Genomic DNA, 57,671 nt, shown 5'->3' on the forward strand with positions numbered 1-57,671 from the left:
GCGTTATTGCTAAGATGGCTCTGAAAGAAGATCCAACCAACTTTATCATCCAGCACGCCATCGGCGTTAACGTAGCCGGTCAGGTTGCATCAGTTGTTGCCGGCGGTCTGGTTCTGGCTCTAATTCCCGCATTATCGAAATAATTTGGAGGTGTGCTGAAAATGTCACAAGCTACTATGAATGCAATAACCATGATGGCAGTCGCACTGCCTACCATGTTCCTAGTTATCTTCGTTTTCATGATTGCCACAACGGCTTTGCATAAAGCTTTTCCGGCTCCTGTTGAAGGCGAAGACGACGAAGATTAATTTCTCTGGGAACTTTTGAGCATGCTGGGGTTACTGCAGTAGCGGTAATCCCGGTGTTACCCTAATCACACGGAAACCGACAAAGACTTTAGCGACAGCAAATCTAACTCTCCGCCTTAAAAACTGAATAATTTGAAATGCAGATTCCTCAAATTATTCTAGGCGTTCAAGATATCTGCACTATAGATTATGAAGGAGGAAGAACTCATGGATATTAGTACTGCTGCAATAGCCTCAATGGTAGCGCTAGCTATCGTGGTTATTATCAGTTGTGTCAACGAGGATCTTAACGTAGGCTTCTTGGGTATTGGTTTCGCCATCATTGTTGGCGGTGTCTTCAGCGGAATGACTGGGGCAAAAGTAATGGCCTCTTTCCCGCTAAGTCTGTTCATGATTCTGATTGGTGTTACTTTCCTGTTTGGTATGGCTCAAACTAACGGCACCATGGAGAAGCTGACTGCTTACTCTGTTCGTGTTTGTAAAGGCAACACCGCCCTGATTCCGTTGATCGTGTATCTATTGACAACATTTGTCACCACGATTGGACCTGGCAACATCGCTGGTTGCGCTTTGATGGCGCCTGTAGCGATGGCGATTGCCACCCGTGTTGGCATGCCGGCTTTTCTCATGACTCTGATTGTTGTCGGCGCCGCCAATGGTGCTGCGTTCTCACCGTTTGCTCCGACTGGTATTATTTCCAATGGTATTATCGCCAAGATGGCTCCCCAACTTGGTATTGCCGCTGATTCACTCAACGGATTGGCGTGGAAAATTCATTTCAACTCTACTGTGGTTCAAGGGCTTATCAATATCGGCGGTTTCTTCCTGCTTGGCGGCTGGGCTTGGATTCAAAAACAGCGTGGCGCCACCCTGGATATTGATGAAATCGCGCCAAAGCCTGAGCCGTTCAACAAGCATCAATTGCTGACTCTCGGAATGGTAGCTGTACTAATTCTTCTCGTCGTTCTGCCTGGTCTGCCTGGCATGAAGGGCATGTTCCCGAAAGTCGTTCTGAACATGCTGTCAAACGTTGGCTCTATTGCTTTTGTACTTTCCTGTGTCTTGATGCTCACCGGATCCGGCGACAGCAAAGCAGCTGTTAAAGTAATGCCTTGGGGCGTTATCATGATGGTTTGCGGCGTGTCTGTATTGATTGATGTCATGGATAAGGCCGGCGGTCTGAACGCAATGGTTAAAATGATTGGCTCCTTATCTAGTCCTACGAGCGTTGTGCTATGTATTCTTTGGTCTCTTAGGTTTCTAATTAATACTAAGTGAATGATCTGCAAAGTAAAGGCAGCCACTCGATGGCTGCCTTTACTTTGCCTATTACTCTACCCTCAATGACGATCTATGCGGGATGTAATCCTATTCCTGCTTATGGAGAGCGCCGCTTCTATCGACCTATGTCTTATACTTTCTCCGATACCTCCTCATAAAATTGTGAACGTAGAAAATACTATGATAAGGCCTGAAAAGGAGGTATTAGTATGGATGAAAATCATTCGAAAGAAAAGTTTTTAGCTAATCCCATTGAACGACATGATACGGCGGCTTGGCGCGGGCATGTCGAAAGTACGAAGCCTGAGTCCAATGTCCCTATTCCCAGCGAGGAGGCAGTAATTGAGGCTAAGGAATGGGTGGATACGAATTCATTGTCTTAACTGGTTAAAGTAGCAAGAGGGGTGCCTCAAAGCAATTTGAGACACCCCTCTATTACTAATACTGCATTTCTGAGAAACGCTTTAAGGTTTGATATTTTTCGTGGGCATGTTGTTCGGCAGTCACGAACATCTCGTCCGCGACTTCAGGGAACATCGTCTTAAGTGAGGAGTAACGAATTTCGCCCTTCAGGAAATCTTGGAAGGAGCCTGTCGGTTCTTTTGAATCCAGGATGAAGGGATTCTTGCCTTGCTCTTTAAGACGTGGATCGTGACGCCAGAGATGCCAGTACCCCGCATCGACTGCTTTCTTCATTTCATATATGCTGGTGCCCATGCCGGATTTAATCCCGTGGTTAATGCAAGAAGCATAGGCAATAATCAGGGACGGTCCTTTGTAACTTTCCGCTTCGGTAATTGCTTTCAGGGTTTGATTCATATTTGCCCCCATGGCGATTTGGGCGACATACACATAGCCATACGTTGTAGCGATGAGCCCGAGATCTTTTTTGCGAATTCTCTTTCCGGCGGCTGCGAATTTAGCGATGGCTGCAGTTTGAGTCGCCTTCGAGGCTTGACCACCTGTGTTAGAGTAAACCTCTGTGTCCATAATGAAGATGTTTACATCATCCCCACTGGCGATGACGTGATCAAGTCCATTGTAACCGATATCATAAGCAAAGCCATCGCCGCCGAGAATCCAGACCGAGGGCTTAATGAGGTAATCTTTCCGTGCCATGATCTCGGAAAGAATCGGGTTAGCAGTGCTGGTTTCTTTTTTTATCGCTTCGAGTACCTGGGCTGAGGCTTTCTTAGACCCTTCACCATCATCCATATTGTCTAGCCATTCCTGGAAGGCCTGTTTCAGATTTTCACTGTTTGAGTTCTTCAACTCTTGGTGCATCAGATCGGCAATTTTGGATCGGATTTGTTTCGACCCGATATACATGCCGTAGCCAAATTCGGAATTATCCTCGAAAAGCGGGTTCATCCAAGCCGGTCCTTTTCCATCGGCATTCGTGGTATAAGGGATCGACGGGGAACTGCCACCCCAGATTGAAGAACAACCTGTGGCATTGGCAATCAACATACGGTCACCAAATAATTGTGTTAGGAGCCTGACGTAGGGAGTCTCACCACAGCCTGGGCAAGCTCCATTGAATTCAAGGAGCGGTCGGGCAAACTGGCTGCCAATGAGGGTCTTTACATCGATTAAATCCCGTTTTTCAGTAACATTCATCGCGAATTCCCAGTTCTCCGATTCCATCTCGATTTCATGATCCGCAGGCTTCATTACAAGGGCTTTACCTGGCGCCGGACAAGTATCCGCACAGTTACCACAACCGGTACAATCAAGTGGAGAAACCTGAATACGGTAATGATAACCCTCAAGCTTCTTAGAATTTGGTTTCTTTGTCTTAAAGGTGTCGGGAGCTTTCGTGAGTTCGTCCTCATTTAAGAGGAAGGGCCGAATGGTCGCATGTGGGCAGACATAGGAACATTGGTTACATTGAATACATTTATCGATTTGCCATTCTGGAGTATAAACCGCAATTCCCCGTTTTTCGTACTTTGTCGTACCGAGCGGGTGAGTTCCATCCTCCATTCCCACAAAGGCGCTGGTTGGAAGGTCATCTCCGTCGTGGCGAGCCATGGGGCGTTGAATATGTTTAATAAAATCAGGCTCGTCTTTCATTGGCATTGCTTCATCTTTAATGTCAGCCCAGGATGCAGGAATTTTTACTTGCTGCAATCCTTCAATTCCGCGGTCTACAGCTTTTTGGTTCATCTCAACAATACTCGAGCCTTTATTGCCGTACACTTTTTGAATGGAATCCTTCAGGTACTGGATAGCTTTCTCGACCGGGATGACTTTCGCCAATTTGAAGAAAGCTGCTTGCATAACCATGTTAATCCGACCACCAAGACCGATTTCTTCGGCAATTGAAATCGCGTCGATGATATAGAGATTGATATTGTTTTTAGCAATATAGCGCTTGTACAAGGCCGGAAGGTGGTCCTCCACTTCTTCTGGCCGCCAAGGGCAGTTCAGGACAAATGTGCCATTCTTTTTTAGCCCTTTCAGAAGGTCGTAATTATAGAGGAAAGACCGATTGTGGCAGGCAATATAATCGGCGTCAAACACGAAATAAGAGGATTTGATCGGCTTTTCACCAAAGCGCAAATGGGAAATTGTTGTACCGCCGGATTTTTTACTGTCATATTCAAAATAGCCTTGGACATGGAGGTCAGTATTGTCGCCGATGATTTTAATCGCGCTTTTATTGGCGCCGACCGTCCCATCAGAACCTAGGCCCCAGAACTTACAACTAATCGTGCCTTCCGGAGTGATATCTATTATTTCTTTCATTGGCAAAGAGGTGTGGCTGACATCGTCGACGATACCAATTGTGAACCGATCCTTGGGTTGGGTTTGTTTCAAATTTTTATAGACTGCGAGGATTTGGGAGGGAGTGGTATCTTTCGAGCCAAGACCATAGCGTCCGCCAATGATTATCGGTTTCGTGGCCTCATGATTAAACATTTGCAGGACATCGAGGTAAAGCGGTTCGCCGGTTGAACCGGGTTCTTTTGTTCGATCGAGGACAGCAATCTTCTTCACAGACTTAGGCAAAACTGCAAAGAAATGTTTCTTGGAAAACGGACGATATAGATGGACTTTAATCAGCCCGATTTTTTCACCTTTTGCCTGTAGGTAATCGATTGTTTCTTCCGTGGTGTTGCAGACTGAGCCCATGGCCACGATGATATTTTCCGCTTCAGGGTCCCCATAGTACTCGAATAAATGGTATTCACGCCCGCTTATTTTCTTAAATTCCTTAAAATAATTTTCCACAATATCAGGGATAGCTTCGACAAAAGGATTAGAAACCTCACGTCCCTGGAAATAAATATCGGGATTCTGGGCGCTGCCTCTTAAAACCGGATGTTCGGGATTCAGTGAACGGTCCCTAAATTCTTGAATCGCGTTATAATCGACCAGTTTAGAAATCTCTTCATAGGGAGTCACTGCGATTTTCTGAATTTCATGAGAGGTTCTAAACCCGTCAAAGAAATGCAAGAATGGTACCCGGGACTTGATTGAGGAAAGATGCGCGGTAAAACCGAGATCCATGGCTTCTTGGACATTATTAGAACAAAGCAAAGCAAATCCGGTTTGGCGGCAAGCATTGATATCCTGGTGATCTCCGAAAATCGATAATGCATGCGTCGCAAGGGCACGCGCGCTGACATGAAAAACTGCTGGTACCAGATTGCCCGCCATTTTATACATCTCAGGAATCATCAAGAGTAACCCTTGGGAAGCTGTATAGGTTGTCGTGAGAGCCCCCGCCTGAAGTGAACCGTGTACCGCTCCCGCAGCACCAGCCTCTGATTGCATTTCTACTACTCTGACAGGTTGATCAAACAAGTTCTTCTTACCATGAGCTGCCCATTCATCAACCCCTTCAGCCATCGGAGACGAAGGAGTAATCGGAAAGACAGTTGCCACCTCAGTAAGGGCGTAAGATGCCTCGGCTGCCGCCTGGTTACCATCCATTGTTTTCATTTTTTTTGACATTTGAGAACCACCTTTGCATACAAGAATATTCTTGCTTAGTATTAGAAATCTACAGACTCTAATACATGCAAGATGGAACAGATGTGCCGCGTTTATACGTTCAGCCCGGGTGAACCTTATCAAATCTAACTGTGCAAAAAAGCCTCAGCCTTTGCGTATTGCGGGTTGAGGCTTTTTGTCCTTTTGCAGGCTTGGGCGCCCCAAGACATTTGAGAAGGCTGTTGCCTTGTCACTCTAACTTTCCCGTGTTGAACTGAATATTTTCGGTAATGCTATATCATGCTAATTCATAAGGAAGGAGGGACTTTAATGACAGAGTTAATCAGATACTTTATTACCAAAAAATGTGAGAAGTGTAATCGTTGTATGGAAGTTTGCCCTGAAGGTGCAATCTACGCAGCGGACGAGAAATATGAAATTAATGATCACATGTGCAAAGGCTGTGGTATTTGTACTGAAGTATGTCCAACCAATGCCATCATACACGAGACCGATCCATTTCGCAGCATTAACCGTGAAGCAGACTCGTTTTTCGGTGGCGGTGCATGGCCTATACCATGGAATAAATTAAGATAGCTGGAGGATTTGCTGTGAATGCTTTAACCTTAGTCATTATCGCTATACTGGTATTAGTTTTGGCATATCGCTACTACGGCTGTTTTATCGCGGCCAAAATTCTAGTGCTTGATCCAAATCGTGAAACTCCTGCACATGAGTTCGAAGATGGCCATGACTATGTTCCTACTAACAAGTGGGTGGTATTTGGACATCATTTTGCGGCGATTGCCGGTGCAGGACCGCTTGTTGGTCCCACTTTGGCTGCTCAGTATGGCTATGCCCCAGGCTTCCTTTGGCTGCTGATCGGAGCCGTTCTGGCAGGCGGTGTACATGATATGGTGGTGCTTTTTGCGTCAATTCGCCATAAGGGTCGATCACTTGCTGAAATTGCTAAGGATGAGGTTGGAAGAACGACAGGCGCTGCTGCGAGTTTCGCGGTTCTTGTTATTATTCTTATGACGATGGCAGGGTTGGCAATTGTTATTGTCAATGCGCTGTTTAAGAATGCATGGGGCACTTTCACGGTAACAGCGACAATTCCGATAGCCATGTTTATCGGAGTATACATGCGTTATCTCCGACCAGGCCGTCTTGCTGAAGCTTCGATTATTGGTACTATTCTCGTCTTGCTGGGAGTAGCTTTTGGCCCAGTTATTAAAGCTTCTATCTGGGCGCCCCTGTTTACTTTTTCCGAAACTCAGCTGAAAATTTTGTTGCCAACTTACGGATTTATAGCAGCAACGTTACCCGTCTGGTTTCTTCTGGCGCCGCGCGATTATCTTAGCACATACTTAAAAATTGGAACGATTGCTGCACTAGCGTTGGGGATATTTATTGTCAGGCCAGATATTCAAATGCCCGCATTTACGGTATTTACTGCAGGCGGCGGGCCTATTATTCCTGGGCCCGTTTGGCCCTTTCTCATGATTACTATTGCTTGCGGTGCTGTCTCCGGATTCCATGCCTTAATTAGTTCGGGCACTACACCTAAGTTGGTGGATAATGAGTGTGACGTTATGGTAATTGGTTTCGGAGCCATGCTGACCGAATGCTTTGTTGGTGTTATGGCCTTGATTGCCGCCACCGCGTTGCATCCTGGTGATTATTTTGCTATCAATACTTCAGCCGCTGTTTTCCCCAGCCTTGCTGCAATGGGGTATACTGTAGTCGACTTACCTCAGTTATCGGCTATGGTTGAAGAGGATGTAGCCCACCGTCCGGGAGGAGCAGTATCTCTGGCTGTGGGAATGGCTTCTATCTTTGCAGGTATTCCCGGATTAAAGGGTTTAATGGCTTACTGGTATCAATTTGCCATAATGTTTGAAGCTTTATTTATATTGACCACCATCGATGCGGGTACAAGGGTAGCCCGGTATATCGTACAAGACTTGTTTGGTAAGTTTTATAAGCCTTTCGGACAAATCAACTGGTGGCCGGGCGTCATTTTTACCGGCGCAGTAGTGTCATTTGCTTGGGGATATCTGCTTTATGGCGGAAATATTTCAACCATATGGCCGATCTTTGGTGTCGCGAATCAACTGTTGGCAACGCTGGCGCTATGTATTGGCACTACTATCATACTAAAACAGACTAAAAGCAAGAAATATTCGCTTGTTACCTTCATTCCGATGGTAGTCATGTTTATTACTACAGTTACTGCCGGGAGTATGTCCATCGTTATCACCTATCTGCCCCAAGGTTTGCTGGCAAATGCGGCTTTGATGGTTTCAATGATTGTAGCTGTTGTTATAACGGTGGTAGACTCCAGTATTAAGTGGTATCGGTTTATACGAAAAGAAGAGGGAAAGTAGACAGGAAGGAATTAGAGCGGTAGTTCAATGAGCAGAGAGATACTGATAATTAGATTAAGTTCGATTGGTGATGTTATCCATTGTACACCGGTAGCCGAGGCACTGAAAGCAGCTTGGCCGGACTGTAAAATAACTTGGCTTGTCGGTGAGGTCTGTGCCGACCTAATAAAATACAATCCGTATATTGATGAAATCATGGTTTGGTCACGGGAACGTTTCGATAAACATTTGCGATCTTATGAATTTAATCAGTCTTTTACTTTGTGGCGGGACTTACAAAAACAATTGGCGACAAAGGTTTTTTATGCGGCGCTTGATATTCATGGCTTGTTTCTTACAGGCATGATTGCCAGGCAGGTAAAGACAAGCCGGCGTATTGGCATGCGTGATGCCAAAGAGTTAAACCCGCTATTTATGACTGATACGGCTGACCCAATCGGTAAACATATTGCAGAACGGTATCTGGGGGTATTAACCTCGCTTGGCATTAGTCCGGACAACCGAGAAATGACACTGATTGTTCCTGAGGAGGCTAAGCAATTCGCGCAGAACTATTTAAGAAAGGAAATTGTTTTGCCTCAAGACAAGTTAGCTGTATTGGTTCCGGGAACGACATGGTCTACAAAAAACTGGCCGCCAGAGTTCTTTGCGGCCACGGCTAAAAGACTTAACAAAGACTTCAAAATACTACTATGTGGCGGAAAAAATGAATGTCTCATGGGAAAGGAAATAACAGCCAAAGCAGGGGTGCCGATAATTAATACAATCGGTCAAACAAGTCTCTTAGAAATGGCAGCTCTACTTGAACGCGCTACAGTGGTTGTTGCCGGTGACACTGGTCCGCTCTATATGGCGGCAGCCTTGAAAGTGCCGACAGTTGCAATATTTGGTCCGACCAATCCTGCAACATACGCGCTGCCGGGCAAACAAAACGTGGCTATATGTAACCAACACTCTTGTTCTTTCTGCCATAAAACCAAGTGCCCTAATGGTAACGCCGTTTGCATGCGCAGTGTACTGCCAGCGCAGGTAGTGGAAGGTGTGTATCATGTATTAGCCCATATTCCGTAGTCCGTGGGAACAACCATAGCAGATTATCGCTGAATATGCATACATTAAAATTGCCGCCTGGCAGCATGCTGTCAGGCGGCAATTTTTTATCTTATAGTGGCTTTACAGTCTCTTTATATACTTGCTTTCCATCTTTCAACTCGATAATAACCGCACTGCGAATAGCATCGTGGGTGGGTGTCAGGCTCATATCTCCGCTGACACTTTTGAAATTTTTAGTAGCTGCTAAAGCATCACGGATTTTATCCGCTTCTGTACTATTGGCACGTCTGATTGCGTCAACTAATAAATATGCTGCGTCATAGCCCATGGCAGACATTGAGTCAGGCATTTGCCCAAACTCTTTTTTATAGGCCTCAACAAAAGCCTTAGATACCGGGTTTGTATCTTCTACCGAGTAGAAGTTTGTAAAGTGAGTATTGTTCAGGGCTTCTGGACCACCAATCTCCACTAACTTCGGTGAATCCCAGGCATCGCCGCCTAAGAAAGGAGCAGTAATACCCAGTTCGCGCGCCTGCTTAATAATCTTGCCCACTTCTTCATAATAGCCGGGAAGATACAATACATCAGGGTTTTGGGCTTTGATCTTTGTTAGAATCGCCTTAAAATCCTGATCCTTTTGCAGATAGGCTTCTTCTATTACTATCTGCCCGCCGCCTTTAGTGTAGGCCTCTTTAAAGAACTGTGACATGCCTTTGCTGTAGTCACTGGAACTGTCAATCAAAACGGCTGCCTTTTTTGCTTTCAGGCTGTTGAGGGCAAAGTTGGCGCCTACTGTTCCTTGAAACGGGTCGATGAAACAGGCGCGAAATACGTAGTCCTTTGCTTTACCGGTTTGTTCGTTAAGAGTGACTCGGTAATTAGTGGTTGCGGCAGCTACAAAGGGAATTTTGTTGGCTTCAGCAACTGTCGCGCCGGCAATCCCGCAAGAACTTACCGTGAAGCCGGTTACAGCCACTACTTTGTCTTGGGAGATGACTTTTGTCATGGCATTGGTGGATTCGGCGGGTTCACCTTTATTGTCTGCAATCACTGTTTGGATCTGCTTGCCGAGGACACCGCCTTTGGCATTGATCTCTTTGAATGCCAGTTTAGCGCCGTTAGCCGCTGCTGTACCGAAAGAAGCGGTATTGCCAGTAAGTTCATATACTACCCCGATCTTGATGTCTTTACTGGCTGAGTCACCACAGCCGGCTATTAGTCCGGCCACCAGTACAACGGCTAGGACACTGACAAGTCTCAATACTCGCTTACTCATAATCTTCTCTCCTGTTATTCATAGATTATTAAAATTCTCTCCCTAAAACAACTTTGCTTGCTACTTTTGCTTTGTATGATTATACATTTTAGTACGTTTTGCATTGGTTTACAAGGTAATATTTCTGTTTTTGTTAACGAAAACCAGTGCATGGTTTGATTTCTGAGAACAGTTAGCCTGATAAAGTTTGTGTTCACGCAAAAGCGGTGGTTTTGTATCTATTGTCGGTAGCAGGGCGCTCTCTGCCGCCGGCATAGAAGTATTGAGTTTAAATGGGGCATGATGATAGCGGAATAAAATTCCAACGCAGAATTCCAAATTCCGAGGGTTAATACTAACGTCGTTTTCAACTAACAGACCTTATAGAAAAAGGCTGCCGGGTTGAAAACGACGTTAGTATTGTTATTTATGACCGTTGGAAGGGCGTTAGGCTCTATTCGTTCCTGGGCTTTCCGTCAGTGTTGCGGTATGCCATGTTCCGTCCTTGGGAATTGATTTTTTCTATTACTTCTCTCATGTAGCGATTACTACCGGACATGATGTCTTGTAAAGAGTCACTCTTGAATTTCAGCAAATCGCTCTTCGTCGTATAGCCGATTGCTTCTGTCATCATCAGATACTCATCAGAGATATCCGTTGGGATGCCCATGTCCGCAATTGCGGTTCTTAATCTGCCTGTTTCTTTCATGAGTTCAGGAAGGCTGTGCCCTTGTAATGAAAACCCCAATTTGCCCCATAGTTCGACCGGCTTGTAAATGGAGTATTCATATTGCATGAGCTCGTAGACAAAATCCGGAGCCATAGAAAAGCCGAATTTGCTAGAGTTATCCATCCAGCTTGTTTTAGGAAAGACTCCTGGCGGATTGACAATCACTGTGTCTGGCAGAGTCTCTTTTATCAAACGCATATTCTCTGCATAGACATCTTGTAAAGTCACTCCGTCAATCACAGGGGTAGGATAAATGAGGGACAAACCGATCCGGCAACTTTTACCTACTTCCGTGGCTGCAAGCTTTATACAGTTGATAGTATCCACAATGTCTTTTTTCTGGATACCTTTATTCATGACCTTTTCATTGATAAGGTCATGGCCGGTTTCTCCCCCCATGAATACTGCTCTTAGCCCTGATTGAATCAGTAGACAATAGGCTTCGTAAACCGCAGGAGTCACTTTTGTCGCCCGGACGAACATCGAGTAATTTACTGTGATGCCTTGGTCCAGAATTGCCTGGGCGATTTTCTTGCCATATTCGACAGGCGTTTCTGAACTACTGAACCGGAAGAAAGCAATACCCTGCTCTCTCATCACTTGAAATTCTTTTACTATGTCTTGTACAGAACGTTGTTGATAGGATGCCACCTGTCTGGTATGGGAGCAAAAGTTGCATTTATTCCATGTGCAGCCTACGCCGTCCACCAAGGTATGAAACAACAGCTTGTCTTGTAAATCCACCGGCCGATAGCGGGGGATAATATGCTGTTGGCTGCATTGTACCTGATTCGCGGGTTCGGTTTCATCGTTACTGTAAATCCCTGTTTGCACCAATCGAGACTGACTGATTTCCTCGTGAAATCGATATAAGAATTCTGTTTTGTTGTCGACTTTCCGGTCTAAAACAATCATTTTTTTCAGTATTTCTTCCCCAGGTCCCATGATTGCCACATCGAAATCCGTTTCATGGAAGATGTGCTCTCCATATACCTTCACCTGTGGACCGCCGGCAATAATGATCACCTCAGGGCAGGATGACCTGATTTTAGTGGCCAGCAATTTACTCCACTTAAAGGAATCGCCGTACCAGACCTTGATTCCCAACAGATGAATGTCGTTTTCCTGAATGGTGCGGATGATGTCATTAATTTTACTACTTAGATATTGGGCTCTGTAATACATTGACAAAACTTGGATAGGCCAACCCAATAGCATGAAAATGAGCCAAATATACTTTAGACTCTTGCGGTACGTTTTCATTTGCATCGAGACGATAAGCTGCAAAAGCTTTACCAAGCATTTCGGAACTCCTGCTTCTGTCGCAGATATTCTTTGTTCGTCAATGACTTCCACCCGGAAATCTTCATCTTCCAAGTATGTGCGCAGAATCGCCAGGCTGTTTTCTAAGGCCGCGTCTGAGGCAATTCGTTGACGCGGCGCCATGCTATTGACAAGCAATAAATCAAGCTTGGGTTGCATCATTTGGCCCTCCTTTTTTAATTATGTGGGACAAATTTTCTAATACATGATTCGTGATACCTGGATAGCGATGGCGAAACTTCGGGAAAGCCATTCGGGACAATACCAGTATTTCTGTCAAAGTCACCGCTACAATGTCTTGGGTGTGACTGGTATGGTCGACTAGACCTACCGATCCAAAGTGCTGACCGGGAAGAATTCTGTTTGTGCCTGACTCAGAGAGACTTGACGCATGCAATTCTCCCGAAAGCAAAATATTTAGTTCGTTGCTGGGATCGCCACTGGTTATGATCTGATCATTTGCATGGCACTGTGTAACAAGGCCGCATTTATGCAAGAATTTTTTTGCGTCAGCTTCAGACAGGCCTTGTAATATCGGCATCGCTTTGTTTGGCGAGTCTCCTAACCGGGTGCATAAAACTGTCCATAGTTCTTCTTCCGTGACTAATTGACTGTTTATCACACTGGAGGCTTCAGAAAAATCAGTAAAGAACCAATCAGCGACTTGTTTGTTTACCGCTTCTCTTTTACGGGCTAGACGGTAGAAGGGCGAATGAAGTTTGCGCATATGTTCGATATCATCGATTAACCAGACGACCGGCGCCAATAAGCCGTAGCCCGGATCTTGGAAATTTTCACCGAATCGCCGCACTCCTATTTCTTCATAGAGTCGAAGTAAATAAAAGTTGCAGCCGCCAAAGGTAAATTGTACCCTATGCTCGCAAGAGAGTTCATAAGCTTTTGCCATTAGTAAATACAAAGCTGGAGAATTCCGGTAAAGCGGCGAAACCATTAGTTTGGTGATAAGGCCAAACTTCTGGTCTTTTTTGCCAGTATAAAAATTCTGAAATTTTTTTAAAGAAAGTGAGGTTATTATATCCGGATGGAAATTTTGTAGCAAGCCGATATTGATCCTGCTGACTCCGATAAGTTCGGAGTCGGCTTTGACGTATAATAGAACACCCCATTCGTCCATTTCGTCGTATAGCAACTTTTCCCCATTATCAGGGGATCTCAACTGCCGAGACATTTCTTCTACATAGATGCTATAGCGAAATTGGTAAATTTCCGTTTTTTCTTTAGCAGTTGACGCGATACCAACTGTGAAAACTCTTTCGGGTATTACTTTCTGATCGGGTTTCGTTGGCTGTAAATTGTTGTTCATAAATTATCGCTCCTTTTTAATGCATTCTTGGGGATGTTGCCGCAAAATATTACTAAGTTTTCATAACGTGCACCTCCCTTCCAATAAGAGAGATACGTGTAACAGTTAGGTGGTTCCTATCCTGAAATGTAATATTTTTAAGAAAAATGTAGATTTTTGCGAATTGGATGCAAAATTAAAATTCCCCTTTCCTTAAAGTTAAGAAAAGGGGAATTTTTATAATGTTCTTTATTAAAATAGTCGCTTATATGGGCGCTGTAGGAAGACTGAAGCCGACAAAAAATGTAGTGCCTTGGAAACTTGTTTCAACCTTAATGTCGGCCTGATGCCTGTGGGCAATTCTGTAGCACATTGGCAATCCTAAGCCTGTTCCGTTGTCCTTGGTAGTCAAAAACGGTGTACCCAAATTGTTGAGTATATGCTCCGGGACACCAGAGCCTTGATCACTCACTGACAAAATAACCTTGTTTTTGTCCATGAAAGTTCGTATATTGAGGCTTCCGCCTGATGACATAGCCTCCAAGCCGTTGCGGACCAGATTTAGCAATAGTTGGCGGATTTCATTTTCATCTAAATATAGTTCGGGTATCTCGTCAAGGTCATGAGTTATGTCTATCGCTGAAGCGATTGCGTCGGCTTGCATCAATGGAAACAGTGATTTGACAATACTATTAAGACAGCAACATTTCAGATCAGATCGTTTATCTTTTGCCAAGCAAAGATATTCCCGGATAATTGTGTTGGTTCTGTCAAGTTCTTGGATCATCAACTCAAATCTATCCTGGTAATGGGAAAACTCCTTTTTGCTGACCAACAACTGCAAGTAGCCGCGGACCGTAGTCATTGGGTTCCGGATTTCATGGGCGACGCTGGCGGCCATTTCGCCTACCGTGTTTAGTCTATCAACTCGGGAGGCAATTTGCTCCAGGTGCTTACGGGAGGTGATATCGCGAATGTTGCCTTCTAAAACCTGAATTTTACCATCGTTGGCGTAAATTGGCACACAGGTTTGTTCAATCCAAATCATACGTTGGTCTTTTCGGATTAAACGAAAGCTAAGTGGAAAAGTATCAGTAGAAGACTTATTATTAAAAAAATGATAAAATTGCGAGGAATCATCCGGATGTATCAAATTGAACAGGAGTTTCGCATCAGCATAATATTCCTCGGGAGTATATCCGGTAATCGGAAAAACGGCCGGGCTGACATATTCGAATTTTGCCTCTGGAAGTAATCGATAGCGGTAAATGATGTCGGCGGAATTTTCTGCCAATAACCGATATTGCGCTTCTTTACTAACCAAATCTGCTCTGGTTTTTTCGAAATACACCAACAAAGTACTCATTGCGATAAGCAGCCTTAGTATGCTATCGATAAAGTAACCCCAAGGTGCAAACCATGCTACATCGATCAAAAATGGCATATCTAAAGAGTGAAGACCCCATAAGATAAATGTAGATCCAAGTATTTGTTTGCTAATTCGATTTAATTTAAGTTGACGCATGAAGGTTATGCTTAACCAGATACCGGTGATTCCAGCGAACCAGGCAGGCGGCAAAAGTTTATACGCAATGGGCAATTGTATAATTGTGAATATGAAGGTTAATAGCGAAGCGCCCAACCCACTATATATCCACCATTTCACTAGCGGCTTGTCGATAAAGAGATGAATGCTCCATATGAATACTATAAGTGCACTAAATGTTAGCATTTGATAAATAGTAAACCATGCTATGGATTGCATCCAATCTAACATCCCAGAATCAAAAAGAACAGTTCGCAAAAGCAGGAATCCCCAGCTTACTATCCAGTAACCAATATAGCGTTCACGATATAGGGCGTATAAATAGACAAAAATTAGTATCATTAAAGTGGTCACTATTATCGTACCGAATATTGACATGGTGAAAAAATTCATTCTCTCGCATCCTCTACAGATAATTCAGATATTAAACATTGTTCTTTTCCACATGCAAATGAAATATCCTCCTATTTTGTGAAATTTTGTAATGTTTTACGTCCTTTGTGTCAAATACTGCTTTGAAGTTAACGGTTAGCTAGGCGTGGGCTTCGATTTTAATAACCCTGATTTTTTCGATGTCGACAATGGCCTCAACTCTTGCGTAATGTATGGTTGCGGCTGTTTGATTTGTGGGAAGCCTTAGCTTGGCTTAAAACAACTGAAAGCACTTCCGAAACTTCCCTTTTGTATGAAGCAGGATTATCACACTATTTTCGATAAGTATATACAAAAAGAAACAGAAATTGCGGAGAGTTTACTATGTTCTTCAATGGATATGTTATGATCCAGCATTTATGGCTGGAGTTGTCGGCCCTACTCGTGTTTATTTTTATTTTGAACCGCAGCAAGGTGTTTCGCCAATCGGTAATGCATGATAACGCGTCGCTGTTTGGGAAGCTCTTAATGTCCATCGCTTTTGGTATGATCGGAGTTTTTGGCACGTATTGGGGCATACCGGTGGTCAACGGTATGCCTGATATCAATGCCTTCGGCAATACGTTTAATACGTATTTGGGGAGTACGCATATCGACGGTATTGCCAATACAAGAGCCGTCGGTGTGATCGTAGGAGGCTTAATTGGCGGACCCGTTGTAGGGACTGTTGCTGGGCTTATCGCCGGCGCTCACCGTATTCTTGCCTTGGCGACGTTTTCTTCTGTTGTAAGCGGTGGTATTACCCTTGCTCAGGGAATTGTGGCAGGGATGATCCACCAGCAGATTAAAAACAAGAAAGAGCAATGGCGGTATGGTATGGTTGTCGGGCTCGTATTGGAAGCGCTGCATATGTTGTTTCTGTATATGCTCGGAGATCCAGCCGACAGGGCGGTACGCCTGGTTTACGCTATTACTCCCGCCATGCTGATCACCAATTCAATTGGGGTTGCAGCTTTTATCGGAATTTTAGAAGCCGGTTATCGGGAAAAAGAGAGAACTGAGGCGCTGGCTGCAAAAATTGCCTTAAATATTGCCAATAAAACAATGTCCTTTCTCCGGGCCGGTCTAAACGAGCAATCAGCTCATGAAGCAGCCAACATTATTTATCAAACTGTCGATCAGCTTGGCGCCGTAGCCATTACCTCTAGGGAACGGGTGTTGGCATTTGTCGGAGCGAGCAAGATTATTAACGACAATCACGCGATTACGGAATCGATTGCTCAAGTGCTTGAAACCGGCGAGTACGGCGTTTATCAAAAAAAAGAGGACATTGGTTGCTCAGATAATGCCTGCCCTTTGGCCTCACAGGTAATTGTACCGCTGAAGGATGACGGTAAGGTTGTTGGTTCTTTAGTCCTTTATCGGCTGAGTGAAAACAGCATATCTCTGTTCGAGACAGAATTGGCCTGCGGTTTAGCGAAATTAATATCGACTCAAATCGAAATCAGCAAAGGAGAAAGGCAGGCAAAACTGCTGGCCAGTGCGGAGGTAAAAGCATTGCAGGCTCAAATCAACCCGCACTTTCTATTTAACGCGTTGAATACGATTGGCTATTACTGCCGGAAACAGCCGGAGACCGCAAAACGTTTAATCTTTCATCTTGGGAATTATTATCGCAGCAATTTGGCCGGAAATGATACATTTGTCACATTGCGCAAAGAGATTCAATGTGTAGATGACTATGTTAAAATTGAGATGGCAAGATTTGAAGGCAGGTTGACAGTAGATTATCAGATTGAACCAGAATGTGATGCTGTAGTGCCACCCTTGATTTTGCAGCCGCTGGTTGAAAACGCGATCAAGCACGGAATCAACCCCAAAGAAGATGGGGGAAATATCCGGATTATTGGAAAACACAAGGATGGGATTGTCGAATTAACGGTCGAAGATGATGGGGTTGGGATTAATCCGGACCTGATCAGCAAAGTACTGGAGTATGATCCAAGCCGAAAATCGATTGGACTTTCCAACGTCCATAGTCGATTAATTTCAATATATGGACCGGACAATGGGCTGCGCATTGAAAGCAAGGAAAATGTCGGGACAAGGATCTCGTTGATGATTCCTCAAGAAAGGAGACTATAAATGCCGTTAAAAGTTCTTATTGTCGATGACGAATATCCTGCTCGCCAGGAGTTGAGGTGCATCTTTGAAGAGATTGGCAACATCGAAGTTGTCGGTGAATGCCGAAGCGGTGAAGAAGCCTATCGAACGATGCTTGAATCTGACGTTGATGCCGTGTTTCTTGACATACAAATGCGAACGATGGATGATGGGCTGGTTGTTGCTGAAAAAATCACGAAGCTGTCTCGTAAGCCCAAGATTGTTTTCACAACTGGTTTCAGTGAGTTTGCAGTACAAGCTTTTGAACTTGAGGCGGTGGACTATGTATTAAAACCGTATTCAAGAGAACGGTTGGAATTGACGATAGAAAGGCTGACAAGAGAGGAAAAAGCGGCTGTGCCAATGAATCAGCCTTCAATCTCCGACCGAGGGCGATCGCCAGATCAAGTGAGAGTATCTGTATGGCACAATGATCGGCTGCTTGTACTTCTGCCGTCGGAAATTTTCTTTGTCAGAGCAGAGCTAAAACGAAGAACATTACTGTGCACGGAAAAGGGAGATTTTATGAGCACTATGCCCTTAAAAGCTGTGCAAGAGCGACTCGCGAACTGTGGATTCTTTAGGACTCATAAAAGCTTTTTGGTTAATATGAGTAAAGTTCGGGAAATTGTCCCTTGGTTTAATGACACCTATATTCTATCATTAGAAGGCTGCTCGGTGCAGGACATACCGGTAGCCAAGCATTTCATCCAAGAATTTAAAAGAGCAATGGGCATCTAGTTGAATAAGTGATTTTAGGGAACAAAAAACGGGCCTTTGAGGCTCGTTTTTTGTTATCTTGCAGCGATTATTAGTATTTTCCCTGCTAAATAGCTTATTATGATTATAGCGAACCGATATTGAAATATTTAGTTATTTTACAGAGAGAAGGAGTAGTTGTTTATGAAACCTTTGCAGGGAATTCGCGTATTGGATTTGAGCCGGGTGTTAGCTGGTCCGTATTGCACTATGATGTTAGCTGACTACGGTGCGGATGTTATAAAAATTGAGCCACCGAAAGTCGGTGACGATTCACGTGCCTATGGCCCGTTTATCGGCAAAGAAAGCGCTTACTTTATGAGCCTTAACCGGAATAAGCGGTCAATGGTTCTGAATTTCAAACGCCAGGAAGATTGTGATCTTTTCAAAGAAATGGTCAAGCAAGCGGATGTGGTTGTTGAAAACTATCGCCCTGGAACGATGGAGAAATTTGGACTTGGCTATGAAGAATTGCAGAAAATCAAACCAAACCTGATTTATGCTGCTTGCTCAGGCTTTGGCCAGACTGGCCCATATGTGCATAAACCTGCCTATGATATCATTGTACAAGCAATGGGCGGTATCATGAGCGTCACTGGTCCGGAAGGCGGCGAACCGACACGGGTCGGCGCATCGGTTGGCGATATTATTGCCGGACTGTTCACCGCCATTGGCGTTATGATGGCCCTTCACCATCTTGAACGTACCGGTGAAGGCCAGAAAGTTGATGTCGGTATGCTCGACTGCCAGGTAGCAGTGCTCGAAAACGCAATTTCCCGTTATTTGGTTAGCGGCGAAGTACCTCAGCCGATTGGCAACCGCCATCCGTCCATCACCCCGTTTGCAGCCTATACGGCAAAAGACGGTCATATCATTGTCGGCGCTGGCAATGATCGTTTGTGGGAAAAGCTCTGCAATCTTCTCGAACGTACTGATCTGATGGCAGATGAACGTTTTAACACCAACTTAAAGCGGACTCAGCATGTAAACGAACTTAAAGTTATTCTCGATGCTGTTTTCAAGGTTAAGACGATTGATCAATGGATGGAAGCATTGGAAACAGCAGGAGTTCCATGCGCGCCAATCAACACTGTTGACAAAGTCATTAATGATCCGCAGATCAAAGCCCGTGAAATGATCGTAGAACTTGAACATCCGATTGCTGGTCATATGAAAGTTCCTGGAGTGCCGATCAAGTTCTCGGCAACACCTGGTTCGGTTGACACCCCGGCACCGCTCTTGGGTCAGCATACAGAGGAAATCCTAAAAGAGATGCTAGGATGGGATGAATCAAAGACCAGAGAATTCTTTAGCGCTAAGTAGAAATAGTGATAATGCTAAAATAATATAAACACCAAAATATGAAGATGTTTGGCAAACTTATCGAAAGATAAGGACGCAAAGCCGTGGGTCTAAGGGAGTTTTCCTATGATTGCCAGGTTGCCATTGCATAAAATAAGACCAGGCATTGGCCTGGTCTTATTTTATGCTGAGATTGAAATTTTTGAGGTGGTGCAACGCAGACAATCCCTGAATGCTTAGAACTGCTGTTACCGTTTGGAGTTTATAGCAATGAATAATAAAAGCGTTCAAACTCCATTAGTAACCCAAGTATCTGACCAGATAAAGGAAATCTCTACTGCTATTGAACAGATGGCTATCGGCAGCCAACAAATTGTCACAGCAGTGAATCAGATTGATAACTTGAGTAAAAAGGCATCTGGAGAAGCCGAGACAGTATCGGCAGCCACCGAGGAGCAGTCGGCATCAATGGAAGAAATCGCCTCCTCCAGCCAGAGCCTTGCCCGCTTGGCGATGGACCTCCGGGAAGCTGTTAGTAAATTTCGGGTTTAATTTTGATCGGAGAAATCAAGTAATAAATAAAACAAATCAAGCGCCACGAGGTAACTCGTGGCGCTTGATTTTTAAGGAAAACAATGGTTATCTGGGAACTGGCAGTTAAGTTGAGACATTGGTAGTGAAAAGGAACGTGATAAAAGGGCATTGATATCTATTGCTGATAATATATATAGGTTGCAGGCACCGTGCTAGTTTGACGATTGCTTTTGCAAAAAAAGGGATTTATAAAATTGTATGGAATTATTTGGAATATAATATTTGGAGGGATGCAAGTGAAACATTATATCAAGTCTAAGTTATTGCTTTTGATGGGTGTTTTCATTATATTTATTGGTTGTAGTCTTCCACAACCAGTCGCGGCAGCAGATAATGGTTTGAAGTACACGATTGTTGTATCGAAATTTGAAAATCGATCTAACTGGTCAGGTCAATTCAGTCTAGGCGATGCATGGGGTGCTGTTTTGACAGATATTCTTAATCAGTCTGGAAGGTTTATCGTACTTGCTGAGAATGATATGCGTCAGGAAGCGATGAGTGAACGCAACTCTAATCCTCATGCAATTCCGGCGCAGCTCTTAGTAAAAGGAGTTATAACCCATGTACAAAATACGGGAGGCCAAGCCGGTGGCATTGGTATCCATGGTCTTTATCTTGGTGGTACTAACTCGAAGTCTGAGATCAACATAACTATGTATGTTGTTGAGGCCGGTACCGGGCAAGTGTTAGCCTCTAAGAGTGTTGTCGGCAAAGCAGTAAAAGGCGGTATGGTTGTTGGCGGTCGTGGCGCTGTCTTTGGCAATTATGGTGCGGAAAATCTGGGGAAGGCTGTTGAAAATGCCGCTACCCAAGGCGTGGATTGGATGATAACACAATTACCCAAGATTAGATGGACTGGTACTGTGGTTATGAATAATAATGGCAACATTTATATTAATCGAGGCAATCGTGAAGGTATTATTAACGGTCAAGAATTTATAGTCGGTTCCTTTGAAGTATTGAGAGATCCAACTACCGGTGAAGTACTTGATGAAATGGTAACAGAAACGGCGCGGATTCGCGTAGTATCTGTTAAGGAGAAGATTTCTATCTGTGAAGTAATTTCCGGTAGCGCTGATAGTATCCAGCAAGGCATGAGAGTAACTTTGCCCTAAAAGAACGGACGTAGCCTACCTTTTTTGTGGCACCTTAGAGTGGAGTCCCATTTTACATTGACTTATGAAGGCGGCAATCCCGTGACCTAAAGTAGGTCGCGGGATTTTCTTAATATCTTGGATTATTCCGAACGGCCTCCCTGTTTGAATCAGGTCGAGAATTCACGAGAACTCTTGAAGGAGTTTATTGCTTGGTGAGGAAGGTAGAATATAGTACAGTACGGGAAGGTGAATTTTATGAGTGCTACAAACAATAAAAGCCATCGGTCTAGCTTGCAGCAAATTGCACGCCAGGCGATGCTGGAACGAGGGCTTCTTCCCGATTTCTCTTCTGAGGCTATTGCCGAGCTTAAGGGAATCCGAGAAACTGTCCCCAGTGTGGATGAATCGATGCGAGATCTCAAACAGCTTTTATGGTGTTCCATCGATAACGATGATTCAACCGATTTGGATCAACTTACCGTTGCTATTGAGATGCCTGAAGGCGCCACAAAGATTCTTATTGCCATCGCCGATGTTGATGCATTTGTTAAGCAGTCGTCAGCAATTGATAATCATGCCAGTCATAACACCACATCAGTTTATACCGTGGCGGTGATATTTCCGATGTTGCCAGAGCAGCTCTCAACTGATATTACTTCCTTGAATTTTGGCGAAGATCGTCTGGCCATCATCGTGGAACTCGTAGTCGCCGACGATGGCTCGCTACAAAGCTCAGATATTTATCAAGCGATAGTTTGTAATCATGCAAAGCTTGCTTACAACAGTGTTGCCGATTGGCTGGAGGGCAATGGACCAATGCCAGAGGCGGTCAGTGCAGTTGCCGGGCTTGCTGAAAACCTTATGTTGCAAAATCGTGTGGCTCAAAGATTGAAATTGCTTCGGCACATGCACGGTGCACTGGACTTTGAAACGATAGAAGCCAAGCCGATATTTGTTAATGATGAGATAAAGGACTTAGCAGAAGAAAAGAGGAATAGCGCTAAAGATATTATTGAGGACCTAATGATCGCAGCTAACGGTGTAACCGCACGTTATCTTGCCGCTAAGAGATTTCCGTCAATACGGCGTGTTGTTCGCACCCCTAAACGCTGGGATCGAATCGTCGAGCTTGCTCGTGAGCGGGGCTTTATACTGCCCAGGGACCCTGATTCTAAGGCGTTAAATGACTTCTTAGCGCTAGCAAAGGCCGTTGATCCGAGTCGCTTCCCCGATCTTTCCCTTAGTGTGATCAAGCTATTAGGCTTTGGAGAATACGTTGTCGAGCTTCCTGGTGACAGCTCTGCCGGGCACTTTGGTCTTGCAGTCAAAGATTATGCTCATTCTACAGCCCCCAATCGTCGGTATCCTGATTTGATCACGCAACGGCTGTTGAAAGCAGCAATTTCGGGCGGCCCCATTCCCTATGACACTGATGAACTGGTAGCGCTCGCCAAGCACTGCACAGAAGCAGAGAATGCCGCAAAAAAAGTTGAACGGCAGATAGAAAAATCCGCTGCCGCCCTGCTTCTGGAATCTAGGATTGGAGAAACATTTGATGCGATCGTTACCGGCGTAGCAGATAAAGGGACGTGGGTTCGCTTATTACATCCGCCTGTGGAAGGAAGACTGTCGGCTAACTTTACCGGTGTGGATGTTGGTCAAAGACTCCGCGTGCAGTTGATTTACACAGATGTAGAACGGGGATATATTGATTTTAAGAAGATGCCCTGATTGACGGATAATTATTATTACTTGAAAATAAACATCTTTGGTAGTAATATTATGATAAGTTTACTAACAATTCAGCAGGAAAATGCATAAAGACAAATAACGTATTTAATGTCAAATTATTATGATAAGGTCATAAAGGAAGGGGTCTGATTATGCGTTGCGTTCATAAGATTACACCGCAGATCTTCTGGGTAGGCGGCAACGATAGACGTTTGGAACGGTTTGAAAATATGTTTCCACTGCCAAATGGGGTAGCCTATAACTCCTATTTGATTATGGATGAAAAAACTGCGCTCATGGATACAGTAGATTCTTCGATCAGCGCTCTATTCTTGGAAAACTTGACCCATGTGTTGAATGGGCGAAAGCTGGACTACCTGATTATTAATCACATGGAGCCGGATCACTGTGCCAACATTGAAGAATTATTGCATCGTTATCCCGATATGAAGATCGTCGGCAACAAAAACACCTTTCAGTTTATTGAGCAGTTTTACAGCTTTGAGACAAAAGAAAATTATTTTGAGGTAAAAGAAGGCGATGAGCTTTCATTAGGTGGCCATACGCTCCAGTTTATCTTTGCCCCCATGGTGCATTGGCCTGAGGTAATGTTTACCTATGAACAAAAAGAAAAGATCCTGTTTTCGGCAGATGCCTTCGGTTCCTTTGGCGCAATCTCCGGCAATTTGTTCAGTGATCAGACTGATTTTGAATCCGTATATTTAGACGAAGCTAGACGCTATTATACAAATATTGTCGGAAAATACGGGGACCAAGTGCAGGCAGTGCTGAAAAAAGCCGCAAGTTTGGACATCCGGATGATATGCTCGCTGCACGGACCGGTTTGGCGCGAGTCCTTACCCTATATTCTTGATAAATATGACCATTGGAGCAAATATGAGCCAGAGAAACAGGGCGTAGTCCTGGTATACGCCTCTATGTATGGCAATACGGAAAATGTCATGAATCTGATCGCCGGAAAACTAGCGGAAAAAGGCGTTGAGGATATGCGCATGTACGATGTATCCAAGACTCATCCGTCATATATCATAGCCGACGCCTGGAAGTTCAGCCATATTGTCCTTGGCGCGCCTACTTATAACATGGGCCTCTACTATGGCATGCAAGCCTTCTTGCATGAAATGGCAGCGCTACGGTTGCGCAACCGGAAGGTAGCGGTGGTCGGAAATCACACTTGGGCCAACATGGCAACCAAGAGTATGCTCTGTGAATTAGAGAAAATGAAAAATATGGAGATTATCGGTGCGCCGTTTGATATTAAATCTTCGATGAAAGCTCATCAAGAACCAGAACTCAACAAATTGGTAGATGATATTTACGCATCGTTATGATATACTAAAACTGTAGTTTCTATTGCGAAAGTGAATAAGAAGAAGCTTTCTAGGGTTCCGTGGCATTATAATGTCAGACTGGTCCGAGAGGAAGCGCACAGCAAGCTGTGTACACGGAAGGATAAAAGCCTGGGAGTATTTATGTGCTTCTCCAGGCTTTTGCTTTTTTAAATGTCTGGAGATAAATCGTCCGTTGTGGCGCTATTGCCGCTAGTGGCGAATGTCGCCCGAGGGCTAAGCGCTAACCCCACTAGCCGCACTAGCCCCACGATGACGACGGAGTAAGAACAACAGGCAACAGGACTGCCCACAATGTGACCTGGGGGTTAAAGCGGTAAAGGGAGGAGAACGGCAGCGAAAACGCGAAGGGCGCTATGCGCCTTCGTGAAGGCATCCTGTCTTTTGTCGTCGTCGATAGTGGCGCTCGTGCCGTTTGTGCTATCGTACTCAGTACTTTCCCAAAAGACTACGCGTATCAATTTCCTCTGTGTCCTCATTACCCCTCTGTGCCTCTGTGGAATGGTGCCCCGTACTTCCCAAAGAAAAATAGCGTGTTTTGGAGGTGATTTGCATGTATCAATTCATAATAGAAAATAAATGGGCTGTTTTGTTAGTTTTCGAGTTTTTTGCTTGGTCTGCAACAATCTTTATGTTCTATGCAAGGTATAAGATGAAATCGCAGTTCTGGTTTAAAGTAGCTTCGGTGATATTAGTACTTACAGGTGTTATTCCGCAAGTTCTCTTGGGAGTGGTAAACTTTTCTGCAACAAAAGAAATGGATTTGTTTACGCTTATTATTATTTTGCTGATTGTCTATGGATTTACTATCGGCAAAAAACATGTTCAGGAGTTGGACGCCTGGGTACAAAAGAAATTTTCCGGTAATTCTTATTAGCAATATCCCACATCGTGCGTCAGGGACGCCTTTACAGATCGGACCGCGTAAGACAACGCTGTTCCGACAGGAATACCTCAATTTGGGCAAAAATCAAACTGCATTTAGTATTATTGGATTCCGATCAAGGGGACGCAGTCAGGGTTAGATCTCACTGCAGTGAGATCTAACCCTGACTGTTTATATTCATTAGACAAAAAAATCCGGTATTTCTTTTTAGCGAACTCTCTGAGTATATTGCGGGGTTACAGATTGACAGATCGAAGAGTATACGATAAACTTGATAATGAAAATCGTTATCAATGAGAGGTGAAACTTCGTGTCAGTTGTGGTTATAGGCGGCGATCATTTAGGGCATATCGAAAGGAAACTTTATGAACGAGGGGTTAGCAAGTTAATCCATGTTTCCGGCAGGAAAAAATCTGACAACAGACGGGTGGTCTTGAATAGCCAGACTGCTGCAGTTCTTATCTTTACCGACTATATTAACCATAACTTGATGGAAGAAGTAAAATCCCAGGCGCGCTGTCTTGATATACCTGTGATCTTCTCCAAGCGTTCCTGGTCTGCCGTTGAGCAGAAGTTGGCAGTAGGAGGATTAATGAATGCCTGATGTCGGGAGGTGTGTTCCGGGTTGTAGTAAACAGGAGATAAATCGCTTTATGGAGTGGCTGGCTACGGAGCTTGCTCCTACGATCTTGGGTAGCAAACCGGCAACCGTATTGTCTTTCAGGGATTCTGCTTATCAAGCTACACTTGCGATTTGGCGACAGCATGGGTGCGAGGTACTTAAAAATACACTCGTTCAATTTCTGCCTTTGCGTTATGGCCCTAATCTTGAGATAGTGCTATTTTACCGAATAGATGTTCTGGAAAAATGTATAACAGACGATCTACATATTTGCTTTCTTAGAGAGCTAGGCTATCCGGTAGATGAAGGTGTGGACAAATGCCTGGCTTTGCTACACGAACGGTTTAGCCATAGTTGTCCGCATGAAGTCGGCGTGTTGCTAGGGATACCCTTGAAAGATGTTTTAGGCTTCATGGATAGGACGGATTTGCAGTTAACCTGCCGCAAGGAGTGGTGCGTATATGGCAATCCGGACGCATCGCTGGCAGTAATGGGGAATTTCGCTGGTGACAAATCCTTTGTCTCCTGTCTGATTGCAAGGGGGGCGAATCCCTACGAGATTCTGTCTGGAAGATCTGCATTGTTGGGCAATATAGCATAGATATACTGTAAGAAGACTCTTGACTGCCAGCCAAGAGCCTTCTTAATTTATTAGCCTGCGATGTGGTTTGTTTCCTGCTTGTAAAGAGGGAATAGTACTGGATAAAAAGAACTATCTATAACTACCCTTGCTAGCGCGTGTCATGGTATTTTAACTCTCATACATTCGACAAATGAGAGAATGGTGTCAGCTAGGAATCTGGAGGTGCCGGGCTGTGAATCAAGTTTTTGTATATGGTACACTACTGCAAGGGATGGAGAATTACCACCTTATAGCGGGCTTTGTCAGCACGATCAGACCCGCCGTCATCAACGGTGGAACAATATATCATCTGGAATTCGGATATCCGGCCTTGGTTCTAACTAATGATCAGAATCAGGTGCATGGTGAGATTATTGAGCTTGTGGATATGGAACAGGCATTACTGGTTCTTGACAACTTGGAGGGGTATCTTGGTGAGAATTGTCCGGATAATCTGTATGACCGGGTGATTTGCCGGGCTTTCGATGAAAACGGCAGACCTGCCGACACTTATGTCTATGTATGGTCTCACCCAGACCAACTTAAAGAGATCGGTCAATTGCTCAGAGACGGATGCTGGCGCTCTTTTATAGCACAGCGATGACGAGTTAGCTATTTCCTATCTCTTAGATTTGGGATTAAGCGAAGAAAATATATGGAGGAAAATGAGTGAACAAGACTCAATCGACAATCACTGCTTATAATCATAATGTAAACGCATACTCGGCAAAATTTATGGACTACGAGCCCTATTCTAACCATGTTATTGAGTTTGCAAAAATAATTGATGCGGATGCAAAGGTCTTAGATATTGGTTGTGGTCCGGGCAATGTGGCGAAACAACTATTCGCAGCAAAGCCTATGCAGATAACCGGGGTTGACCTTTCGGAGGAAATGGTAAAATTGGCACGTTCTAACGTTCCCGCCGGTGACTTTTATACTCAAGATATTCGTAAATTAGATTTTCCTAGAGATCACTTTAATGCAATTGTGATGTCTTTTTGTATTGTTCACTTGAGTGACGAAGAGTCGTATAGACTGCTTGCAAATGCAATTAACTGGCTATATCCAGGCGGAATTTTATATCTTAGTTTCATGGAAGGTAAAAAGGCAGGATTTGAGACGACTAGTTTCTCTGAAGAGCCAATTTACTTTAATTATTTCAAAGGAAACGTAATAGAGAAGTTCTTGGTGTCTAATGGAATCACTATATTGCAGATGGTTCGACAGAATTATAATGAGCTAGACGGTAGTGTGACTACGGATATTTTTATTTTCGGCAAAAAAGACTAAATGTTTGCTAGTAGGTAATTTTTGAGAGAAAGCTGTTTTCGATTTGGGGTCGTCCCCTAATGTTTAATGTCCGATGTTTAATATAAAAGGACGATCGTTTATTTGGAGAATACAACTGTTTGACGAAACCGAGTATTCATAGTATAATAAAGTATACATTGTTATAACCTACTGACGATTAATGACAATACTATACAGTATTTTAACCGCCACGGGATATAGGTGACTGGTGTGATATTCACACTCGCCGGCATGCGCCGAATATCCAGACGTAGGAGGTTTTTTTATGGGAAAAAATAGATTTGAGACAAGTTGTGCAAATGATAATAATACAAGTGCATTCTTGAAAAAATGTCCGGAATCCTTGGATAAGGCGTTTTATTAGTCAGATGTGAAGAGGAGGAATTATGAGACTATATCATTTTACAACCGAGGAAAATTTGGAACAGATATTGGAAAGCGGCTATCTTAACCAGTCAGGCGGAGGCCTTGTATGGCTAACGAAAAACAAAGAGCTTGAAGCGCAGGAATGGTCTGGCGGAAGTAATGCTACAGTCAGAATAAGCGTTTCACTTCTCAATATATCGCATTTTGGCAGGAATGCACCGCCGCAAAAACTGGTACAAGGCGCGGTGGATTGGTATACAACAGAAAAAGCCATACCACGAAAGCTATGGGTTGATGTTGAATCGCTCCAGAATGGTCAGTGGCGCATTTACAAGGGGCTAAGCTATAAAAATAGGAAAATTAAATGACCACGTCATTGTAAGCAAGTTATGGCTTTAGACAATGCGTCGTCGACATCATTGGGAAGGCATGATCGTGCTTTGTAGAAATTTCCGTTTCAGATTATCAACGTGTAAAAACGGATCGCTCTGATGGTACAATAAGACCTTAACCCTTGCTTAATGCAGGGGTTGAGGTCTTTTATCTTTGTTAGGGAGATATTATTATGATATAGCTAAACGAAAAAAACCTTGCAGGACTTTCGCTTATTATGGTAAATAAACATAAATATAGACTTGCTTCAGGTGGAGTTTTAACTCCATCGCATTAGACGCAGCAAAATTATTGACGACTATGTAGGAAAATACTTAATAACTGTTTTTGAAAGGTCAGGTAGAATGAATAACTATATCCAAAAGGGAACTCCGCAGTATTGGAGGGCCATTTCGGCTTTGTTTCTGGGGACTCTTGCTTCGTTTGGTATTATGTATTGCACACAACCCCTAATTCCAATTTTTTCAAAAGAGTTTGGTCTGAATCCTTCTGTAGCTAGCTTAGCCATGTCTGTTACAAGTGGTGGACTGGCTATATCCATGTTAGTTATTGCCGGCTTAGCTGGTTTTTTAGATCGAAAATTAACAATGGCAGTTTCTTTATTAGGATCGGCTATTTTGGCAGTGGCTTCTGCTTTTAGCAACGACTTTACTACGATCCTTATTTGTCGAGCTTTTCAAGGTGTATTGGTAGCAGGGTTTCCTGCGTTGGCAATGGCTTATATTAATGAAGAATTTGAGCCTGGGATTACAGGCTTCGTCATTGGAATTTATATTAGCGGAACATCAATCGGCGGTTTATCCTCACGCCTTCTTGTTAGTACTCTGACCGATTTTTTCTCGTGGAAGATCGCGCTGGTATGCATAGGAATTTTGTACCTTACCATCAGTATCTGGTTTTGTTTTGGTATTCCTAAATCTAAACATTTTTTGCCACAGAAACATTTGCCGCAGCATATGGTCAGTGATTTATTGCAAAACTTGCGTAGCCCAGTAACACTTCGACTATATTTGATTGCATTTGCAATAATGGGGTCTTTTTCGGCTGTTTACAATTATATCGGCTACTCGTTGATGGCTCCGCCCTATAATCTTAGCCAAACGGCTGTCGGTGGATTATTTTTACTCTATTTGCTGGGTACCTTTAGTTCAACCTTTATGGGAGGTATGGCTGACCGGTTTGGCAGTGCAAGTATTCTATGCTTGTCAATGGCGATTATGTTAGTTGGCGGCATTGTTACATTGATGGCTAGCTTGGCCTTCAAAATAATTGGACTTGCTATATTTACGTTCGGCTTTTTTGGCAGTCATTCTACAGCCACTGGCTGGGTAGGTAAATCTTGCTTAGGGGATAAGGCACAGGCAGCTTCTTTGTATCTGCTCTTCTATTATTTTGGAGCCAGCGTTATCGGAACTGTAGGCGGGCTGTTTTTATCCTCTTATGGCTGGCCAGGCGTAATTCTTCTTAGCGGATTTATTTCAGGAGTGGCTCTGCTGCTTTCCATCAGGCTGCTAACTACTGAAACACACCGTGCTATGCCAGAATGTGTAGAATCATAGAATTATCTGTGAATACTTGGAAAAGGCAAGGATCTCCCATTACGTAGCTGCTGCTTATGGCGACGACTTTATTGCGATCCTTATCAGACACTCTGTTATTATGGAAGGCATAGTATATGAAGAGAAGAAAGATTGTGGCCGCAGACTGGGGCGGCATCAACAATAGGAGGTATTATGGAGGAAAGAAAGAAAAATAAAAATGAACTCTGCGGATGCTGCCGTCTGATCTTTACTCCGATTCCCGCGAATCGTCCTCCCTCAATAGACGCATCTTTCTGGGCACAGGCGACAGCGATGGGAGAAGTTTGCGGAGAAACTGAGGCAGGGCATATTGAAATATCGGCTCAGGGCTTAATCCCATTAGGCGTATACACTCTCTGGTTTTTAACAGATAGAGGACCCTTTCCCGCCGCTCCGCTGGACGCTAATTTTACCGCTGACGGATTTGATCCGAATAGATTGGTCGTCAATGGAAATGGGATTTTGAATTACTACATTGCGCCTCTAGATTACAACCCTTTCCGCGGGATACCAATCCCAGGCGGCATCGCCAATATTCAAAGCGTAGTAATAACGTATCATAGCAATCGAACAACAAATGGCTTGTCGCAAGGAACCATCAATGTAAACGCCTTTGATCAGCTGATAGCGCCATTTTGCCTTCCTCGTTAAATAGCAGATTCAGATGTAAGAAAATACCCATAACCACCATTGAATGGAGGTCATGGGTATTTTTAATCGGCTGCTCTCCCCTAAGTTTATCAACACACTGGAGGCGCAATGATCTCCTCGCGCTTAGTGGAGCAGCAGGGTCATATCAAACCACTGAGATCCACCGTGCGTTGATTCTGAGACTCCATTATTCACATAGCCAAAAGACTCGTAGTAATGCACTAAATGTTCCTTGCATGTTAAGAGGACACTTTGCCGGCCAGTATCTTTGGCTGTCTGAATAAAATGTTTCATTAACTGAGCCGCAATGCCCTGATTACGGTATTGCGGAATGACATCAAGCCCAAAGACGGTTAAGTTCTTACCATCCGGTATATGGTGACGCGTATTATGGAATAGTTCATCATAGATAACGGCGCTGTTAGTGATACAGCCGTTGATAAATCCAGCCAGGGTTCCATCTATTTCAGCGACAAAGAAGCAGTCGGGGAAAGCGGCAATCCTCTCCTTAAACACTTCTTGTTGGGCAGCTTCTGCCGCAGGGAAACAAAGTGCCTCTATTTCAGCTATGCGTTCTACATCTTCCGGCCGAACTCTGCGGATCGTTATTTCTCTCATCTGGTTGTCCTCCCTTGATATGACATAGTACAGATTAGCGCAACATTCATTATACCACAACGACCCTTTCTTGAACTTATAGCTTTCCTCTAATAGAGGGAAGACATTTAGAATATATTGTTTCGTTGTCAGCTTTTAGCAGGGGATTGCACTTGATGGAACGAAAATAGCCATGACCAATGTTGCTTAGCAGTAGGTCATGGCTATTTTTACATGACTAGAAAAGGTGGTTTGTGCAACGTAATGAATAATGGATTTTCACAGGTGGGTGATAAAGTGGCAATAAACAATAAGAAGCGAGTAGTCGTCGGGATAAGCGGCGCTAGCGGTGCGATATTAGGTATCGAATTATTAAAGATACTGCGAGAAAACCCAGACTATGAAACTCATCTTGTGATTTCGCGAGGTGCTGAAGAAACGATACTGCAAGAGACCAAATACACGGTGGTTGAAGTAATGGATCTAGCAGATAAGGTCTATGACATCAATAATATTGGTGCCAGCTTAGCAAGTGGTACGTTTAAAACCGAAGGCATGATCATTATTCCTTGTAGTATGAAGACAGTTGCAGGCATTGCCTGTGGTTACTCAGATAATCTGCTGCTACGAGCTGCAGATGTTACCATTAAAGAACGCCGACGACTGGTAGTGGTAACCAGAGAATGCCCGCTCAGTGCAATTCATTTAAGAAACATGCTGACTCTAGCGGAAGTAGGCGCGCTGATTATGCCGCCTATGGTCAGCTACTATAATAAAGCGGCCAGTATAGAAGATATGAACAGGCAGATTATTGGCAGGATTCTTGAAAAGTTTAGCATTGAAGTCAAGGGCTTTAACCGATGGTGTGAATGATGATAGTTGATCGTAAAAGAAGGCCAGTCTTGCATAACTTGCAAGACTGGCCTTCTGACCGACTCAGCGAAATATCTTTTTTACCAGAGCATCAGTCACTGCTTTTTTTACGTCTTCTTTGGAAGTCGGGATATTGTGTTGACTCAGCTTCTCTAAGGCATCGCGACTCAACTGCTCAGGATAAAACGTTCCCAGAGCCGTATGAATAGTAATGTTGGAAATCTCAGTGGTTCCACCGCGTTTGATGAAACTGCCGGTTAGTGTCTGAAAGGAGACACCGTAGGCCTTGCCGTTGCGAATCACGAAATCCCCTTGCGTAACCGCTGTTTCGCCTTTACCGCTAACATGGCCGGTAAAGTCTAGAGGACCTTGCACATCTTTGTCAGTAAGGGCCGAACTATTCATGCCACTGCCAGATGCAGCCAGTTCGTAACTCTCGTTTGCTGTCAAGACTTCGCCTGCCACTGACAACTGCCCTTGGTAGGCGGCCCCATGTACTTGTTGTAAGCTAAGACGCCCTTCGTCATAACGCATATTCCCGCTAATCTCGCTTACAGACATATCGCTAATCGTGACTTGGGGAATTTTGAAACTTCCGGATATTAACGGCTTGATTAATGGGCCCGTGATGTTCACGGTGACAAAAAGAGGCCGCTGTACGGCTAAACCGGTGAAAAATGCTGCAGGATCAACATCAGGTAGCGTTAACGCAAAGTCGAGCGATTGTTTGTTGTCTTTAAGTAGAATACTGCCTTTGCCCTCTGTTCGTTGACCAGAGATCATTAGAGCCAAATCCCGAAAGTGTAATCCATTTTCATCAGCGCTGAATTTTCCCTGCCCGTCACGAATATTGACCTTGCCTGCAACCGTTAAGGCGGAGAATTCCCCCTCGGCTTGGTAGTGTACTATACTCTTATCATCACGTTTTGCTACCACTTGTAGCTTCTTTAATAGTCCCTTCTCTAAACGGATCTCTTGTGTAGCAGGAAGTAACCCGCTCAGTTTGGCCACATCAAACCCATCCGTCCGGAGCGTAAGTTCACTAGCATTGCTTTCTCCCCAGTTGCCAACTATGCCTAGTGTGGCTTGGCTGACTCGCCCTTTGAGATCAATACCCAAGCCAGCGGGATATGTAATGAAATCGAGTGTACCGTTGACGCCTTCGATGGTTTGTGTAATCTGATTATTGCCAATATGAACGGTTCCTTCGCCGACTTCAACTTTGCCACGAAAATCTGTCGCGGTCTTATCGTCCTTCACCAGGCCTTCCCAATTCCAACGCTCTTTTTCCGTCTTGAGCCAAATTTCTGCGCCCTGGATAGCGACCACTTCAATGCTCGACATACCCAGATTGCCCTTCGTCAAATCTGAAAATTTGTATTTGATTTCGATATTTGGGCTTTTTGCGACAAGATTGTCCTGCTTGTCATAGACCGCTACATTGCGAATCCTTACCCAGCTCAGTAACGATAGGTCAATCGACCCTACCTGTAGTCGTCCGTTGAGCTTCTGTCCCACGCTGGCAACCAGGCTGTCTTGAAGCGCCTTAGCCACCTTGCCTGAAACGACTTGCCACAAGCCGCCTAGGACAATTAGCGGGATTAATGCGATGATAATATTTTTCTTATATTTTACTAGCCATTCCTTCAAAACTCTCAGCCTCCAAACTCACAAACGTCAGGTTATATAGTATTTAATTCGACAAACAATCGTTACCTCCCTGCTTAATAGACTAACAGCAAGGTTAGGCAAGTTCTATCCTTCGCACAGCCTGTAGACTCCACCTTCTTAAGGTCGGGCCTTACAGTCTGTAGTTCAAGCCCCTAAAGGGAACCTTCGGTTTCGCAAAAACGTAGATTCCGAGCCTCACTCACAAGTGTGACTAAGATTTAGATGGAGTCAAAACTCCACCTGAATCAACTCCTTTTTATCTTTCGTGCTCGCTAGCAAGCAAACTCCTGCAAACACTTGACAACTTGCAGAAGCTTGCCCTTTGCACTAAATGCCAAGTCTCGGTTTTCTTGACTAAAATATGACAATGTGTAATAATTATAGTATTGTAAAATACTGAAAAAAAGAATATATTTGGCAAACTTATCGAAAGGTAAGGACGCAAAGCTATGGGTCTAAGGGGTTCCCTATGATTGCCAGGCTGCCATTGCGGATGATAGGACCAGGCATTGGCATGGTCCTATTTTATTTTGTGAAGTGAAAAGAGGTGAAATATCGGCATTTAGGTTGTAATAATGTAAATAATTGGTGAAAGAGTGGATGCGATGAGTGAGGAACAACTGGTTGTATTTCGTCTAGGAAATGAGGAATATGGTATTGAGATATCTCAAGTTAGAGAGATTATTCAATATCGAAATGCGACAAAGCTTCCTAATACGCCAGAGTTTATGGAAGGGATCATCAGCCTTCGCGGTAAGGTCATACCTGTAATTGAGTTGGCAAAACGATTTGGCCTAAGTGCAGACACTGGAAAAGACAAGCGGGCAATTATCATTGAGGTTGCAGGCCAAGATATTGGCATTATCGTGACTGAGGTTACGGAAGTACTGCGGCTATCTGGCGAACAGATTGAAGCTGTACCTGCGATGACTGCCGTAAATGAGTGTGTGAGAGGAATCGGTAAAGATGCTAATCGGTTATTAATTTTGCTTGATTTAGGCAATTTGCTAAGGGCGGATGAGATTAGGGCGATCGGGGCAGCGTAGCGCAAGCGACCACCGAATGTCGAAATCCGGCTGTCAAAGGTTATTATAAAGGAGTTTATAGCATGAACATAAAAAGCGTTCAAACTCGATTGCTACTATGGTTGTTGCCACTTATTTTTGTGGTATTAAGTGTGCTATCAGGGGTTAGCTATTATATTTCTAAGCAATCTTTAGATCAAAGCATTGGTGAAACAGCTGAGGCAATTGGAACCGACTATGGGTACCGTATAAAAGGCAGTATTCAAGAATTGATGATCCAATTGGAGGATATGGCCAAAACGCAAACTTTCCGGACCGGAACCGATAAGGCCCAGATTAGCGCAGCCATGGCTGAAATACAGAAAAGGATTGGTTTTGAAACCGTTTTATATATTTCGCCGGATGGCTCGGCGATTCGCGGCGACGGCACTACAGGCCAATACCGCGACCGCGAGTATTTCAAAAAAGTGCTTGATACGAAAAAAGCATATGTCTCTGAGCCGCTGACTTCAAGGGCGACCGGCAAGATGTCCTTCTTTCTGGCTGTGCCGGTCATGAACAACGGACAACTCATCGCGATAACAGGGGGGACGTATTCCCTTGAAAAAATGACCGATCTAATTAAAGATCTAAAATTCTTGGATACCGGCTACGGTCAAATCTCCGATGATTCAGGGACGATTATTGCCCACCCGAAGAATCCTGGAATCATTGGAAAGCTGAATCTTGCCGAAAAGAAGATCAATGCTGAAATTAAGCTGCAACAGAACGAACTCGACGACCGTCTGATTGCTCTGTTTACCAAAGCAGCCCAGTCTGGGCAACAAACACATGGAGTATACAGCTTTGTGGACGGTGTGGCTAGATACGGGGTATACACGCCAATCGATCTCCCAGGCGGTCAACGCTGGGTAATGGGGGTATCAGCACCTGAAACGGAAGCCACTCAGGACACGGATGCCCTGGCGCGAACAGTGCTGATCATTTCGCTAATCTGTTTACTCATTGTTGCAGTATCTATCGTATTCATAGCCAAACAGTTCACCAAACCGATTGCGCTGATACGGGATGAATGCCTGCTTTTGGCCCAAGGCGACCTGCGGGAGCGTGAGGCAAAGGTTTCTTCAGAAGATGAAGTCGGCCAACTGGCGCAAGGTTTCCGGCAGATGCGGATAAATTTGCGTGAGCTTGTTGCAAAAGTACATTCCCAATCCGAGCAACTGGCTGCTTCGAGTGAACAGCTGACAGCCAGTGCCGACCAATCTGCCCAGGCCGCTAACCAGGTTGCGGCATCGATTACCGATGTGGCGACTGGTGCAGCAGAACAGCTAGCCGCGGCTAACGACACCTCTGCCGTGGTTGAACAGATATCAGCCAGTATCCAAGAGGTTGCGGCCACTACCAACGGTGTAGCCGCACAATCGGCGCAGGCTGCTGCTAAGGCTAACGACGGCAGCAAGTCGGTGAATAAAGCGATTAGTCAAATGACACAAATCGAACAGACTGTTAATACGTCCGCCAAAGTAGTCGCTGAATTGGGCGAACGCTCCAAGGAAATTGGTCAGATTGTAGATGCTATCTCCGGTATCGCCGGACAAACTAATTTGCTCGCTCTTAACGCCGCTATCGAGGCCGCGCGGGCCGGTGAACAGGGACGCGGTTTCGCTGTCGTTGCCGATGAAGTACGCAAACTTGCCGAGCAGTCTCAGGAAGCGGCCAAGCAGATCGCCGAACTGATCGGGGGGATTCAGGGAGAAACCGATAAAGCTGTATCGGCCATGAATGATGGCACCCGGGAAGTTAAAGTAGGAGCAGAAGTCGTTAACGCTGCCGGACAAGCTTTCCAAGAAATCGTAGCATTGGTAACCCAAGTATCCGATCAGATAAAAGACATCTCTACTGCAATTGAACAGATGGCTATTGGCAGCCAACAGATCGTCACAGCGGTTAACCGGATCGATGGCTTGAGTAAAAAGGCATCCGGAGAGGCCGAGACAGTATCGGCGGCCACCGAGGAGCAGTCAGCGTCTATGCAAGAGATCGCCTCCTCCAGCCAGAGCCTTTCCAACTTAGCGATGGACCTCCGTGAAGCTGTCGGCAAGTTCCGTGTTTAACATGACGGGTAAAAGGGCTTAAGTACACAAATGAAAAACTCCTGCAAGGCTATTAAAGTCTTGCAGGAGTTTTTCATTTGCCTGCGATTTTCTGAGCTCAGCCTAATAGTGGATTGTCGATTAATGCTTAGCTAGCCGGAATATATCGGTCATCCTATGACATAGTCATTGATATAACCGATATAAGAGGGAGGTATTCGAAATGAAAAGATTGGTGATTCTATGTCTTGCAATGTTTGTTTTGACCATACCATCAATCACTAAAGCTGAAAGCAGCGTAGCTTATCGACAAGATATCCGTCAAGATAAATATCGATTAGAAAATCAGAATCGAGACAAACTGGAGCAAGAGAAGCAACAACGAGAGAAAAGAGAGAGAGACAGACAACAACGAGATAGAGTAGAGAGAGACAGACAACAACGAGATAGAGTAGAGAGAGACAGACAACAACAAGATAGAGTAGAGAGAGACAGACAACAACGGGAGAGAGTAGAGCGGGACAGACAACAACGGGAGAGAGTAGAACGGGACAGACAACGGGATTATCGACATCAGATCGAGCGCCATCGAGACGATCGCGGGCGCAAAGGACGATATGATTGGTCACATTCAGCATACAGACATGATCGCTGGCGGCCGATAGCTCATTCATCCTTTAGAAGTATTCCGTTCAATTGGCATGAACGTGCAGGGCATTATGCGCCCCATCATCATTTTGAACAGATTCATGACCGGCATTGGCATGACAGATTTCCTGGATTACGGTTATTTAGATGGAGGGATAGTAGTGGTAGCGGCTTTTGGTATAATGGTCACCATATAGTAGATGGGATCATGTTTTACAACGATTCAGATGAATTGGTCAGCATCGGTTTCTTTCATAACAAAATATTTATCATGCTACGTGACGATGGCCAAAACTATGAAAACCATGATGAATTTTTCTTGTCGTGGTGGATACATCATTAAAGAATCGAATATAGAATTGTTACCCATATAAAACTATCATCAATCTGCTTTGGGGATACTCCTGCATTCTGGATACCAATCTATTAATGCCGCGATTGTCTGTGAAAATCGCAGCAGGGAAAATTGCTCCGCAGTGGCTATCTGAAAAAATGAAAACATTAGGTCTAGAGTAAGGCGGATTCGCATCAGTACACTGAGAGCTATATAAAACTTTAATAGTAAAAAGCCTCACCCTTGCTTTATGCAGGGCTGAGGCTTTTGTACTAGAAAATTAATCGCCCGCATAGTGGCGCTTGTGACGCTGGTGCCGCTCGTGCTAACCGTTACCTGCTCCTCAAAGGTCGCTTAATGTTATTTACTGGTCAAAGTTATCCCTGATATAGCGGCTGATATCTTCCAGCTTGCATTCCACGCTAGTCAACGTGTGATGAGTTAGGGCTTCAGTAAACTTGAGCCCGCTGCCAGTAATGATACTCACTATTTTCTCTTTACCAGTCAAGTAATTTTCGGAGCGTAATTTTTGAATCGCGGCGATAGGTACGGCAGATTCGGGTTGGACGAACAGGCCGATCTCGGCGAGCATCGCCTGCGCTTTGATTGTTGCGTCATCAGGCACAGCGACAGCAAAGCCACCAGTTCTCTTTAATAGCCGCAGGGTTTGATTACCGCTAGGTGGGAACGGGTTTTCTATGCCGTGGGCGATAGTATGTGGGTCGAGAACGCGTGAAACTTCCTCCTGCTTAGCATGAAACGCGTTGCAAATTGGTGAGCAGCCACTGGCTTGTGCACAAATAATTTTGGGAACGTTCTCGATGAGTCCACAAGCATGAAATTCGCGGAAGCCTTTTTCTATACCACGCAAATTTCCGCCAGCGCTGGTGGGGATAATCACATAATCAGGCATGTCGAAATGAAGTTGCTCGCAGATTTCAAAGGCGATCGTTTTCGAACCCTCTATCCGGAATGTCGCGTCAGAGTTGATAAAATAAATCTGGTTGGTTTGGCCGATCTTTAGACTTTCATAGTACAGATTGCCATAGTCGCCATCAACTCTGATCAAGTGCGGGTTGTAAATCGCGATCGGATTGATCTTTTCTGCGGCAATATTTTTACTAACAAAAATGAAGGCTTCCATCCCTGCTTTACGGGCATAAGCAGCAACAGAGCTAGCCATGTTGCCGGTGGAGACGGTGCCGATGCGCTTGTAGCCCAGCTTGCGGGCGTGTTGGACGCCAGCGACGGTTCCCCGATCTTTAAACGACCAAGTCGGATTTTGCGCCTCATTTTTGAGATAGAGTTCACCAATACCGAGTTTCTCTGCTAAGCTCTCAGACTGTATCAACGGCGTAAATCCCTCGCCCAGAGAAATATCCCGGTCAAGCGAAGCAAAAGGCAGGAACTCGGCATAGCGTTCTAACATTGTTTGCGTGAGTAGATTGCCATCACTAATTTTGCCGCAAGTTAACAGTTCTACCTCCAAAGGTTCGTTACAAAGGTCGCAACGGTACTGCAAGTTTTCCATCCGGAATGACTTACCGCATTTTGTACAGACTAACGGCAAGTTTTTCATGGTGATAACCCCCTCCCATTGGAATCGTAATTTCCTGTTTGCAGGAATGCACACATATCTGGTTGAATTATCAGACAACAGCACTGTTCCAAGCACTGCGATCCAGCGTGGGTTCATCCCCAAAGGCTGTTGTGAACGGACGCTAGTCCAAATAAAACTGAGGAGAGTGAATGTATGGCAAAGTACAGATGTGTGGTGTGTGGCTATATCTTTGATGAGGCGGAAGGGGACTATGAACAACATGTAGCTCCAGGCACTCTCTGGAGTGATGTGTCTGAAGACTGGGTATGTCCGGTATGTGGAGTGAACAAGTATCAATTTGAGCCAGTTGAATAATGTGGGCGTTGTCGGTTGACGGCGAAATAGTTAGGTGAAGGAGGATTTCTAATGAGACGACAGGATTTGGCATTAACCCGGGAAGAGACATTAGCGATCATTGACGAAACTCAATATGCCGTTTTATGTCTCACAGATCCAGATGGTCAACCATATGGCCTGCCAATGGATTATGTTCGCCAAGGAGATAGTCTGTACTTTCACGGTTCGCAACAGGGTAGAAAAATTGATGCAATGAAAAGCAATCCCAGGGTATGTGCAGTTATTGTCGGTGAGACGGAAATCATTCCCACTAGATTTGGCAGAGAGTATAAAACTGCCATTGCTGAAGGAAAAGTTGAATTGATTAATGAACCAGAAGTTAAACGGCAAGTGATGACTTGGGTGGTTGAACGCAAGAGTCCGGATAACATAGAAAAAGGAAAATTCGTTATTGAAAAGATGCTAGACCGGGTTTTGGTATACAAGATGTACATGGAGACGGTCTCCGGAAAGCATGGCCTGTAGAACTTTGTACACTCTGTGTCAATCACGCCAAGATCGCTAAAAGAACGTCCAATATTACTTTTTCGAAAGCGAATTGCGCAGGTATTCATCAAGAGTTTTATCACCAATATACAACTCTTCAACAACCCCGTAGCCGTTTTTTAAGCGAACAGCGGCAACGCCTGTTTTGCCCGCGCTTTCCCGGTAAGCAGTTTCCGCGAGAGCTGCCCAATGCTCGGGCAGATAATACCGCCTAAACGGTAATTGAACATGGGCTTTGCCGTTCTCGACATAGGTTACTTTGACTTTAACATAGGGTTTTCCTGCCGGTTGTTTGGCACTCACTCCACTGATGATGGCCTTACCATCGGCATTTTTTCCAATGATGGCATACGCCTTTTGGCCATAAGCAAATTTCGCATTGTCCATAACCGGGCCGCTTCTTTCTTTGAAGCCAAGGTCAATATAGCGACCCTTAAATGCATCATATGGATCAACAGGTGCAGTCTCCCACTCAAAACGCTGCCCGGTCTGCAGGATATCTTCCCATTGCCAGGCCATGTATAGCACGATAGCGAGCTGAATGACAGCAACGACAGTAAACAGTGCCAATCGCTTCTTACTTTTCATGCTGTCCTCCTGCTTTATGGCGTACCATCAACCAATTGACCACTAGAAATCCTATACCCAGACAGACAAAGACGACTCCTCGAATGACAAAGCTGAGATTTGCATCAAGGAACCGTGCAGCAATGAGCAAGGCCAACATCAGCATACCGGCATTAACCTGACCAATACTGCGATTGCGGGAACCGGCGCTGATAACCCAGATACTCAGAAGCAGCATATAGCCGTTCAGGAGAATCATGGGGGTTGACCCGCTAGCATCAAAGTACTGGACCAAATAACCGATGCTTACGACTAACGGTGCGACGGCGAATGGCAGATTCCTGTGACCGGTTTGTTTTGCGGTGCGAAAGAGAGCGGCGGCAGTTAGCAGCAACAGTGCGATAACCAGCAGTGTTTCGACATTTGAAACTCTCGATGTCGTCATATTTAGATGTCGCCAATAGTCATAAAAAGTCAAGATAAAGATCGTGATCCCACTACCAGCTAAACCGATCGCTTTAAACGGCAATCGACTTTCCTGAACGGTGTTGAACCACAATACGCCTGCCATGTAGTTGATGCTGAACAAGGCGCTGTACACTAATGCTCTGAACGTATTTAAAGAGCTATCGAATGCAGCTGTGAAGCAGCCGTAAAGACAGATATTCCATACCCAAGACAAAACGGCTGTAGCGTTAGAAAATCGGTCTTGACGCAACTTTTGCCAATAATAAGGCAGGGCCAGAGTTAACAGAAGCCATACAAACTGCTTTTCCACCGGTGAATAGATACTAGCAGACCAGTAGGTTACTCCCAGAAGATACAGCACAGCGACACTGTTTGCACGCAGCAGGTACATCAGCGGCAGCGATAACAGCATCCAGGTGAGCAGAAAACTATCCGTATCGCCTGTCAGATGATAGGTTTGCCCAACCAAAGCCAATACTGCGCCAATGACGATCATGTGCAGCGCTGCCGCTGATTCCCGCCATGTTCGGCTTTCTTGTTTGAAATACAACGTCATTCCCGCTACCAGTTGGGCGGCGACAAGCAACCCAATAGATAAAGCCAGGCGGTTGACTCGCGTCAATTGCGCCCAGTTGTGGGCGATTAATAGAGTAATTCCCAGCCCCACCAATAGAACGCCGAAAACGCCGAAAGCCAGCAAAAAGGTAGGTCTACCCTGGTTATCCTCGATTGGACCGTAATGATTTTTAATATTCTCAGCAGCCTCTGGTGTCAGCACACCTGTGGCAATTAACTCAGGCAGATCCTGATATAGCTCTGCGAGGGCTTTTTTGTTCATGACGACAATCACCTCAGTAAAGAAGGTTCTGCTTCAATAATACCATCATTGCATGCAATCGTATACTCATTAGGTCGCTTAGATCAAGAAACCCCTTTACAGCTGGGAGACAGCTTTAGAGGGGTTTCTTGTTGCCCGTGTTATTCAAACACACTCAGTGTGATTGTTTTGTCAAACTGGTATGATTTGCTTTTGTTTAATTAACAAATGGTATTGATCTCTCAACTCCGGTACACAGGCGGAATCGTTGCTATAACAGAGCCCCGCTAAAGCGGTTTCCAAGAATATAGTCAACTGGCGGGCGTAATGTAAAAGACTATTTAATTGCGCAAGCGATTCCCTGCATTTCTTTTCTGTAGAGTTGATCTGGGATGCGACCGGACTGTACGCCTGCCTGACTCCCGTAACTTCGGCAGTGACGGAGTCTAGCGCAACAAGGTCATCTGGACTGAGTTCTTTGAGTGATGACTTTCCTAACGCGCGCATTGCTTCTTCCATTTCCAAAACCATCGATTTCAGTACGTTTACTACACTGGTAGCTGCCTGTTCGACATTAAGCTGTGTTTTAGTTGGCGAATTGTAATATAGCAGAGTAGTCGGCGGTTCCCATGGTAGCACTTTTTCAGTTTGATTGTGTCCAAGAGCAAAAAGGGGAATCGTACCCAGGTAAATGGCATCTGCACCTAAGGCTAAAGCTTTTAGACACTGACCAGGCGTAAAGTATCCACCTGAAATGATTAAACTCATCCGACTGTTTTTTAAATAGCGTCTTGCACGGATCAACCCGTATAAACTGGGTATTCCGAAATCGTCTTGCTTAATTGGAGGGGTTGCATGTGATCCAGCCTCACAGCCATCAATCACTATGGCATCGAAGCCTAACTCTACGGCAACTGCCAACTCCTCCTCAATGCGATCTGTCGCCATAATCTTCAGGGCAATCGGAATGCCTTTCGCCCTTTGGCGTAATCTCTTCATGAAGGCAGGCCAGTCTTCAGGTTTGTTTACTCCCGGAGGCGCTGGGAGTCCTACAGCCGGTTCACCGGGAGCTAATTCCCCCAGAATTCGTGCTCTACCTTCGAAATCTATAGCCTCTATCTTAGCTGGCCCCACGTCTGCGCCTTGTCCTATTTTCACTTCCAACATATCGGCGGCGGCGATTTGCTCGTTCGTTCGCAGGCCCCATTGCCAGTTGCAGATTTGCAAAATAAACTTTCCCGATTGGCCTGGTTCCTCGGGTAAAAATGGCCCTTCTCCAGAGCAGTTAGCCGTATGCAGGATTTTAGAGGCCTTAGCTAAAGCCAGCTTAGCCTCCTCGCTAATTCCTAAACCATAGGCCATACCAGCAATCATCAAAGGGATTTTTAGTGTTAATGGTTTAGCAGCACTCGAACCGAGTGTTACCGACATGTCTATTTTGACGCTTACAGGCAGGGATAACGCAGTCATTTGTGGGGGGGAGAACATGAGATTATCATAGTTAAAGAAATGCTTAGGAGATCCTAATGGCCGGGTGATATCCGCTCCAGTTTGTGCCCGTAAACTCATTTCTATCAGATTAATGACCGAAAAACGTTGTAATGATGGCAATAATTCCGCAAGATTCTGGTCATACGTATCGGAGAGCAGCGTTGTTGCCACATCATTGGTGATGCGCTTGATGAGATAGCGGAGTAGCGGTTTAGCTAATAACACGAATGCTAGCAGCAAGAGAGTCAGGAGAAGAATGGGCTGGAGCAGACCCTGGAAGATCGTTATGATAAATTGCATAGCAGTGTCCTCTATCGATTTTTTGCTATTAGTATCCAATGTTTTATTTGATTTTAAACCAGCGATTGCTCTTGCTGTCTATACAGGAAATTCTGTCGAGATCTGCGGATTTGTTCGGGATTAACCCGGGAGGGCTATAATCAAATAGTTAAAATAAAAGCGATATAGTTAGCATAGAACCTTGCATTTTGCTTAGTAATATGCAGGGTTTTTGCATTTCTGTAAGAATATATTTTGTTAGATAATTCAAAAAATGAGGGGTGCTGTGGTGATTAAAAAGTTTGAAGAAATTATCAAGACAGCTCAAGTAAAAGGCCCCAAAACAATTGCGGTAGCCGTGGCACAAGACTTGGAAGTGCTGCTGGCAGTAAAAAACGCCAAAGAGTTAGGAATCGCTGATGCGATATTAGTCGGCGATAGCGCGGCGATCCGTCGGATTGCCCAAGAAAATCAACTTGCTATCGAGTCATTCCGGCTTGTCGATGTAAAGGATAACGTCGAAGCCTGCAGAACTGCAGTGAAGCTTGTTGCCGAGGACGAAGCGCAGGTTGTGATGAAAGGCTTGATCGACACTTCTGTACTGCTCAAGGCTGTGCTAGATAAAGAGTTCGGACTGAGAACGGAAAATGTATTATCTCATGTTGCTGTGGCCGATGTCGGCGACTATGACCGACTTTTTTATATCAGTGACGCGGCGATGAATATTGCCCCAGATCTAGCTGATAAAAAACAAATCATTGAAAATGTCGTGCGTGTTGCCAATGCACTCGGTAACGCTAATCCAAAAGTCGCTTGTGTCTGCGCTGTTGAAAAAGTGAATCCGAAAATGCAGGCAACGCTTGATGCCACAGAGTTAGTCAAAATGAACCAAGCTGGCGAATTGACCGGCTGTGTGGTTGCCGGTCCCTTTGCCTTAGATAATGCGGTATCGATTGAGGCGGCAAAACATAAAGGGATAACCGATCCGGTGGCAGGCAATGCGGACATCCTGCTGATGCCTTCCATCGAAGCGGGGAATATGCTGTATAAATCGATTGTATTCTTTGCCAAAGGGAAGATCGCTGGGATTGTTGTCGGCGCAAAGGCTCCAATTGTTTTGACTTCCAGAGCGGATTCTGACATTGCCAAGCTAAACTCCATCGCAATTGGCATTTTGCTGGCAAGTAAAAATGAGGCGGTATAAATATGAAAGGAATATTTAGAGTATTAGCGATTAATCCTGGTTCAACCTCAACTAAAATTGCAGTCTTTGACAATGAGCAGCCAGTCTTTGAGCAGGTTGTCCGCTATTCTAATGAGGAATTGGCTCCGTTTGAAACCGTGATTGATCAATTTGAATTCCGTAAAGAGGGGATTCTACAGCTGCTAAAACAAAATGGTATCGACATTGCCAGTCTGGATGCTGTAGTTGGAAGAGGCGGACTGTTAAAGCCAATCGAAGGCGGGACCTATGCGGTAAATGATGCTATGATTATAGATATTCGTCTGGCTGAACGCGGCGAGCATGCCTCAGATTTAGGCGGTGTGATCGCCAAGGAGATCGCTGACAGACTAGATATCTCCGCGTATATCGTCGATCCTGTTGTCGTCGATGAGCTTGCCGATATTGCGAGAATATCCGGTCTGCCCGGTTATGACAGAGTAAGCATATTTCATGCATTGAATCAGAAGGCTGTTGCCAGAAGAGTCTCAAAGGAACTGGGAAAGCCCTATGATCAAGCAAATTTAATCATTGCTCATTTGGGCGGCGGTATCAGTGTCGGCGCCCATCAAGGCGGCAGGGTAATTGATGTCAATAATGCTCTAAATGGAGACGGTCCATTCTCACCAGAAAGAGCAGGCGGGATGCCTGTAACGCAAATCATTGACCTCTGCTTCTCCGGTAAGTACACAAGTAATGAAGTCCGAAAAATGCTTGTCGGCAAGGGCGGACTGGTAGCATATTTAGGAACAAACGACGGCAGGGAAGTCTGTAAGAGGATCGATGCCGGTGACGTCAAAGCAAAACTGGTCTATGAAGCAATGGCCTACCAGGTAGCTAAGGAAATCGGCGCTGCAGCCGCCGTGTTGTATGGCAAGGTTGACGTCATCGTATTAACCGGCGGACTTGCCTATGATAAGACGTTGGTAGAATGGATTACTGACCGAGTGAAATTTATTGCTGGCGTCAAAGTAGTTCCCGGGGAAGATGAGATGATTGCATTAACCGAGGGCGCGTTACGAGTACTTAGAGGCGAGGAAACGGCTAAAGAATACAAGTAACCATAAACGCCAGCAAAGAACTCCTGTTAGATGCGATCTATCAGGAGTTCTTAAATAACAGAATATTTAGTCTTGACATATTCTTATTAGGTTGATTATAATCAAACCATAAGTAAACTTTTGATAACAGTTACTTTTTTTAGGCACTATGTAAACGTTTCACTAAAAATAAACTAAAAAAAATTAAAGGAATTGTTATCTTTTTTATGAGAAATATGTAAACGTTTAATTACTTGATTTCATTAGAATACGGGGATTTTGAGAGGGATTGCGAGTGGAAAAACGCTCTTACAGTGAGAGGCAGGGAAAAGTCACCATCCGGGAGGTGGCTGAAAAAGCAGAAACATCGATAGCTACCGTTTCCTATGTGCTCAATCATGAAGCCAATCGATATTTACGTCCTGAATTGAGAGACCGCGTACTACAAGCTGCCAGTGAACTGGGTTATGTGAAAAACGCTGCGGCAAGTAGTCTTAAAGGAAAGCGCCGCGGTATTCTAGCCGTGTTAGTGCCGCAGTTTGGCAATATATTTTTTACGCGGATATGTGTCAATGTGGAGGCAGTAGCCCGTCAGGAGGGATGCATAGTAACTATTTGCAATAGTGACGATGACCCAGCTCAGGAGCGCCTCATTCTGGATCGGCTTGTTGCCCAGCGCATTGACGGTTGCATTATTTCACCGGTTTTGTTACAGGCAGAGAATCTGGCATTGCTAGAACGGCATCAGGTGCCATTCGTCATTTTAGAACGCTCATTGGATGAGACATATCCTGCGTATGATTTTGTTGGTCATGACAATTTTCAATCCGGTTATTTAGCTACCCAAAGGTTGCTTTCCTCTGGACACAAAAACATCGCTTTTTTGGGCTGGGATTCGCCAGTCCCCAATGTCTGGGAAAGGTTGGACGGGTATACTACAGCTCTGAGGGAGTACGGACTGTCATTTCGTCCTGAATGGGTTAAAATGACGGAATTATCAAAACAGGCGGGACGTGATGCGGCGGCACAGTTGCCCTTGACAGATATAACGGCTATTGTGCTAGGACATCATGAGTCAGCAAATGGAGCATTGCTTCACTTTCAGGATGCAGGATTGCGGTGGCCAGAGCAAATTTCTATCGTTATGATTGGTACTCCTGAATGGAGTGGCATGCTTAGACCTCGGTTAACGTGTATCAAACGCCCGGAATCAGAAATGGGGAGCGCGGCGGCAACCTTATTGTTTGAAAAACTGCGTGATCCCAATCATGTGGCAACGAGACGGATTTTCTCCTGCTCATTGCTGGAAGGAGGTTCAGTGCGCAACATCCTTTAATACTGTACTAATGATGAAATGCAGAAGGATGTGGAAACTGCGATATTTCTTTAGTATTTGTTAGAGGGAGGCCATATTTTGTTTGAGAACCTCGTAGTTGGCTTACAAGCTATTGCTTCACCGTCGGTGCAAGTGATGATTTTGTTAGGAGCTTTGGCAGGTATCTTGGTTTCCTGTCTCCCCGGGCTTGGTCCTACCATGACAGTTGCTCTGTTGATTCCGTTTACTTTTGGTATGTCGCCTACCAGTGCGCTGCTGCTTTTATCCGGTGTTTATGTGGGCGCCATGTTTGGCGGGGCTATACCTGCCATTTTATTAGCCACTCCAGGTACACCGGCTGCGGTGAGCACTACCTTTGACGGTTATCCGATGGCGAAGAAGGGCTATGCCGGTAAAGCGATTACCATTGCCTGTATTGCTTCTGTGGCTGCGGGTTTATTTGGCACTCTTGTCTTAATGACCATTGCACCGCCATTAGCAGAATTTGCTCTCCGTTTCAGCGCTCCTGAGTATTTCGCGGTTGCGGTGTTTGGTTTGGCTGTAATCTCCAGTTTGGCAGAGGGTTCAGTCATGAAGGCGTTTGTGAGTGGCGCTATCGGCCTGCTGTTAGCCATGGTAGGTATGGACCCGATGATGGGCGTGGATCGACTGACTTATGACAACACGGATCTGTTGGGCGGAGTGCCATTTCTGGCGGTTATGATTGGAACGGCAGCCTTGGCAGAAGTCTTGTACCAGATTGACAGCGACTGTAAAGACGATAAGACAACAGCGATCGCTGTCAATAACATGCGTTTATCTAAAGCCGAGCTTAAGCAAATGGTGAAACCGACAATTATTGGCAGTGTACTTGGCGTATTTATTGGCATTATGCCTGCTGCCGGCGCAAACATCGCATCATTTATCTCCTGGGCGCAGGCTAAGCTTTGGTCGAAACATCCGGAAGAGTTTGGAACTGGATCGATAGAAGGATTAGCTGCATCAGAGTCAGGTAACAATTCTGTGGTTGGCGGCGATCTGGTGCCAATGCTTACTCTGGGAATTCCTGGTGATCCATGTACTGCCGTTATGATGGGAGCGCTGATTCTACAAGGACTGCGGCCGGGGCCAATGTTGTTTACAGAACATCCGGAAATTGTCTATGGGCTATTTCTGGGATTGATCATATCTAATCTGTGGGTGTTGCCGATTGGGCTATTGGGCGCTCCTTTTTTTGCCAAGATGACTACCGTTCCTAAGCACTACCTATGGCCGGTAATCCTAGTTTTGTGTATCACTGGCTCGTATGCATCCGAGGGGGGGATCTTTCCCGCCTATGTTGTAGCCTTCTTCGGAGCAGTAGGCTATCTGATGAAAAAACTAGGCTATCCGATAGCGCCGCTAATTTTAGGGGTACTTCTGGGTCCTATTGCGGAAGAAAATATGCGGCGTGCCTTATTGGGCTCGCATATGGATTATTCTATTTTTATCACTCGACCGATATCGTTAACCTTGCTAGTGATTGCTGCAATCACGCTGATTTGGCCATGGGTTCAGGACTGGTATCAACAGCGGGTTGCTAAAAAAGCTGGCGTGAAAATCGACTGCTAATCAAAAATATTAGGGAGGTAAGAAAAGTGAGAAAAACAACATGGATGGCAGGTCTGATTATTCTGGCGCTGGTTCTCTCTCTAACAGGCTGTGGCGGTGAGAAAAAGGTCGAGGCTCCGAAGTTTCCGACAAAACCAATTTCAATCATTGTGCCGTATGGCGCTGGCGGTGGTACAGATGCGATTGCGCGCGCTATGGCTAAATCAGCTGAACCCATTTTTGGGCAGCCAGTGACGATTATTAATAAAGTAGGAGCAAACGGTGCAGTAGGTATGACCGACGGCGTAAATGCGGCGGCTGACGGTTATACGGTGACAGCGGCTGCGATTGAAACTGTGCTGCATCCCATTATGGGCAATGTAAAATGGAAAGTGGATGACTACAAATCCATTCTCATGACCAATTCAGATCCTATCTCAATTGCAGTCAGAGCTGACAGTCCGTATAAAACACTGGCAGAATTGATTGCCGTTGCCAAGCAAAAACCGGAATCATTAAAGCTGGCGACTCTTGCCCCGGGAGCAATTACCCATCTGGCGGGACTGAGCTTCCAAGAAAAAACTGGCGCTAAATTCACTATTATGCCATTTCCTTCAGGCGGAGCGGCGGCTATTACCGATCTGTTAGGCGGCCATGCCGACGCAGCTTGTATTACCGCAGCCGAGATGAGCCAACACGTCAAGGCAGGCAAGATCAGACTGCTGGCTATTTTGGACGGCAATAGAATGAAAGGCTTCCCCAACGTGCCGACAGCTAAGGAACAAGGATACGACATGGCGTTTAGCGTATGGCGCGGTATGACTGTTCCGGCAAAAACTCCAGATGCAGTGGTGAAAGTTCTCCATGACGGTTTCAAGAAAGCGATGGAAGATCCCAATTTTATCGCATTTATGGAAAAAGGCGACTTTGGCATCCGTTATGATACCGGCGCTAATTTCCATACGTTCATGAACAATGAAACAAAGCTGCTTACTCCGCTGCTTAAACAAGCAGGTTTGATAAAAAAACAACAGTAACTCGTTAGCAAGCTGAACATCGAAACTTCAGGTGGGGACTCTGCCCCACCTGAAGTAATGCCGCCGCGGCGAGAGTCTTAACTCAACGACGGAGATAAAGATATCCACAAGGAAAAGGGGGCAGACAGTATGCCGATGCGTACTCTTAATCTGCTATCTGCCGGTATACTTATTGCTTTCGCATGCTTTATTGTCAATGAAGCAAATCATATGCCAATAGAATATGGTGAATTGGGACCAGGCTTTTTTCCACGCTTGATCGGCGGTTGTCTGGGTGCGTTTGCTCTCAGTATTTTGGTTATGACTTTCTTTTCTCCAAAAGGATCCGGAGAAAAGGTAACGTTGCCCAAACCAGCGCTCTTGTATATCTTGGTTGCGACTGCTATTTATTTGTTTTTGTTGCCGCGTCTGGGTTATCTGGTCAGCACGCCGGGATATTTGGTGGTAACTGGTTTGCTTATTTCCGGTCAACCTAAAAAGTACTGGAAAGGGGTTACCATCAACGGCATACTTTGTTCGGCAGTTTTATATGCATTATTCGCTAACCTGCTGAATGTGCCATTACCCTAATAAGGAGAGAAAATATGAAAACAATCAGAGTAGGTATTGTCGGCAGTGGTTTCATCGCAGAATTACATATGTATGCGTATCGAAGGGTATATGGTCTAAACATTGAGATCAGCGCTGTTGTTTCCCGTGGAGACCATGTATTGGATTTTGCCAAACGGCATCATATACCCACCGTTTATCGCGATTTTCGGGACTTGCTAGCCGACAAGGATATTGATGTAGTGGATATTTGCACTCCGCCTTCGCTTCATGCCGATATGGCAGTAGAAGCCATGCAGGCTGGAAAACATGTTATCTGTGAAAAACCGTTTACCGGCTATTTTGGACGCCAAGGGGACGCTGTGCCCATCGGTCGCAAGGTGCAGAAAGGGCTGATGTATGAGCAGGTAATGGCCGAAATGAAAAAAGCTCGCGCGGTAATCCAGGGCAGCGGGCAACTATTCCTATATGCCGAGGACTGGGTGTACGCGCCAGCAATTAGTAAAACGGCCGAGATGCTGCGGGCGACCAAGGATAAAGTTCTGTTCATGAAAGCTGAGGAAAGTCATAGCGGTTCACACGCTGAACACGCGGCGAGGTGGGATATGACTGGAGGCGGGGCGCTGATTCGCCAAGGTTGTCATCCGTTGAGTGCGGCTCTTTATCTAAAGCAGGTAGAAGCCAAATCCCGGGGAGAGAACATTTCGATTGCCAATATTGTTTGTGATGTAGGTAATCTGGGAGATGGGCTGATTGGCGACGAACGCAAGTACATCTTTTCCCACCCAGTTGACGTAGAGGACTGGGCGATGATGAATCTAACCTTCACCGATGGCACTAAGGCAACGGTATTTGCAGGAGATATGATTTTAGGCGGTGTGCGAAACTTAGTTGAGACATATACCAATGGTGGCGTACTGTTTGCTAACATCGCCCCCAACAATCATATGGTAACCTACATGACAGATGAGCAGAAGCTGGCAGATGTGTATATAACGGAAAAGGTCGACCGCAAGACCGGTTGGCAATATGTCTGCCTTCAAGAAGAGTGGACACGTGGCTATATGCAAGAAATTCAGGATTTCATGGAATGCGTTGCAACCGGCCGCAAACCGCTGTCTGATTTGGATCTGGCACAGAATACGATTCAGGCGATTTACGCAGCCTATTGGTCAGCTGAAGAGGGCCGTCGAATCAATTTATAAAGTAGGGGTTGATTCCTCAAAACATAAAAGAACCCCGAGCGATTGTGTGGGAATCGCTCGGGGTTCTTTACTGGAGGTGCTAAAATACGTATTTCTCGACTACCGCTATGCCTAAGAGCAAAGCGACCGCTCCATTGACCACTATAAAGTTTTTCACCGCAAGGACAAAGGGTTCCCGCTTTGATGGGTTATGTGCGAACCTTTTTATGTTTTTATCTAATACTATTTTAGTCAAAATCGCCAGCAATATAATCGTCGGAGCAACATTTAGGACCACTGCGATTATAATGGAGAAGTAGCCAATATCATATGATGCTTTGAAAAGCTTCAATGCTTTTTCCTTGCCGATATAGTGAGGCAAGGTGTAGCGCTTATTCAGAATATCTTCATCCAGATCACAGATGTTATTAGCAAGCATGATATTGCCAATACCCGCAATGGCCGGTATGGAAAACAGGAATAGCGAAAGAACCTCAATGAGGTTTAAGTGGATGGTTAACATCGTCCCGCTATAGGACAGCAGCGCGATTCCCTGATCAAATATATGGATATATACTGCTAAGAAGATGATGATAAAGCCCATGAAAAAACCTGAGAAGACTTCCCCTAAAGGCATTCGGGAAATCGGAACAGGTCCGAAGGTATATAATATCCCTGTTGTAAAGGAAAGCACACCGATTACCAGAACTACTATGTCGGTTTTTAAAGTCAAAAATACGCCTAAAGCTGTAGCGGTAGTCAACAACATAACGATAACTGCCAGCGCGGTAGACTCCTTTATGTCATGATTGACGACAGCGTTGTGTTTCTCGTAGTTGTAGCCCTTTCTACTATGCGCCTTTTTATAATCTAGATAATTATTGATGCCAGTTGTCGCCATGTCGAAAGCGAAAAGAGAAATAAACATAATAATGGCGTTTTCAAATTTAAAACTGTCATATTTATATAAAGCATATAGAGTCCCAATAAGAAATGGTGTAACACTGGCGAGTTTTGTGCGAATTTCAACAAAGTCAAAAAAGCTTTTTAGATTCATCCCGTTGTACTCCTGTTACTTTATAGCAGTTAACACCCAGTCTCTGCACAAATTATAGTATATGTAGTTGCAAATAGTAAAGGAGTGGGTACCCTCTTAGTGCAAATGATAGATCATTAACAAATGTTACCAAAAATTCTTCTTTTTTCAACAAGCATCGACAAATGCGATATAATTTGCTATTATTAATTTTGATGTAAAAATAGGAGTTTAACAAAATGAAAATAGCGACGCCCTACTACTTAATTGATGAGAAAAAACTATTGCGGAATATGCAAATCATTGAGCAAGTGCGCCTGCTTTCCGGGGCGAAGTCGGTATTAGCGCTGAAGTGCTTTTCTACTTGGTGCGTATTTGACTTGATGAAACAATACATGGATGGCACAACTTCAAGTTCACTGTTTGAAGCGCGCCTGGGTTTTGAGAAATTTGGCAAAGAGACTCATGCGTATTGTGTTGGTTATTCAGAGTCGGACATTCGCGCCGTAGTTGGGTATGCCGACAAAGTCATCTTCAACTCCATTTCCCAACTTGAGCGATATTGCGATCTAGTCAAACCAGCCAAGCTTGGTTTACGCGTCAATCCGGGATTCAGTCACTCCGGTTTTGATCTGGCAGATCCGGCCCGTAAGTATTCGCGGCTGGGAGTGGCGGACAAGCAGATGCTGGCCCAAAAGCTTCCCCAGCTTAGCGGCCTAATGTTTCATTACAATTGTGAGAATGATGATCTGGAAACATTTTCGCAGCAGCTTGACCGAATCGGCGAGTGTTATGGGGATATACTCAGACAGTTAGAGTGGGTAAGTCTGGGCGGCGGATTGTATTTTACCAAAGAAGGTTACCCGGTTGAAGCCTTCAGTAAGAAGCTCGCCGACTTTGCCGCCGAGTTTGGCGTTCAAGTTTATTTAGAACCCGGCGAGAGCGCCATTAGCGGTTGCGCCGAGCTGGTCACCAGCGTGGTTGATGTAGTGCATAACGAAATCGATATTGCTATTGTCGATGCTTCCGTTGAGCCACATATGCTGGATCTACTGATATACCGCCTGTCGGCCAAGATGGAGTCTACTAACTGCGGCGAGCATCAATACATGGTTGCCGGACGCTCCTGTTTGGCGGGAGATGTGTTTGGTAATTTTCAGTTTAAAGATAAGCTCGCAATTGGTGATGAAATTCGGTTTGCCGATGCAGCAGGCTATACGATGGTCAAGAAAAATTGGTTTAATGGACTGCAGATGCCGGCTATCGCTGTGCGCAGACTTGATGGTACGGTTGAGGTCGTCCGTCAATTCACTTACTCAGATTTCCTAAATAACTTATCATAAATGTACCTTAAAGAATGACAAGCCGAGGAGGAAAAAATGAAAAAGAATGTATTAATTATCGGGGCTGGGGGAGTGGGCCATGTTGTTGCCCATAAATGTGCGATGCACAACGATGTGTTGGGTGATATTTGCATCGCTTCGCGTACGCAGAAAAAGTGTGATACCATCATTGAAAGCGTGCTGCGAAAAAACAACTTGAAGGATTCCTCGAAGAAACTCTATTCACGCAGAGTGGATGCGATGGATATCCCCTCATTGATTAATCTCATTAAAGAGACTCAGTCAGAGATTGTGATCAATGTGGGTCAGCCCTATATTAATATGTCTGTCTTGGAGGCTTGCATCGAAACCGGAGCAGTATATATGGATACAGCGATTCATGAAGATCCGGACAAGGTTTGTGAGAATCCGCCCTGGTATGGCAATTACGAATGGAAGCGCAAACAGCGTTGTGAAGAAAACGGGATCACCGCCATTTTAGGTATCGGTTTTGATCCTGGCGTGGTTAATTCCTGGTGCGCCTTGGCGAAAGATGAGTATTTTGACACCATTGATACGATTGATATTTTGGATGTTAACGCCGGTAGCCACGGCAGATATTTTGCCACCAACTTCGATCCAGAGATTAACTTCCGGGAATTTAAAAAGGTGTGGACCTGGAACAATCGGCAATGGATGTTGCAGAAGGTTCATTCCATCCGTGTAGACTATGATTTCCCGGTGGTAGGAACTCAGCCTGTGTACCTAACCGGGCATGATGAGCTGCATTCTTTATCAAAGAATATTGACGCGAATTCAGTTCGTTTTTGGATGGGATTTGGCGATCACTATCTGAATGTGTTTTCCGTTTTGTCGAATATTGGGCTCACCTCAGAAGTACCGGTAAAAATCGCTAATGGTGTGGAAATTGCGCCGATTAAGGTCTTAAAAGCCTTGCTGCCTGATCCGGCCTCGTTGGCGCCTGGATATACCGGTAAAACCTGTATCGGCAATTTCATCAAAGGTACTAAAGATAATCAAGAACGCTCCGTCTTCATCTATAATATCTGTGATCATGCTGAGTGTTACGAGGAACTGGAGTCCCAAGCCATTAGCTATACGGCAGGAGTTCCGCCAGTGGCGGCGGCGATTTTGGTGGCCCGCGGCGATTGGGATGTAAAACAAATGGTCAATGTTGAAGAATTGCCTGCAAGACCTTTCGTCGACTTGCTCGACCAAATGGGCTTGCTGACCGAAATTATTGAATCGCCTGCAAGCTTTACGCCGCCAGTTATTGAATCATTAGAGTCTGTCTGATCGGATGCAAAGACGGGATCTGCTGATTGGCTTAGTTGTTGTTACCGTATGGGGTCTTAACTTTATTGCGATTAAACTGGGTTTGCGAGATATGCCGCCGTTGTTATTGGGAGCACTGCGATTTGTGCTCGCGTGCTTCCCGATTATCTTTTTTCTGCCGCTCCCGCCAATTCCGTGGCGCTCTTTGGTAGCGCTAGGATTATCGCTTAATGTGGGACAGTTTTCTCTGCTGTTTATCGGCATGAAGGTTGGTATGCCAGCAGGCTTGGCCTCGCTTGTCCTTCAATCACAGGCCTTTTTTACTTTATTGATTGCTGTTGCCTGGTTGGGAGAACGTTGGCGCTGGAACCATCTGGCTGGTCTTGTGATCGCCGCCTGTGGCATGACAATTATCGGTGTTCAACAAGGCGGAGAGATGACAATTGTAGGCTTTGGTCTGACACTGGCTGCTGCCGCCAGTTGGAGTGCAGGCAACATCGTTATGCGTCAGATAACGGTTTCCGCGCCTCCTTTTTCAATGTTGTCACTGGTGGTTTGGGCCGGCGCTGTCGCCATCTTGCCTTTATTGCTTTTATCCTGGCTGTTAGAAGGCTATGACGCTTGGCTGGCTGCATATCAGACTCTGAACTGGATTAGCGTGAGTTCGCTTGTTTATATAGCATTTTTTGCCACTCTGGCTGGTTTCGGTCTATGGGGCAAGTTGCTTTCCCGCTATCCCGCCGCTGTGGTTTCGCCGCTATCTTTGCTGGTGCCGATCGTGGGTTTGAGCAGCTCAATTGTTCTGCTGGGAGAGTCGATTTCTCTTTTACAGGGCCTGGGCGCCATACTAGTGATGAGCGGTCTCGCGGTGAATGTTCTGGGAGGAAAACAGGAAGTTGTTTGCTCGCAGAAGTGAGAGTTACGTATACAGAAACCCCTCTGGAGTTTTTAATAGCTTCCAGAGGGGTTTCTGTATATAATAACAAAACTGAAAATTTAAAATATTTAGTTAGGAATGAAGGAGGATTAATTAATGATGGGGAAATACTATAACATCACAATTGAGCGGAGCGTGAATCATGGGAATCGTGAGATATTTTGTAAAGGCAGCGCTGCCGACAATCATTGGAAGTGTCGAGATCTGCTTCCTCGGATGGATTATTCTTAAGATATGGCGGGACGAGTATTCGCTTATTGCCTGCTTGCTAGCCTCTTTTTTATTCGGCAGTTGGATTCTCTTGAGAGCGATCAATGTAGCCTGGGATGCCGTAAATGCGTTGAATGGTCGACCTTGGTGGATTGCTGGAGGAAGGGGAAACAGACGCTTTGGCTTTTTCTAAGACGATCGAATCTTTGGTTTCCAGCATTTTTAAGCCTCGTAGCGCAAGGAACGGAACCTAGTGCCGAAAAAGAAGGCCCTAAGTATGCAAAAGTGTTGCATACTTAGGGCCTCTTACGTATGGTAGCAGTCTAGAAGAAAAGCAATGGAGCGATCAGCAGAGAGATGGTTCCGGCAACTTTGATTAGAGGGTTCATCGCCGGACCGGAGGTGTCTTTGAAGGGGTCTCCGACGGTGTCGCCAATGACAGCCGCCGCATGGGCAGCGGTACCCTTGCCACCAAGCTTGCCTGTTTCGATATATTTTTTTGCATTATCCCAAGCACCGCCTGAATTGGCCATAAATATCGCCAACAGAACTCCTGCGGCGGTGATGCCTGCGAGGAAGCCGGCGAGAGCCTTTGCGCCTAGGATAAAGCCTACCGCGATTGGTGAACCTACAGCATAGAGTCCGGGCACGACCATTTCTTTGATGGCGGCGCG

The 57,671-nt window shown here is 45.0% G+C and carries 51 protein-coding genes, 1 pseudogene and 3 riboswitches (1 of these 55 running past the window's edge); of the genes and pseudogenes, 39 read left to right on the forward strand and 13 right to left on the reverse strand.

Annotated elements, in window-relative coordinates; translation table 11 throughout:
• The 4 genes from AXX12_RS18620 to AXX12_RS00010 form a co-directional block, all read left to right on the forward strand.
• Nucleotides 1-143, forward strand: a 143-nt coding sequence (locus tag AXX12_RS18620) for a sodium ion-translocating decarboxylase subunit beta (RefSeq protein WP_197470593.1), incomplete at its 5' end; no start/stop codon positions are given.
• 18 nt (nucleotides 144-161) lie between these two features.
• Nucleotides 162-308: a hypothetical protein gene (locus tag AXX12_RS19535; protein WP_197470594.1), complete on the forward strand. Its 147-nt coding sequence runs from the start codon at nucleotides 162-164 to the stop codon at nucleotides 306-308.
• Nucleotides 309-515: 207 nt separating this feature from the next.
• Nucleotides 516-1,586, forward strand: coding sequence for an SLC13 family permease (locus tag AXX12_RS00005; protein WP_231881727.1), 1,071 nt, complete (start codon nucleotides 516-518; stop codon nucleotides 1,584-1,586).
• Between the two features lie 212 nt (nucleotides 1,587-1,798).
• On the forward strand, nucleotides 1,799-1,972 hold the full coding sequence (locus AXX12_RS00010; protein ID WP_066236513.1) for a CDIF630_02480 family spore surface protein: 174 nt from the start codon (nucleotides 1,799-1,801) through the stop codon (nucleotides 1,970-1,972).
• A 55-nt stretch (nucleotides 1,973-2,027) separates the two neighbouring features.
• Here the strand turns inward: AXX12_RS00010 and nifJ are convergent, their stop codons facing one another.
• Nucleotides 2,028-5,552 carry a pyruvate:ferredoxin (flavodoxin) oxidoreductase gene (nifJ, locus tag AXX12_RS00015; RefSeq protein ID WP_066236515.1) on the reverse strand — a complete coding sequence of 1,175 codons (3,525 nt, stop codon included), beginning with the start codon at nucleotides 5,550-5,552 and terminating at the stop codon, nucleotides 2,028-2,030.
• A 309-nt stretch (nucleotides 5,553-5,861) separates the two neighbouring features.
• Between nifJ and AXX12_RS00020 the strand changes: the two genes are divergently transcribed.
• From AXX12_RS00020 to AXX12_RS00030, 3 genes are read left to right on the forward strand one after another with little or no spacing between them, the layout of a single operon-like run.
• Nucleotides 5,862-6,128 carry a DUF362 domain-containing protein gene (locus tag AXX12_RS00020; RefSeq protein WP_066236517.1) on the forward strand — a complete coding sequence of 89 codons (267 nt, stop codon included), beginning with the start codon at nucleotides 5,862-5,864 and terminating at the stop codon, nucleotides 6,126-6,128.
• A gap of 14 nt (nucleotides 6,129-6,142) precedes the next feature.
• Nucleotides 6,143-7,921: a carbon starvation CstA family protein gene (locus AXX12_RS00025; RefSeq protein ID WP_066236519.1), complete on the forward strand. Its 1,779-nt coding sequence runs from the start codon at nucleotides 6,143-6,145 to the stop codon at nucleotides 7,919-7,921.
• A 27-nt stretch (nucleotides 7,922-7,948) separates the two neighbouring features.
• Complete coding sequence (locus AXX12_RS00030; RefSeq protein ID WP_066236522.1) at nucleotides 7,949-8,992, forward strand: glycosyltransferase family 9 protein; 1,044 nt, start codon at nucleotides 7,949-7,951, stop codon at nucleotides 8,990-8,992.
• Nucleotides 8,993-9,083: 91 nt separating this feature from the next.
• Here the strand turns inward: AXX12_RS00030 and AXX12_RS00035 are convergent, their stop codons facing one another.
• The 4 genes from AXX12_RS00035 to AXX12_RS00050 form a co-directional block, all read right to left on the reverse strand.
• Entirely contained in the window at nucleotides 9,084-10,250 is a 1,167-nt protein-coding gene (locus AXX12_RS00035) for an ABC transporter substrate-binding protein (protein ID WP_066236524.1), read from the reverse strand.
• 433 nt (nucleotides 10,251-10,683) lie between these two features.
• Nucleotides 10,684-12,444 carry a B12-binding domain-containing radical SAM protein gene (locus AXX12_RS00040; RefSeq protein ID WP_082816615.1) on the reverse strand — a complete coding sequence of 587 codons (1,761 nt, stop codon included), beginning with the start codon at nucleotides 12,442-12,444 and terminating at the stop codon, nucleotides 10,684-10,686.
• Nucleotides 12,425-13,606: a cyclic nucleotide-binding domain-containing protein gene (locus AXX12_RS00045; protein WP_066236528.1), complete on the reverse strand. Its 1,182-nt coding sequence runs from the start codon at nucleotides 13,604-13,606 to the stop codon at nucleotides 12,425-12,427. The genes AXX12_RS00040 and AXX12_RS00045 overlap by 20 nt, the downstream gene beginning before the upstream one ends.
• A 244-nt stretch (nucleotides 13,607-13,850) precedes the next feature.
• A complete protein-coding gene (locus AXX12_RS00050) occupies nucleotides 13,851-15,524 on the reverse strand; it encodes an ATP-binding protein (RefSeq protein WP_066236530.1) in 1,674 nt (557 codons plus the stop codon).
• Between the two features lie 363 nt (nucleotides 15,525-15,887).
• Here AXX12_RS00050 and AXX12_RS00055 point away from each other — a divergent pair, with 363 nt between their 5' ends.
• The 15 genes and pseudogenes from AXX12_RS00055 to AXX12_RS00125 all read left to right on the forward strand — a co-directional run bounded on the left by AXX12_RS00055 (nucleotide 15,888) and on the right by AXX12_RS00125 (nucleotide 30,953).
• Nucleotides 15,888-17,648, forward strand: a complete 1,761-nt coding sequence (locus AXX12_RS00055; RefSeq protein ID WP_066236532.1) for a LytS/YhcK type 5TM receptor domain-containing protein — start codon at nucleotides 15,888-15,890, stop codon at nucleotides 17,646-17,648.
• Nucleotides 17,649-18,407, forward strand: a complete 759-nt coding sequence (locus tag AXX12_RS00060) for a LytR/AlgR family response regulator transcription factor (protein WP_066236534.1) — start codon at nucleotides 17,649-17,651, stop codon at nucleotides 18,405-18,407.
• Nucleotides 18,408-18,569: 162 nt separating this feature from the next.
• Nucleotides 18,570-19,748 (forward strand): CaiB/BaiF CoA transferase family protein, encoded by a 1,179-nt coding sequence (locus AXX12_RS00065; protein WP_066236536.1) that lies wholly within the window; start codon nucleotides 18,570-18,572, stop codon nucleotides 19,746-19,748.
• Between the two features lie 40 nt (nucleotides 19,749-19,788).
• Nucleotides 19,789-19,873: riboswitch (cyclic di-GMP riboswitch) on the forward strand.
• A gap of 151 nt (nucleotides 19,874-20,024) precedes the next feature.
• Nucleotides 20,025-20,279, forward strand: a pseudogene (locus AXX12_RS00070) (methyl-accepting chemotaxis protein); the annotation flags it as partial.
• A gap of 278 nt (nucleotides 20,280-20,557) precedes the next feature.
• Nucleotides 20,558-21,436: a CsgG/HfaB family protein gene (locus AXX12_RS00075; protein ID WP_066236540.1), complete on the forward strand. Its 879-nt coding sequence runs from the start codon at nucleotides 20,558-20,560 to the stop codon at nucleotides 21,434-21,436.
• 237 nt (nucleotides 21,437-21,673) lie between these two features.
• On the forward strand, nucleotides 21,674-23,149 hold the full coding sequence (locus AXX12_RS00080; protein WP_066236542.1) for an RNB domain-containing ribonuclease: 1,476 nt from the start codon (nucleotides 21,674-21,676) through the stop codon (nucleotides 23,147-23,149).
• 152 nt (nucleotides 23,150-23,301) lie between these two features.
• Nucleotides 23,302-24,501, forward strand: coding sequence for an FprA family A-type flavoprotein (locus tag AXX12_RS00085; RefSeq protein ID WP_066236543.1), 1,200 nt, complete (start codon nucleotides 23,302-23,304; stop codon nucleotides 24,499-24,501).
• Between the two features lie 38 nt (nucleotides 24,502-24,539).
• Nucleotides 24,540-24,639: riboswitch (guanidine-I (ykkC/yxkD leader) on the forward strand.
• Nucleotides 24,640-25,072: 433 nt separating this feature from the next.
• A complete protein-coding gene (locus AXX12_RS00090) occupies nucleotides 25,073-25,396 on the forward strand; it encodes a hypothetical protein (protein ID WP_066236545.1) in 324 nt (107 codons plus the stop codon).
• A gap of 319 nt (nucleotides 25,397-25,715) precedes the next feature.
• The gene (locus AXX12_RS00095; RefSeq protein ID WP_066236547.1) at nucleotides 25,716-26,009 is read left to right on the forward strand and encodes a DUF2325 domain-containing protein; all 294 of its coding nucleotides are present in this window, start codon (nucleotides 25,716-25,718) and stop codon (nucleotides 26,007-26,009) included.
• Entirely contained in the window at nucleotides 26,002-26,628 is a 627-nt protein-coding gene (locus AXX12_RS00100) for a DUF3793 family protein (protein ID WP_066236549.1), read from the forward strand. The genes AXX12_RS00095 and AXX12_RS00100 overlap by 8 nt, the downstream gene beginning before the upstream one ends.
• A 214-nt stretch (nucleotides 26,629-26,842) precedes the next feature.
• A complete protein-coding gene (locus AXX12_RS00105) occupies nucleotides 26,843-27,253 on the forward strand; it encodes a gamma-glutamylcyclotransferase family protein (protein WP_197470595.1) in 411 nt (136 codons plus the stop codon).
• A gap of 65 nt (nucleotides 27,254-27,318) precedes the next feature.
• Complete coding sequence (locus AXX12_RS00110; protein WP_074431311.1) at nucleotides 27,319-27,942, forward strand: class I SAM-dependent methyltransferase; 624 nt, start codon at nucleotides 27,319-27,321, stop codon at nucleotides 27,940-27,942.
• A 407-nt stretch (nucleotides 27,943-28,349) separates the two neighbouring features.
• A complete protein-coding gene (locus AXX12_RS00115) occupies nucleotides 28,350-28,697 on the forward strand; it encodes a hypothetical protein (protein ID WP_066236553.1) in 348 nt (115 codons plus the stop codon).
• Nucleotides 28,698-29,066: 369 nt separating this feature from the next.
• Entirely contained in the window at nucleotides 29,067-30,281 is a 1,215-nt protein-coding gene (locus AXX12_RS00120; protein ID WP_066236554.1) for an MFS transporter, read from the forward strand.
• A gap of 174 nt (nucleotides 30,282-30,455) precedes the next feature.
• Nucleotides 30,456-30,953: a hypothetical protein gene (locus AXX12_RS00125; protein ID WP_066236556.1), complete on the forward strand. Its 498-nt coding sequence runs from the start codon at nucleotides 30,456-30,458 to the stop codon at nucleotides 30,951-30,953.
• A gap of 123 nt (nucleotides 30,954-31,076) precedes the next feature.
• Here the strand turns inward: AXX12_RS00125 and AXX12_RS00130 are convergent, their stop codons facing one another.
• Complete coding sequence (locus AXX12_RS00130; protein ID WP_066236558.1) at nucleotides 31,077-31,571, reverse strand: GNAT family N-acetyltransferase; 495 nt, start codon at nucleotides 31,569-31,571, stop codon at nucleotides 31,077-31,079.
• A gap of 243 nt (nucleotides 31,572-31,814) precedes the next feature.
• Between AXX12_RS00130 and AXX12_RS00135 the strand changes: the two genes are divergently transcribed.
• Nucleotides 31,815-32,423: a UbiX family flavin prenyltransferase gene (locus tag AXX12_RS00135; protein ID WP_066236559.1), complete on the forward strand. Its 609-nt coding sequence runs from the start codon at nucleotides 31,815-31,817 to the stop codon at nucleotides 32,421-32,423.
• 63 nt (nucleotides 32,424-32,486) lie between these two features.
• Here AXX12_RS00135 and AXX12_RS00140 read toward each other — a convergent pair whose 3' ends face one another.
• On the reverse strand, nucleotides 32,487-34,073 hold the full coding sequence (locus AXX12_RS00140) for an AsmA family protein (RefSeq protein ID WP_066236561.1): 1,587 nt from the start codon (nucleotides 34,071-34,073) through the stop codon (nucleotides 32,487-32,489).
• 427 nt (nucleotides 34,074-34,500) lie between these two features.
• A riboswitch (cyclic di-GMP riboswitch) is annotated at nucleotides 34,501-34,583 on the forward strand.
• A gap of 116 nt (nucleotides 34,584-34,699) precedes the next feature.
• On the opposite strand from AXX12_RS00140, the gene AXX12_RS00145 reads away from it, so the two are divergent.
• The 3 genes from AXX12_RS00145 to AXX12_RS19715 all read left to right on the forward strand — a co-directional run bounded on the left by AXX12_RS00145 (nucleotide 34,700) and on the right by AXX12_RS19715 (nucleotide 38,203).
• On the forward strand, nucleotides 34,700-35,140 hold the full coding sequence (locus AXX12_RS00145; protein WP_066236563.1) for a chemotaxis protein CheW: 441 nt from the start codon (nucleotides 34,700-34,702) through the stop codon (nucleotides 35,138-35,140).
• Nucleotides 35,141-35,202: 62 nt separating this feature from the next.
• Nucleotides 35,203-37,233: a methyl-accepting chemotaxis protein gene (locus AXX12_RS00150; protein ID WP_066236565.1), complete on the forward strand. Its 2,031-nt coding sequence runs from the start codon at nucleotides 35,203-35,205 to the stop codon at nucleotides 37,231-37,233.
• A gap of 202 nt (nucleotides 37,234-37,435) precedes the next feature.
• Complete coding sequence (locus AXX12_RS19715; protein ID WP_066236567.1) at nucleotides 37,436-38,203, forward strand: hypothetical protein; 768 nt, start codon at nucleotides 37,436-37,438, stop codon at nucleotides 38,201-38,203.
• Nucleotides 38,204-38,558: 355 nt separating this feature from the next.
• Here AXX12_RS19715 and thrC read toward each other — a convergent pair whose 3' ends face one another.
• Nucleotides 38,559-39,773 (reverse strand): threonine synthase, encoded by a 1,215-nt coding sequence (gene thrC, locus AXX12_RS00160; RefSeq protein ID WP_066236569.1) that lies wholly within the window; start codon nucleotides 39,771-39,773, stop codon nucleotides 38,559-38,561.
• A gap of 174 nt (nucleotides 39,774-39,947) precedes the next feature.
• Between thrC and AXX12_RS00165 the strand changes: the two genes are divergently transcribed.
• Nucleotides 39,948-40,109: a rubredoxin gene (locus tag AXX12_RS00165; RefSeq protein WP_066236571.1), complete on the forward strand. Its 162-nt coding sequence runs from the start codon at nucleotides 39,948-39,950 to the stop codon at nucleotides 40,107-40,109.
• 51 nt (nucleotides 40,110-40,160) lie between these two features.
• Entirely contained in the window at nucleotides 40,161-40,616 is a 456-nt protein-coding gene (locus AXX12_RS00170; protein ID WP_066236573.1) for a pyridoxamine 5'-phosphate oxidase family protein, read from the forward strand.
• A 54-nt stretch (nucleotides 40,617-40,670) separates the two neighbouring features.
• On the opposite strand, the gene AXX12_RS00175 is transcribed toward AXX12_RS00170, so the two are convergent.
• The 3 genes from AXX12_RS00175 to AXX12_RS00185 all read right to left on the reverse strand — a co-directional run bounded on the left by AXX12_RS00175 (nucleotide 40,671) and on the right by AXX12_RS00185 (nucleotide 44,280).
• The gene (locus AXX12_RS00175; RefSeq protein ID WP_066236575.1) at nucleotides 40,671-41,225 is read right to left on the reverse strand and encodes a GDYXXLXY domain-containing protein; all 555 of its coding nucleotides are present in this window, start codon (nucleotides 41,223-41,225) and stop codon (nucleotides 40,671-40,673) included.
• Nucleotides 41,215-42,510, reverse strand: a complete 1,296-nt coding sequence (locus AXX12_RS00180; protein WP_066236577.1) for a DUF2157 domain-containing protein — start codon at nucleotides 42,508-42,510, stop codon at nucleotides 41,215-41,217. The genes AXX12_RS00175 and AXX12_RS00180 overlap by 11 nt, the downstream gene beginning before the upstream one ends.
• Before the next feature lie 171 nt (nucleotides 42,511-42,681).
• Nucleotides 42,682-44,280 (reverse strand): FMN-binding glutamate synthase family protein, encoded by a 1,599-nt coding sequence (locus AXX12_RS00185; protein WP_082816617.1) that lies wholly within the window; start codon nucleotides 44,278-44,280, stop codon nucleotides 42,682-42,684.
• A 271-nt stretch (nucleotides 44,281-44,551) separates the two neighbouring features.
• Here AXX12_RS00185 and AXX12_RS00190 point away from each other — a divergent pair, with 271 nt between their 5' ends.
• The 7 genes from AXX12_RS00190 to AXX12_RS00220 all read left to right on the forward strand — a co-directional run bounded on the left by AXX12_RS00190 (nucleotide 44,552) and on the right by AXX12_RS00220 (nucleotide 52,217).
• A complete protein-coding gene (locus AXX12_RS00190) occupies nucleotides 44,552-45,463 on the forward strand; it encodes a phosphate butyryltransferase (RefSeq protein ID WP_461781722.1) in 912 nt (303 codons plus the stop codon).
• A gap of 2 nt (nucleotides 45,464-45,465) precedes the next feature.
• Nucleotides 45,466-46,542, forward strand: a complete 1,077-nt coding sequence (buk, locus tag AXX12_RS00195; protein ID WP_066236583.1) for a butyrate kinase — start codon at nucleotides 45,466-45,468, stop codon at nucleotides 46,540-46,542.
• A gap of 274 nt (nucleotides 46,543-46,816) precedes the next feature.
• Nucleotides 46,817-47,857: a LacI family DNA-binding transcriptional regulator gene (locus AXX12_RS00200; RefSeq protein ID WP_066236585.1), complete on the forward strand. Its 1,041-nt coding sequence runs from the start codon at nucleotides 46,817-46,819 to the stop codon at nucleotides 47,855-47,857.
• A 78-nt stretch (nucleotides 47,858-47,935) separates the two neighbouring features.
• Nucleotides 47,936-49,447 (forward strand): tripartite tricarboxylate transporter permease, encoded by a 1,512-nt coding sequence (locus AXX12_RS00205; RefSeq protein ID WP_066236586.1) that lies wholly within the window; start codon nucleotides 47,936-47,938, stop codon nucleotides 49,445-49,447.
• Nucleotides 49,448-49,473: 26 nt separating this feature from the next.
• Nucleotides 49,474-50,463 carry a tripartite tricarboxylate transporter substrate binding protein gene (locus tag AXX12_RS00210; RefSeq protein ID WP_066236588.1) on the forward strand — a complete coding sequence of 330 codons (990 nt, stop codon included), beginning with the start codon at nucleotides 49,474-49,476 and terminating at the stop codon, nucleotides 50,461-50,463.
• 129 nt (nucleotides 50,464-50,592) lie between these two features.
• Entirely contained in the window at nucleotides 50,593-51,033 is a 441-nt protein-coding gene (locus AXX12_RS00215; protein ID WP_066236590.1) for a tripartite tricarboxylate transporter TctB family protein, read from the forward strand.
• Between the two features lie 14 nt (nucleotides 51,034-51,047).
• Entirely contained in the window at nucleotides 51,048-52,217 is a 1,170-nt protein-coding gene (locus AXX12_RS00220; protein ID WP_066236592.1) for a Gfo/Idh/MocA family protein, read from the forward strand.
• Between the two features lie 79 nt (nucleotides 52,218-52,296).
• Here AXX12_RS00220 and menA read toward each other — a convergent pair whose 3' ends face one another.
• Nucleotides 52,297-53,253, reverse strand: coding sequence for a 1,4-dihydroxy-2-naphthoate polyprenyltransferase (gene menA, locus AXX12_RS00225; protein WP_066236594.1), 957 nt, complete (start codon nucleotides 53,251-53,253; stop codon nucleotides 52,297-52,299).
• A 218-nt stretch (nucleotides 53,254-53,471) separates the two neighbouring features.
• Here menA and nspC point away from each other — a divergent pair, with 218 nt between their 5' ends.
• The 4 genes from nspC (at nucleotide 53,472) to AXX12_RS19105 (ending at nucleotide 57,190) form a co-directional block, all read left to right on the forward strand.
• Complete coding sequence (gene nspC, locus AXX12_RS00230) at nucleotides 53,472-54,575, forward strand: carboxynorspermidine decarboxylase (RefSeq protein WP_066236596.1); 1,104 nt, start codon at nucleotides 53,472-53,474, stop codon at nucleotides 54,573-54,575.
• 36 nt (nucleotides 54,576-54,611) lie between these two features.
• Nucleotides 54,612-55,871, forward strand: coding sequence for a saccharopine dehydrogenase family protein (locus AXX12_RS00235; RefSeq protein WP_066236598.1), 1,260 nt, complete (start codon nucleotides 54,612-54,614; stop codon nucleotides 55,869-55,871).
• A gap of 4 nt (nucleotides 55,872-55,875) precedes the next feature.
• The gene (locus AXX12_RS00240; protein WP_066236600.1) at nucleotides 55,876-56,766 is read left to right on the forward strand and encodes an EamA family transporter; all 891 of its coding nucleotides are present in this window, start codon (nucleotides 55,876-55,878) and stop codon (nucleotides 56,764-56,766) included.
• A gap of 163 nt (nucleotides 56,767-56,929) precedes the next feature.
• Nucleotides 56,930-57,190 carry a hypothetical protein gene (locus AXX12_RS19105; RefSeq protein WP_156478555.1) on the forward strand — a complete coding sequence of 87 codons (261 nt, stop codon included), beginning with the start codon at nucleotides 56,930-56,932 and terminating at the stop codon, nucleotides 57,188-57,190.
• A 130-nt stretch (nucleotides 57,191-57,320) separates the two neighbouring features.
• Here AXX12_RS19105 and AXX12_RS00245 read toward each other — a convergent pair whose 3' ends face one another.
• Nucleotides 57,321-57,671, reverse strand: the end of a protein-coding gene (locus tag AXX12_RS00245) for a sodium-translocating pyrophosphatase (protein WP_066236602.1). It continues 1,650 nt past the right edge of the window; 351 of the gene's 2,001 nt are visible here — the last part of the coding sequence; its start codon lies off the right edge, out of view; it ends in the stop codon at nucleotides 57,321-57,323.

It is taken from the genome of Anaerosporomusa subterranea (assembly GCF_001611555.1).
Classification (GTDB): Bacteria; Bacillota; Negativicutes; order Sporomusales; family Acetonemataceae; genus Anaerosporomusa; species Anaerosporomusa subterranea.

What these genes read in the sequence shown, in the direction of transcription:
- AXX12_RS00170 (WP_066236573.1), top strand. Translation starts at nt 40,161, where the DNA reads ATGAGACGACAGGATTTGGCATTAACCCGGGAAGAGACATTAGCGATC.
- AXX12_RS00115 (WP_066236553.1), top strand. Translation starts at nt 28,350, where the DNA reads ATGAGACTATATCATTTTACAACCGAGGAAAATTTGGAACAGATATTG.
- AXX12_RS00175 (WP_066236575.1), bottom strand. Translation starts at nt 41,225, where the DNA reads ATGAAAAGTAAGAAGCGATTGGCACTGTTTACTGTCGTTGCTGTCATT.
- AXX12_RS00120 (WP_066236554.1), top strand. Translation starts at nt 29,067, where the DNA reads ATGAATAACTATATCCAAAAGGGAACTCCGCAGTATTGGAGGGCCATT.
- AXX12_RS00215 (WP_066236590.1), top strand. Translation starts at nt 50,593, where the DNA reads ATGCCGATGCGTACTCTTAATCTGCTATCTGCCGGTATACTTATTGCT.
- AXX12_RS00020 (WP_066236517.1), top strand. Translation starts at nt 5,862, where the DNA reads ATGACAGAGTTAATCAGATACTTTATTACCAAAAAATGTGAGAAGTGT.
- AXX12_RS00135 (WP_066236559.1), top strand. Translation starts at nt 31,815, where the DNA reads ATGAATAATGGATTTTCACAGGTGGGTGATAAAGTGGCAATAAACAAT.
- AXX12_RS00220 (WP_066236592.1), top strand. Translation starts at nt 51,048, where the DNA reads ATGAAAACAATCAGAGTAGGTATTGTCGGCAGTGGTTTCATCGCAGAA.
- AXX12_RS00235 (WP_066236598.1), top strand. Translation starts at nt 54,612, where the DNA reads ATGAAAAAGAATGTATTAATTATCGGGGCTGGGGGAGTGGGCCATGTT.
- AXX12_RS19105 (WP_156478555.1), top strand. Translation starts at nt 56,930, where the DNA reads ATGGGAATCGTGAGATATTTTGTAAAGGCAGCGCTGCCGACAATCATT.
- AXX12_RS00180 (WP_066236577.1), bottom strand. Translation starts at nt 42,510, where the DNA reads ATGAACAAAAAAGCCCTCGCAGAGCTATATCAGGATCTGCCTGAGTTA.
- AXX12_RS00080 (WP_066236542.1), top strand. Translation starts at nt 21,674, where the DNA reads ATGAGTGCTACAAACAATAAAAGCCATCGGTCTAGCTTGCAGCAAATT.
- AXX12_RS00030 (WP_066236522.1), top strand. Translation starts at nt 7,949, where the DNA reads ATGAGCAGAGAGATACTGATAATTAGATTAAGTTCGATTGGTGATGTT.
- AXX12_RS00065 (WP_066236536.1), top strand. Translation starts at nt 18,570, where the DNA reads ATGAAACCTTTGCAGGGAATTCGCGTATTGGATTTGAGCCGGGTGTTA.
- AXX12_RS19535 (WP_197470594.1), top strand. Translation starts at nt 162, where the DNA reads ATGTCACAAGCTACTATGAATGCAATAACCATGATGGCAGTCGCACTG.
- AXX12_RS00090 (WP_066236545.1), top strand. Translation starts at nt 25,073, where the DNA reads ATGTATCAATTCATAATAGAAAATAAATGGGCTGTTTTGTTAGTTTTC.
- AXX12_RS00150 (WP_066236565.1), top strand. Translation starts at nt 35,203, where the DNA reads ATGAACATAAAAAGCGTTCAAACTCGATTGCTACTATGGTTGTTGCCA.
- AXX12_RS00045 (WP_066236528.1), bottom strand. Translation starts at nt 13,606, where the DNA reads ATGAACAACAATTTACAGCCAACGAAACCCGATCAGAAAGTAATACCC.
- AXX12_RS00165 (WP_066236571.1), top strand. Translation starts at nt 39,948, where the DNA reads ATGGCAAAGTACAGATGTGTGGTGTGTGGCTATATCTTTGATGAGGCG.
- nifJ (WP_066236515.1), bottom strand. Translation starts at nt 5,552, where the DNA reads ATGTCAAAAAAAATGAAAACAATGGATGGTAACCAGGCGGCAGCCGAG.
- nspC (WP_066236596.1), top strand. Translation starts at nt 53,472, where the DNA reads ATGAAAATAGCGACGCCCTACTACTTAATTGATGAGAAAAAACTATTG.
- AXX12_RS00050 (WP_066236530.1), bottom strand. Translation starts at nt 15,524, where the DNA reads ATGAATTTTTTCACCATGTCAATATTCGGTACGATAATAGTGACCACT.
- buk (WP_066236583.1), top strand. Translation starts at nt 45,466, where the DNA reads ATGAAAGGAATATTTAGAGTATTAGCGATTAATCCTGGTTCAACCTCA.
- menA (WP_066236594.1), bottom strand. Translation starts at nt 53,253, where the DNA reads ATGAATCTAAAAAGCTTTTTTGACTTTGTTGAAATTCGCACAAAACTC.
- AXX12_RS00185 (WP_082816617.1), bottom strand. Translation starts at nt 44,280, where the DNA reads ATGCAATTTATCATAACGATCTTCCAGGGTCTGCTCCAGCCCATTCTT.
- AXX12_RS00035 (WP_066236524.1), bottom strand. Translation starts at nt 10,250, where the DNA reads ATGAGTAAGCGAGTATTGAGACTTGTCAGTGTCCTAGCCGTTGTACTG.
- AXX12_RS00125 (WP_066236556.1), top strand. Translation starts at nt 30,456, where the DNA reads ATGGAGGAAAGAAAGAAAAATAAAAATGAACTCTGCGGATGCTGCCGT.
- thrC (WP_066236569.1), bottom strand. Translation starts at nt 39,773, where the DNA reads ATGAAAAACTTGCCGTTAGTCTGTACAAAATGCGGTAAGTCATTCCGG.
- AXX12_RS00055 (WP_066236532.1), top strand. Translation starts at nt 15,888, where the DNA reads ATGTTCTTCAATGGATATGTTATGATCCAGCATTTATGGCTGGAGTTG.
- AXX12_RS00010 (WP_066236513.1), top strand. Translation starts at nt 1,799, where the DNA reads ATGGATGAAAATCATTCGAAAGAAAAGTTTTTAGCTAATCCCATTGAA.
- AXX12_RS19715 (WP_066236567.1), top strand. Translation starts at nt 37,436, where the DNA reads ATGAAAAGATTGGTGATTCTATGTCTTGCAATGTTTGTTTTGACCATA.
- AXX12_RS00100 (WP_066236549.1), top strand. Translation starts at nt 26,002, where the DNA reads ATGCCTGATGTCGGGAGGTGTGTTCCGGGTTGTAGTAAACAGGAGATA.
- AXX12_RS00060 (WP_066236534.1), top strand. Translation starts at nt 17,649, where the DNA reads ATGCCGTTAAAAGTTCTTATTGTCGATGACGAATATCCTGCTCGCCAG.
- AXX12_RS00040 (WP_082816615.1), bottom strand. Translation starts at nt 12,444, where the DNA reads ATGATGCAACCCAAGCTTGATTTATTGCTTGTCAATAGCATGGCGCCG.
- AXX12_RS00145 (WP_066236563.1), top strand. Translation starts at nt 34,700, where the DNA reads ATGAGTGAGGAACAACTGGTTGTATTTCGTCTAGGAAATGAGGAATAT.
- AXX12_RS00085 (WP_066236543.1), top strand. Translation starts at nt 23,302, where the DNA reads ATGCGTTGCGTTCATAAGATTACACCGCAGATCTTCTGGGTAGGCGGC.
- AXX12_RS00240 (WP_066236600.1), top strand. Translation starts at nt 55,876, where the DNA reads ATGCAAAGACGGGATCTGCTGATTGGCTTAGTTGTTGTTACCGTATGG.
- AXX12_RS00005 (WP_231881727.1), top strand. Translation starts at nt 516, where the DNA reads ATGGATATTAGTACTGCTGCAATAGCCTCAATGGTAGCGCTAGCTATC.
- AXX12_RS00130 (WP_066236558.1), bottom strand. Translation starts at nt 31,571, where the DNA reads ATGAGAGAAATAACGATCCGCAGAGTTCGGCCGGAAGATGTAGAACGC.